Origin of the sequence: Campylobacter sp. 7477a (assembly GCF_014892335.1) — a bacterium.
Lineage (GTDB): Bacteria > Campylobacterota > Campylobacteria > Campylobacterales > Campylobacteraceae > Campylobacter_A > Campylobacter_A californiensis.
The window spans coordinates 1-56,052 of sequence record NZ_JADBJH010000013.1 but is presented as its reverse complement, the minus strand read 5'-3'; the positions used below and the strand labels follow the sequence as shown (position 1 = coordinate 56,052).

The following is a 56,052-nucleotide window of genomic DNA, read 5'->3' as shown; positions in this document are numbered from 1 at the left end:
AAAGCCGATAATGGTGAAACTATTGGTGTTTGCTCCGATACAAATAAAATCTATACAAAGCGAATAGATACAGAGATTCCTGAAGTTTTTATTAAATTCTTGCTGTCAATTGAAGACAAAAGATTTTATAAGCATATAGGAATTGATTTAATTGGAATAGCAAGAGCCTTTTATAGAAATTTACAAGCCGGAAAAATAATAGAAGGTGGAAGTACAATAACACAACAATTATCAAGAAGCTATTTAAACGACAACTCAAAAACATTTAAAAGAAAGTTTGCAGAAATTTTTAAAGCTCTAAAAATAGAAATTAAATTTTCAAAACAGCATATCATAGATAAATATATTGAATCTATTTATATGGGTTCAAACATATATGGATTTGAGTCAGCTTCTATTAAATATTTTGCAAAACGACTGCATGAGCTAACAAAAAAAGAATTTATATCCTTAATTGTGCTCTTAAGGGGTCCCAATTTATATATTAACAACAACCAACTTTTCCTAGATAGATATAAAAGTATAGTGGCTAGATTAAATAAAACAAACCTTATCTCAAAAAGTCAAACTGGCAAGTACTTGCATAATTTTCCAAAATTAAAACAAAAACAAATAAGTGTTGTGCCATCAGAAATTATATCTGCTGTTACTAAGACGATAGAACGCAATAAGCTTACAATTAATAGCACAATAAATTATAAAATACAAAACAAAATTAACAAATTTGTAAATTCAACTAAAGATTTTGATTCTGTAATATGTATAAAAAATGGCAAAATTGCTGGTTTTTCTAGCAAGCATGGAAATCATTATATATTTAACCACTTCGGAAATGTAGGCTCAACACTCAAGCCTTTTATATATTTATATTTAAGAAGTCATGGGGTAGAGCAAAATACGCAAATACCAACAACACCTATTTATAAATATAAAAAATGGATAGCAAAAGAAGCATTTGAGCCAACATATAACACCATGTCTTTGGCAAAAGCACTAGAGGTATCTAATAATACAGTGTTTTTAAACGCAAGTTATAAAGTGGGTTTTGATAATATTTCTAAGCATATAGCTAATTTGTTTAACAAAGAAAATTGTGAAGATTTTCCATCTTTGGTTTTGGGTTCCACTCCATATGGTATTTCTTTATACGAATTATCAATGGCTTATTATAATTTATTTTCAAATAATAATCATGAACATATAGACGAATTAAAGTCCATATTAAGACAAGTATCAATAAACACATTGGGATTAAGCTCATTTTTTTGCAAAACAGGCACTACGAATAACAATAGAAATAGATATATTATTTTAGGGAACCATGAAATAGTATTTGCCTTCCTCAGAGACGAAAGAATGACTTATGATAGCATTGTAAATGCAGGTAAAGCGCCGAAAAATTTTACTCAAAAGATTAAGGGGTTTTTTAATGAACTCATTAGATGAGGATTTGTTTAAAAATATTTTATTGTTTATAAATGATAAAATAAATGATGTTGAATTTATTTTATTTTTAATACTGGGTATATGTTCATTAATAATTAAAAAATATATAACAGATTCAGTAGCTCAATCCGAAAATATTTTTATAAATACTCAAAAAGAAAATTTAGATAATTTAAATCAAATTTATTTTTGTTTAGTTCAACTATCTTTAAAGCCAAATTCTAAATCCAATGCGAAGAAATTATATGAGTTATTGTTGAAAAATAGTTATATAGTGGACATCAAAGAAAACAATGATTTGTTAAAAAATGTATATGAAAATTATTCAAAAGATAAACCATTAAATGAAAAATTGATTTTTGATTATCTTAGAAAAATTCAGGATAAGATAAAAGAAATTAATAACATCATAAATAAAAATAATTCAAGATATTTAGAGCAACAAAACAATCCCGTAAAATTTTATCTCAAAAAAGCATCATTTTCACTATTTTTAATTATTTTTATATTGTTAATTTTATATGTCTTAAGATCATTATATGTGGATTTATTTACTTAAACTATAAAAAGATTGTTTTTATAAAAATATTCTCATATAACTCTTTTGAGATAAAAACTTTATGCTTTCTTTTTTGTAAATTCTTAGCTAATGCTCGCAAAAAATATTAAGGTATTGCATTGCAAACTTTAAAATGTTTTAGAAATTTTAACTTAGAGACTTGTGTGTTTTTAAAAAATAAGTAAGATGGTGCGCCCGAGAGAATTCGAATCTCTGACCTTTTGAACCGCAATCAAATGCTCTATCCAGCTGAGCTACGAGCGCACAATAAAAAAGAAATGTGATTATAGCAAAGTTTTCTTAAAATTTGCATATATTTTCTAAAATTTCTAAAATTTATGCAAATTTTAGCTCAAAACAGATAATCTTACGTCAAATACAATAAAGGAAATACGATGAATGACTTTTTTGACAGCTTAAAAGATATAAAAAAAGAGCTTGTAAAAGAACAAGGCGTAAGCCTAAAACCTCAAAAAGATCCACAAAATGCAAAACAAGACGCTATCAAACATAAACAAGATAGACTAAAAGATGAGTTTTTGTCATATATAAAAAATAGCGATATTAGAAAAATCTAAAAAACACAATTTGGAACGTTTATTGCTTTTTATCCTTATAGTTTTTAAGGAGAAATTTTATGAATATAACTCAAACTTTAGAATCTTTAAGCATACAAACTCAAGATGACATATTATTTTGCGAGCTTCGCAATATCATAATAAAAAATTTCAGCAAAACTATCGCCAACAAAGGCAAGATCATATCATTTTACGAAGAGAGCGAAATACCACAAAGAAAGTGCTTTTTAAAGTTTATTAAAAAAATATATGAAAAAGAGACAAATGAAGAGCTAAACCTCTTTTTCGCGCAGTATAAAACTATAAAAATCAACTATGTTCAAAAAAATGCGGTTTCTAACATGTTTTTTGTAGATGTTGATTTTGTAAATGATGAGATTGTATTGCTACTTAATAATACACATAAAATTTTTGCCAACTATATTATGCAATGCTTTAAAGATAATGAAAACAAATTTGATGAAAAACAAAATATCTTACATGTTAAAATTAAAAACGAAAGTGATTTTGACGCTTTTAATACACTGTTCTCAAAAAAAGAGCATTTAAATTTCATCATACATTTCAATCTTGATAGTACAAAATTTGATACATTTAAACGAAATTTTAAAGTTCAAAAATCAAGTAAATTTGTAAATAGATTTTCAGCTCTTGCAGATCTTTTGGAGGACAACTTTGAGACTTTGGGCTGTGAAAAGGATAGCGACTTTGAGCAAATCAGACAAAGCTATCTTTCGCTGGTTAAAATTTATCATCCCGATCGTCATGCAAGCAAGCCTCAAAAAATTCAAAACGAATACCGTGAAAAATTTGAAAAGATACAAACCGCGTATGAAAGCCTTAAACCGCTTTTTAAAACGCAAGAAAACTTTGTCAGTGCTTGATAGCGTAAATTTTTTTACGCTCGCTAGAACTTCCGATATTTAACGACTTACGGTATTTTGTTATCGTTCGCCGCACTAATGGGATATTAAAATTAGCCTTTATAAGTTCTAAAATTTTAAGATCACTTAATGGCTTTTGTGGACTTTCTTTCTTTATAAGTTCAAGTAAAAATCCTTTTATAGCCTCATTTGAAACTTCCTCATCAAGCCCAGTAGCAAAAAACTTCTTAAGAGGGATCGTTCCACGCGAGCATTCTAGGTATTTATTTGCAATGGCACGCGATATAGTGGATGGGTTGCGACCAAGATCATCGGCTAAATTTTTAAGCTTCATCGGCTTTATGTCTCCACCAAAGAAATAATCATACTGATACTCGACTATCATTAGCCCTATCTTATAAAGCGTTGCTTTGCGCATCTCAAGCGCATCTATGAGTGCCCTAGCCTCTTTTATGCGGCTTGAGACAAATTCGTTTGCCTCATCAAGTCCTTGTGTATCTAATAAAATTTCAGGATAAAACCCGTCATTTACACTAACGCTAATGCCGTTATCATCTGTTTTTATGGCTATATCTGCAACGGCTGTTGCCACATCTTCTAGGTATTCTATAGCAGGAGGGTTTTTAAATTTTTTTATTAATTCAAGAGCCTCTTTGTAGCCCTTTAGTTTTGTCATCTGTTCAATATCTTCGAAATTTTCGATAATTTTTTTTACATTTTCGTAAATTTTAGCCTCACACTCCACCTCTTCAAGCTGAAACAAAAAGCTCTCTTTTAAGCTCTTAGCTCCAACTCCACTTGGCTCAAGATAGGCAAATCTAGCTCTAATACTCTCAACTTGCGCATCATCAAATTCCGATAAAATTTCATCATCATATTCAAAATACCCTTCATTATTTATGCATTCGATGATTTTATAAGCTATATTTTGAGACTTTAACGTTGGAAAAAGCGGTGGATTTATCTGTTCATAAAGCTTTTCATACAAACTTTGCTTTTGTATACTAGTAGCTTCAAGCGTATCTGAAATGGAATTTTTGCTTATTTCTTTAAAAAAATTTTTTTTAGAATTTACATGAGATGAATTTTGTTCTATGCTAGCAAACGGGTTGTTTTCGACAAACGGCTCAAGCGTCTCTTTTAGCTCGTCAAGGCTACTTTGAAGTATCGGAAGCCAACTACGAAGCGTTTGATTAAGCTTTAGTTTTGGCGATAGAGCTTGAGTTTGACGCAGCATTTTTACTCTAGAAGCTTAAATTCTTCACCAAGATAATGCGTGCGAACATTTTTATCGTTTGCAACCTCTTTTGCCGTGCCGCTTGCAAGCAAAGCACCGTCTTTAATAACGTATGCTCTATCGCAAATAGCCAACGTCTCACGCACGTTATGATCAGTTATAAGCACACCTATGCCTAAATTTTTAAGGTCACGAACTATACTTTGTATATCACTAACCGCGATAGGATCAACCCCTGCAAAAGGTTCATCAAGAAGAAGAAATTTAGGTGTTATCATAAGACTCCTGGCTATCTCGCATCGTCTTCTTTCGCCACCGCTTAGACTTACGCCTTTTCTTTGTCTGATGGGTTCGATGTTTAAGAGATTTAGCATTTCATTGACTTTTTGATCACAAACTTTAACCTCTTTGTATAAAATTTCCGCTCCTAAAAGCAAATTTTCCTCTACGCTTAAGTCTTTAAAGATGCTCGACTCTTGCGGTAAATACCCAATCCCCATTTGCGCTCGCTTATGAAGTGGAACATTTGTAACATCTTTATTGTCAAGCACAATAGTGCCACTTGTAGGGCTGATTAGACCGCATATCATGTAAAAAGTCGTAGTCTTACCGGCGCCGTTTGGACCAAGAAGTCCTACTACCTCTCCACTTTTTATATCTAGCGAAACGCCTTTTATGATGTTTGTCTTTTTTATGGTTTTCTTCAGTTCGTTTATCTGTAATTTATGCACTTTTTACCTCGTATATTCGCAGGTTTTCTTTGGTTTTTATGTTGATTATAGTATATGGAATTTTATAAATTTTTAGCATATTTTCGAGCTCTTCATCGCCCCACTCAACAAGATGTAGTCCATCTTCATACAAATTTTCAAAAAGTCCGTTTTTTACAAGACCGTTAACACCATTTTGATATATATCATAGTGAAAAATTTTTACATCGCCATCATAACTTTGCATGATCGAAAATGTAGGCGAAGTAACATTTTGCTTAACGCCGTGAAATTTAGCTATCTCTTGCACCAAAGTTGTCTTGCCGCTAGCAAGAGTTCCCCTAAGTAGCACCACACCATCTTTTGGCAGTGTTTTTACAAGCTTGATAAGCTCATCTTTGGCTAGTATAAATTCACGCATTAACCTGCCTTACATACTCTTCTTGTGCGCTTTTTGGGATACTTTTACCTGTCGGTATAGCCAGCACCTCATAACTTACTTCGCGGACAAGAAATTTTATGGTTATTTTATCGCCAACTTTGACATCTTTAGCAGGCTTTACAACTACTCCATTTATACTAACTACTCCGCTTTTACACATATCTTCGCTGATACTTCTGCGTTTTGTGATATTTACTACATTTAAAAATTTATCTATTCTCATGGGCTGGATTTTAACTAAAATTTGCTTATTTTCGCATAACACTAAATTTTTGTCTTTAAAATTTCGCTTAGTTGCCTTATAAATTCAGGGCTCGTCTGACAACATCCGCCGATCATCTTTGCGCCAAGCTCATGCCACTTTTGTATATGGCTTATCAGTCCGCTCTCATCAGGCTTTTCGCTCCATTTTTGAGTCTTGGCGTCATACACGGCGCCCGCATTTGTGTTCCGCCAGCCTTTTTTAAATTTGCAAGCAAAGCGTTAGCAAGAGTGTCACTTATGCAATTAAAGCCGTAGGCAAGCACGTTTGGAGTGCTTTCTAAAATTTTAACCACGTCTGTTGTGGCGTCGCCGCTAGCAAGCTCATTTTCATCTCTTGCCGTAAAACTTATCCAGCAAGGCACGTCCTTAAAATTTTGCTCTAAAAGCTTGCATATCGCCTCCGCCTCGCTTAAAAGCGGTATAGTCTCAACCGCCAGCATATCCGCCCCATCCTCTAAAACAGCCCTAATGCGTGGCTCGTGAAACGCCTTAAATTCACTCTTGCTTAGATTATAATCACCCCTATATTCGCTCCCGTCAGATAGATACGCACCGTATGGTCCGATACTTGCCGCCACAAGTGGAGTCTCCGTCGCCCCGCTCTCACGTATAAATTCATCCACCGCCTCGCGTGCTATAAGGCTTGTTTTTATGATTAAGCCATACGCCTCTTTTTTGCTAAACCCGGCCGCCATAAGGCCCGGAATCGTCGCTTGATAGCTTGCCGTCGTGATGATGTCGCTTCCGACTTTTAAATAATTTTTGTGAATTTGCTTGATAGCGTCCTGGTTTTGTGCGATATGCTTTGCCGACCAGAGCTTACCGCTGATGTCAAGCCCCATAGCTTCAAGCTGTGTGGCAAGCGCTCCGTCAAGCACCACTACGTCTTTTTTGGCTAATAAATCTTTAAATTTACTCATATCTTTTTATATCTCAAATAGTAATAAATATAGCAAAACGCCACGAAAGGAAGCCCGAAATATAGTCCCGGACGTTGCTCGGCGTCATAAGCGATACCTATGATCGAAACCGCAAGCAAGGCGATCGTAATATATGGCAAAACGGGCGAAAAAGGCACTCTAAATTTGAGATCCTCCACGCTTTTGCCGCTTTTTATCCACTCTTTTCTAAAATTTATCTGTGCAAACGGGATAGATAGCCACACGCCAACTACCGCAAAGCCCGCTATCGAAACAAGGGCTAAAAATACCGAATCCTCGGCGTATTTACTAGCAAATAGCGCTCCCACCGCACTTATCATCGACATCACAAGCGCTCTAACAGGCACTCCTCTATCGTCAATCTTCGCCACCCAAGGCCCGATTTGCCACTCGTTGCTAAGCGACCAAAGCATACGTGAGCTGGCATAAAGTCCCGAATTTCCCGCCGAAAGTATCGCTGTCAGGATGACAAAATTCATAATATCCGCCGCATACGGTATCCCCATCTTGTCAAAAACTACGACAAAAGGCGCTTCTAGTACGCCCGCCTCATTCATCGGAAGCAGTGAAGCTAAAACAATGATGGTTAACACAAAAAATATCACAAGCCTAAGCACCGTGGTATTTATAGCGCGAGGTATGTTTTTCTCTGGTTCAGCTGTCTCGCCAGCTGCAATGCCGATAAGCTCGGTGCCTGAAAAGGCGTAGTTTACCGCTAGCATCACGGTAGCCACAGCCAAAAAGCCGTTTGGAAAGGTTCTGTTGGCGGTGAGATTGGCAAAAAGCGGAGCCGAACTCGCCCCATCAAACGACACCACGCCAAATATCGCCCCAAGTCCAAGCGTGATGAACACGATGATCGCCATTACCTTAATGCCCACAAAAAAAGACTCAGTCTCTCCAAAAGCCCTTACGTTTAGCAAATTTATGACAAAAATTAGCCCCGCAAAAAATGTCGCAAAGACCCATACTGGCACTTCAGGAAACCACCTTTGCATAAGTATCGCCGCTCCCAAAAACTCGGTCCCAAGCGCTACCGTCCAGCACAGCCAGTAAAGCCACGTAACGGTAAATCCCGTAGCCGGAGAGATAAATTTCGTAGCATACGCACCAAATGAGCCAGTAACCGGCATCGCCGTGGCAAGCTCGCCAAGAGAGAGAGCATAACCAGATAGACGACCACCGCGCCCACAAGATAGCTGATGACAGCACCAAGCGGACCGGCCTGTGAAATGGTGTAGCCTGAGCTTAGAAACAGCCCCGTGCCGATAACTCCGCCAAGAGCTATCATAAATAGATGGCGTGAGTTTATCTTGCGCTTAAACTCGCCTTGATTTTGTAATTTGTGATTTTGCAACACGCTTCCTTTTGCTTAAATAAAATTTTAATTTTACTAAAATTTATCGTAAATTTAGTTAATTTAAATTTCAAATTTAATTAAATTTTTCAATTTTACCCATGTGATCCAAAATTTCGATATATTCCATCTTGGATCTATTATTTTTTGCTTAAAGTATTTATTTAAAATTAATCATTTTTAGATAAAATTAGCCATTTAATCTAAATAAGGAGAATGGGATGAAAAAAGAGGTTAAAAAGGTCGTTCTGGCTTACTCCGGCGGACTTGATACAAGTATAATTCTAAAATGGCTTCAAGATGAATATAATTGCGAAGTTGTAACATTTACGGCAGATATAGGTCAAGGAGAAGAGGTTGAGCCGGCTCGCAAAAAAGCTATAGCACTTGGAGTAAAACCTGAAAATATTTTTATAGAAGATCTAAGAGAAGAATTCGTAAAAGACTATGTATTTCCTATGTTTAGAGCAAACGCTATTTATGAGGGAGAGTATTTACTGGGAACTTCTATCGCTCGTCCGTTAATATCAAAAAGACAAGCAGAGATAGCAAAGCTAACCGGTGCTGACGGCATTAGCCACGGAGCAACAGGCAAAGGAAACGATCAAGTTCGTTTTGAGCTTGGGTACTACGCACTAAATCCTGATCTAACCATCATAGCGCCTTGGAGAGAATGGGACTTAAATAGTCGTGAAAAACTTCTTGCTTATGCAGAGAGAAATGGCATAGATATAAGTAAAAAACCAGGCAAAAGTCCATACTCAATGGACGCAAATTTACTTCACATAAGCTATGAGGGTTTAGTTCTTGAAAATCCCGCAAATGCTCCTGAAAAAGATATGTGGAGATGGACGGTTGATCCAAAAGATGCGCCAAACGAGAGTGAGATAATCACTATCGGCTACGAAAAAGGCGATCCTGTAAGCATAAACGGTAAAAAGCTAAGTCCTGCTGAAATTTTAACAGAGCTAAACCGTCTTGGGGCAAAACACGGCATAGGACGCCTTGATATAGCTGAAAACCGCTATGTGGGCATGAAAAGTCGCGGTTGCTATGAAACACCTGGCGGCACTATCATGTTAAAAGCCCATCGTGCGATAGAGAGCATAACTCTTGACAGAGGAGCGGCTCACCTAAAAGACGAGCTAATGCCACGCTATGCAGAGCTAATCTACAACGGTTTTTGGTTTAGCCCTGAACGTGCTATGCTACAAGCGGCGATAGATAAAAGCCAAGAGCATGTAAACGGTGAAGTAAGGGTTGAGCTTTATAAAGGAAATGTCATAATCCTTGGTCGTTCAAGCCAAAATGATAATTTGTTTAACGAAGCATATAGTACATTTGAAGAGGATAGCGTATATGATCAAAAAGATGCGGACGGCTTTATCAAGCTAAACGCTCTTCGCTTTATAATCGCTAGCAAAAACGGAAGAAAATTTTAAAATTTCAATCAATTAGCAAGCTTTATTTTGGCTTGCTAATCTTTTTTCAACCTCTCAATAAAATTTAAATCAAAGGTATAAAAATGAAAGTATTACTTATAAAAGACGTAAAAGGCTTAGGAAAAGCAGGTGAGATAAAAGAGGTAAAAGATGGATACGGCAACAACTTCTTGATAGGAAAAGGCTTTGCAAAAGCTGCAACTCCTGATGTATTACGCCAATACGAAGCAGCACAAAAAAGAAAAGCAGAAGAGCTAAAATACGAACTTGCAAATTTAGAAAAATTAAAAGATGAGTTAGCTAAAGTTACGGTAGTTATCAAAAAACAACTAGGTGCTAACGGCGCACTTTTTGGCTCTGTCTCCAAAGAAGAGATAGCTGAAGAGCTTGAAAAAACACATCATCTAATCGTTGATAAAAAATCAATCGAAATAGAAAAAAACCACCTAAAAGCGGTAGGAATTTATAATGTTCAAGTAAAACTAGGACACGCGATAAGTGCCGATTTAAAGGTTGACGTTCAAGGAGAGTAAGTGTTTCACGCAACAACGATCTTAGCCTATAAAGGCAAAAATAAATCAGTAATAGGCGGTGATGGTCAAGTAAGTTTTGGCAACACTGTATTAAAGGGAAATGCCGTTAAGATCAGAAAGATAAAAGACGGTAAAGTTTTGGCGGGCTTTGCAGGAAGTACCGCCGATGCGTTTAACCTTTTTGATATGTTTGAAGAAAATTTAGAGCAAGCAAAAGGGGATCTCTTAAAGGCTGTTATAAATTTTAGCAAAGCATGGAGAAAAGATAAGTATCTACGCAAATTAGAAGCTATGATGTTGGTTCTTAACCGTGATAAAATTTTCTTACTTAGCGGGACCGGCGATGTAGTTGAGCCTGAAGACGGAAAGATAGCTGCGATAGGCAGTGGCGGCAACTACGCACTTTCTGCTGCTCGCGCACTTGATAGGCTAGCCACCGACATAGATGAAGAGGTGCTCGTAAAAGAGAGTCTTACTATCGCGGGAGAAATTTGCATATATACAAATACAAATATAAAAACCTATGTCTTAGAGGATGATAAATAATGAATATGACACCAAGACAGATAGTTGAATTTTTAGATGATTATGTTATAGGGCAAAAAAATGCCAAAAAGATCATCGCTATCGCACTTCGCAATCGCTACCGAAGGATGAAACTAGAAAAAGCTATGCAAGATGACATAGTTCCTAAAAATATCCTAATGATAGGCTCAACCGGTGTTGGCAAAACTGAGATCGCAAGACGCCTGTCAAAGATGATGGGACTTCCTTTTATAAAAGTTGAAGCTAGCAAATACACTGAAGTAGGCTTTGTCGGACGTGATGTTGAAAGCATGGTTAGAGATCTTGCGATGGCAGCTTTTAACCTAGTAAAATCAGAACACATCGAAAAAAACCAAGCTAAAATTTCAGAATACATCGAAGATAAAATAATCAAAAAACTACTTCCACCTTTACCAAAAGGCGTTAGCGAAGAAAAAATAGCAGATTATGAGCGAAGTTATGAAAAAATGCTAACAAAGCTTAGAAATGGCGACTTAGATGACCTTAATATCGAGATCGAAGTCATGCAGCCAACAATGAGCGAGAATTCAAACATCCCGCCCGATATGGCTCAAATGCAAGAAAGCTTCATAAAAATAATCGGCATGACAAATAAACCGACTAAAAAAGAGATGAAAGTCAAAGATGCAAGAAAGGCTCTTGAGGCAGAGGCAAATGATAAAATTTTAAATACCGAAAACATCAAAACTGAGGCTTTAAGAAGAGCACAAGATGAAGGCATTATATTTATCGACGAGATAGATAAAGTAGCTGTAAGCTCCGGAAATTCAGGCAGACAAGACCCGAGCAAAGAGGGTGTTCAGCGTGACTTACTTCCGATAGTGGAAGGCTCTTCGGTATCTACAAAATTTGGAAATTTAAAGACGGATCATATTTTATTTATCGCAGCCGGCGCCTTTCATGTAAGTAAACCAAGCGATCTTATACCGGAGCTTCAGGGTCGTTTTCCGCTTAGAGTCGAGCTAAATAGTCTTGACGAAGATGCACTTTATCAAATTTTAACCCAACCTAAAAACTCCCTTCTAAAACAATACATCGCCCTGCTTAAAACAGAAAATGTCGAGCTTGAATTTAGCGATGAAGCCATACGCGAGATCGCCAAAATAGCACAAGCGGCAAATGAAAAGATGGAAGATATCGGAGCGAGAAGACTTCATACAGTTATCGAGCGCGTTATAGAAGATATTAGCTTTGAAGCAAGCGAGAAAAACGGAGAAAAGATCGTTATAGATAAAGAGCTAGTTAGTCAAAGACTAAGCGATGTCATAGAAAATCAAGACATAGCAAGATACATACTATAAAGGATAAATTTGAAATCAGGGTTTGTTAGCATAATCGGTCGCACAAATGCAGGTAAAAGCTCAATGTTAAATGCATTGCTAAATGAAAAAATAGCTATTGTTTCGCACAAACAAAACGCCACTCGCAGAAAAATAAGCGGCATCGTAATGAACGGCGATGATCAGATAATTTTTACCGATACGCCCGGGCTTCATAAGAGCGAAAAGCTAATGAATAAACTAATGGTAAACGAAGCGATAAAGGCGATGGGCGATTGCGATGCTCTTGTTTTTATCGCCTCCATCCATGATGATTTAAGCGATTATCAAACATTTTTAGCTCTAAATCCAACCAAACCTCACATTGTAGTACTTAGTAAGGTTGATGAGGTAAATAATCAAAAAGTGCTTCAAAAAATGAGCCAATACCAGCCTTACGCTAGCCATTTTAGCGCCCTTTTGCCATTTAGCACAAAACAACAAACTTACAAAAAACCTCTTTTAGATGAAATTTGCAAGCTTTTACCTGAACATGAGTATTTTTATGATCCTGAATTTATAACAAATACAAACGAAAAGGGAATTTTTAAAGACTTCATTCTTGAAGCTATTTATGAAAATTTAAGTGACGAGATCCCCTATTCCAGTGATGTTTTAATAGATAAAGTAAAAGAAAAAGATGATATAACAGAAATTTATGCAACGATTATCACAGAACGCGAGATACACAAGTCAATGATAATAGGTAAAAACGGCGAAACTATAAAACGCATAGGCATAAACGCAAGAAAGCTTATATCAAATTTGACGGGTCGCAAAATTTTCATAAAAATAGTCGTTTTAGTGAAAAAAGGATGGAGTAAAGACGAAAAAATACTTAAAAAAATAAATAACTATTGATTTTTTATTTTGAATACATTAGAATACAAACAAGTAACAAATGAGGCATGAATGATAAAGATAAGAAATAACGTTGAAAAGTCTATTATTACAATCGATCCATATAAAAAAGATGCATTTAAATTTATAGGGAACGAAGTCGGGGCTTTAGATGTTTCAAGATCAATTTCTAAAGAAAATTTCTTTATCTCATATCTTAAATTTAAAAATTTAATCACCACAACTATAAGCATTTCTCGCGAAACAAGTGAAGAAGAGCTTTCAAATATCATCTCTATTAAAACTTACGAAGAGCTTTCTCTTGATGCGACGATTGACTATAAAATAGTCTTTATAGAGTCTCAAGCGCAAACAGAAGATAGGCTTTTTAGCGTATTTGTCATAGCAGACGACACGATAGATAAGATATTTAAAGACATAATGGCGAAAATTCCATACATAGACTACCTATCTATCGCCCCTCTTCTATACAGCTCACTTTATAAAAAAGGCTTTTTGACTGTTTTAGATGTTGCTTGTTTTATATGTCTTCAAAAAGATGACGCGTTTTTAGCTGTTTACTCAGGAGGCGAATACCTAACCTCGCGCCCTCTTCGCTATAATCTAAGCTCTATTAAAGATAGGTACAGCGAACTAAAAGGCGAACGCATAAGCGAAGAGGCTTTTTATGAAAAACTTAACACAAACGGCATTTGTATGGATACCGAAAGTGAAAATTTTGATCCTGAGTTAAATGATGTTTTAGAAGACTGTTTTTTTTACATTAATGACGCTATAAATATAATAAACAGGGTATATTTTGTAAATATTCACAACATCTTTATCGACTCTGAGATCGGTAGAATTCCTGGGCTTGAGAACTTCGTTCAAAATAAAATCGGTCTTAAAACAGCAACTCTAAGTACAAACATCTCAATAAACAGCAAAGACTACGACCTAAGTCAACAGCACAATATGATGGCTCTGATTGCAAGGCTGACCAAAGAAGAGGATTATCAGGCAGAATTTAACTTCTCGTCATTTTTAAGACCCCAACCGTTTACAAAACGAACGAGCGGTAAATTTATCCTTTCATGTGGCGCAGCTTCACTACTTGCGGTCGCGTATCCTGCGTATAATTACCTTGGAGGGTATTATTTAGAGCAAAGCATACCTGCTCTAACGCAAGAGCTAATTGACCTCAAAAACGAGTCAAACAGGATAAGGATTAGCCTTGCGGGACTTCAAAAAGAAAAAGAGCAAATGCAAGATATGCTTGTTAAAGATAGACAAAAGCTTGAATTTAGAGAAAACTTACTAACTCAAATCAGCGATAAAAAAACGAATACGCCATGAAAGGGATAAATATATTTGAAATTTCGCAGATCATAAATCAAAATAAAGTTAAAGTTTCAAATATATTTGGCAAAGATAGAAATATGACTTTTGCGGTTCAAAGCAATGACGAGAAAAATATAACAGAGCTAATAAAACAGATCGCACAAACGGCAAAATACTCCATAAACACAAAACGCATAGATTTTAATAAAGCCCAAAATGTCTATGAAAGCAATGTAAGCGTAGAGATAAGATAATGAAACAAGATATATTAAGCAGGATTGATGAGTATTTTGAGCAAAAGAGCCAAAATGAGCGCTACATATTATCTTTTGGTGTTATAGCTGTTATAGCGTATCTTTTGTATATTTTCTCATTTGATGCATCTGAGCGATTTTACAATGAGCAAAGTATGCAATACGAACAAATTTCAAAAGAACTTAAGGTTGTGCAAGACTACTTAAAGTCTGTTAGCTCTCCAAACGGCGATCAAAATTTTAAGATAAAAGAGCAAAGCAAAGAGCTAGAAGCACTTAAAAAAACACATGAAGAACTTTTAGGCTTTAACAACTACTTTGACGACAAACTAAAAGAGCTTTCGTTTTTGCTTTTTAACGATCAAAATTGGGCAACTTTTTTAGATAGGATAGTAATACTAGCAAAAGAGAATAATATTAAAATTTTAGAACTCAACAATGAATTTAAAAACCCCAGTTACCAAAAAGTAGAGCAAATTTTAAACATAAACGTAAAACTTTTAGGAAGCTATCAAAATATGCTCAACTATATAAATTCACTAGAAGAATCAGAGCTCGTAGTCGATCTTCATAAGATCGATATAAACGCCACTCAAAAAGAGCTAGGCGCTAATATCGCAATATCTATTTGGGGTATGAAATACTAATGAAATCTATATTTATTACGATAATCCTATCATCTTTATGCTCTTTGCTTGGGGCAGATGTCCAAGATAAAAAGATAAAATATGATGGAATGTTTTCTCAGATCAGACAACAAAGAGAAGGTATAAGCAAGCATGAAATTTTAAATAGCAAAAGCCCTTTTAAAGAGGTTGCAAGAGATGAAAATTTAACAGTGATATCGCCAGAAACCTTAAATACAGCAAGCTCATTTACATTACAAGCTGTTATGCAAGATAGAGTCAAGATGGATGGCTCTTGGTATAAACTTGGCGATACAATAGGCGAATACAAAATAACCAAGATCACAAATACAAGCGCCATTTTAAAAAGAGGCGATGAAAAACAAGAAATCAAAATTCAAAACGGAAAGAAAAATGTCTATATTAAAATCAACTAAATTTAAAATTTTTACATTATCTATAATTTTATTTACAAGTATTTGTTCTGCACAAGCTAGCTGCTTGGGCAAGAAATTTAACATGAAAATCCTAGAAGAAACTCCACTTATTGACGTGCTTACTCAGCTATCTGACATGTGCGAGTTTAGCATCATAGCTAAAGACACACTTAGCAAACAAGAACTAAGAGAGTCAACACATGGCGTAAATATAAAAAACATGTCGCTAAATGAGGTCTTTAACCTACTTTTACATGAAAAAAATTTAAGCTATGAATTTTCGAACAACGTGCTTAAAATTTCATCTCTTCAAACAAAAATATTTAAGCTTGACTATATAACCTCGGTTAGAGAAGGCACAGCTATAACAAAAGCTTCCGTTGACTCAGCCCCTGTAGAAGTGGGAGAAAGTAGCGGCTCTTCGCAGTCTTTAAACGATAGTCAATCTGCTGACAACCTTATTAAAACAACAGAAAAATTTGACTTTTGGGAAAAGCTTGACGCTGAGCTAAAGGCCATACTAAATAACACTAGCGAGCACATCATCGCACCTGATCCTATTATTAACCAAAACGCAGGACTTATCACGATAACTGGAACACCATCTCAGATAAAACGCGTTCAAACCTATATAGACGAGATGCAAAAACGCCTAAAAAAGCAAGTAATCATTGATGTTTCGATAATTGCCGTCGATCTTAAAAACGAGTATAAAAAGGGGGTTGATTGGAGTAAATTTGAACTTGGCTTTAACTCATACATAGGCAACAATCCAAGCAATGGAGCATCCGGTGCAGGCTGGACAAACCGTGGCAATGGACTAAGTGCCGGTTTTGGTCAGACACTAAACATCGCTGCAAATTTAAATTTCAGTCTTGACGGTATAATAAATTTCCTAGAAACCAACGGTAGAACAAAAGTTATATCAAGCCCGAAAGTAACAACTCTAAACAACCAGCAAGCCCTTATCTCGGTCGGCGATAATGTAAATTACAGGGTTATGGAAGAAACCAGCAACAACAACGTAAATAGCGACAGGACAACTGTTACTTATAAGCAATACTCTGTATTTATAGGAATTTTGCTAAATTTACTTCCTGAAGTATCGGATAATAACAAAATCATGCTTCGTGTAAACCCATCTTTAAGCACATTTAAATACTCAGAAGATGACACAAGAACACAAAATTCTACCATTAGAGAGATAGCTCCTGATACAATACAAAAGAAACTCTCAACTGTAGTTCATGTAAATAGTGGCGACACGATAGTTCTTGGCGGACTTATCGGTCAAACAAAAGGCAAAGATAACAGCAAAGTACCGATCCTATCAAGCATACCTCTTATAGGTAACGCTTTTAAAAGCACGAAAGATGTATCAAAAACAACCGAGCTTATATTTGTGATAACGCCAAGAGTGGTTGATCTAAACGATCCAGCTCCGATATCACAATCCTTAAAAGATTTAGGTTTTTCAAAGACATTATATGAGCAATAACATTTATGCGGATTTAAAAGAAATTTTTATAAACGAAGATGATATTAATAGCTTTGTAAATTTAGACAAAACTATATCTTGTTACAACAAGATCATCTCTGTGATCAAAAAACCGCTTAAGCTTGTATTGTTTTATGGAAAACCTGGCACCGGAAAGACATTTTTATTAAATAAAATCGTAAAAGATCTTGGTGATAACCAAAAGCAAGTTATATTTTTCTCATACCCTTTTTTTAGCGAAACAAGTTTCGTAAACGCACTTTGTGATGAAATTTTTACCGATAAAAAAGAAAACATAAACAACTTTGAAGAGCTAATACAAGAGTATGGAAAAAAATTTGCAAATAAAAAAGAAATTTTAGAAAATCAAATCGTAATAATCCTAGACGAAGCCCAACTCTATCCACAAGAGTTGATTGAAAAAATTAGGCTAATGGCTGACAGCAGGTATTTTAAATTTATCTTCACCATCCACAAAACAAGCGAAGAAGATGTTATCGTAAAGGATTATTTTCAAACTAGAATTTGGGAGAGTATAGAACTAAAAAGTGCTGATCTAAATGAGGTCATCACATATATACTTAAAAAAATTTCCATGAAAAATTTAGAAAAATACCTGAATTTTAGTGACGCCGACTTTGCTCTCATATACGATCTTTGCGAAGGAAATTTAAGAACGTTAAATAAACTTTTGTATAAATTTTACGAAATTTGCGAATACTACGAAAAAAACGAACCGTCAGTTTTGGCCGCAAAAGAACAAAATCAAAAAATTTTAATTATGTCTGCAATAGATACTGGACTTATAAATGCTTAGCACACAAGAGATAAGAGAGCTTGAAAAACATTATGAAGCCTATATAGCAAGCAAAAAGCCAAAAATTTCAAATCAAACAAAACTAATAATAATCTTAATCCTAGCTACCGTTTTGGCTACAAGCGGCTTTTATGCACTTAATACCAAACAAAATGATCAAAAACCAGACACCATCTCAAGTGTTATAAACGAAAGTAAGCAAAAAAGCATAAATGCAAAAGAGAGATTTGAAGAAAAACTTAAAGAAGAAGAGCTTATAAGCAAAGTAGCAAACAAACTAGAAGAAAATCTAAGACATCACAATGCTTCAGGTGATAAAATTTTAGACATCAAGCCTAGTGACACTAAAAACGAAAGTAAAACCGCACCACAAGGCTGGTTAAAGCTTAAAGTCATCTCAAGTAGTGATGATGCCGACAACACCCCTCTTCCTAAAAACCAAATTTTAGACTTTGACGAGAATGTGGCCAAAGAGCAACCAAAAACACAAAAATCAAAAATAGACATACAAATAATACCTCCAAAAGACGAACTCTCATCTTTAAAAGAGTCCTTTGCTGCAACAAACAACCAAAGCTACGCCCTTGAGGTAGCTAGGATAAATTTTAAAAATAAAAACTACAACGAAGCTATAAAATGGGCATTAACAGCAAACGAGATAGACAGCAACACAGAAGAGTCGTGGGTGATATTTGCTAAGTCAAAGTATTACACAGGTAATAAAAATGACGCCATAAAGGCTCTAAAAGAGTATAATAAAAAGCAAAACAAAGCCACGATAGATGTATTAATTAAAAAGATAGAAAGTGGTTCGTTATGAAAAAAATTTTACTTATATTACTAACCGTGATTAATCTTTTTGCCATAAACCAACAAGAGATAGAAGAGTGGTTTAGTAACGGTGAATACAGAAAAGTTTGCTCAAACCAAGTTGAAAATTTCTTCAAAAAAATATCAGATGAGTCAATAATGAGTATATATGGCATATCTTGCCTTAATATACATGAACTAAACAGGCTAGCTTCGCCTATGTTTAAGCTGGTAAAAACAAAAGAAGCACGCGAGAATGCGGCGTATTTTGCGGATATTTTGTTTAAAAAAAAGCTTCTCTATCACGCACTTATCGACAATGTAGACATAAGCTATATTAGACTTCCAAAGAGTGATTATATACTATCTTTTATCTTTGATAAATTTGTAAAAAAAGAATACATCTTAGATGGTGACGAGTATATATTTAAGGAAAAAAACTCAAGCACGCACTATACGCTTAACGTCCTAAAAGAGTCGCAAACAAATAAAATAATCCTAAAAACATTCAAAGACGACGAATTAAAATCACAAATAGAGTATTGGTAATGAACATAACTGAAAATATCATCTTAAAAACGCTAGAACAAAACTCAAAACTAACAATAGAGCAAGTAGAAAATATACAAAATTTAAAGACTCAAACGAACAAAACTCTGCTTGAAATTCTTTATGAAAATGAATTTATAACACAAAAAGAGATAGATGAAACCTTGGGTGATCTTTATAGACGCGGTCGCATAAACATCACTGAAACAACAAAAGACCTCGAAATAGATATAAAGAAATTTCTAAAATATATCGCGCTTCGCTTTAAACTTACGTATTTTAACCTTGACGATATAGACATAGACTATAGAATTTGCGAACGCATAAACACAAGTCAATTAAAAAGCTACGAAGCTCTTCCGATAAAAGAGGACGAGATAAATATCTATGTGGCGTTCAAAAATCCATTTGACGTTATGACTCAAGATAGGGTTCAAAATTTATTTAACAGAAAACTACTAAAAGTAGTCGTTGCAGACCCAACACAGATAGAAAAATACACAAACAAACTTGCTTTAAACGAAAGCATAAAAGACATCATTGCCGAGATAAGAAAAGAGCTTTCAAGCTCAGCCAGCGGTGCTTCAAATACCGAGAGTTCCGGAATTTTAAAACTTATCGAAGTTATTTTAAAAACAGCTATACAAAGTCGAGCAAGCGATATCCACATAGAGCCGACTGAAACAAACTGCATAGTAAGAAGCAGGATAGACGGCATACTTAGTGAGACGTTTATATTTGATAAAGACATTTACCCGCCTATTGTAAGTAGAATGAAACTGCTTTCAAACATGGACATAGCAGAGCGTAGAAAACCACAAGACGGACGCTTTTCAGCTCAAATTTTAGACAAAGAGTATGATTTTCGTATCTCAACCCTTCCTATCCTAAATGGCGAAAGCGTGGTTTTACGTATCCTTGATAAGTCAAAGGTTATTATAAATTTAGAAAACTTGGGCATGCATCCAAAAAATTTCGATAAATTTAAAAAAGCCATGAAAGCCCCTTATGGCATAGTTTTAGTTACGGGACCGACCGGTTCCGGTAAAACGACAACGCTATATGGCGCATTAAGCGATATAAAGAGCATAAAGACAAAGATCATAACAGTCGAGGACCCGGTTGAATATCAATTAAACATGATACAGCAAGTTCATGTAAATGAAAAAACAGGCATGACCTTTGTTACTGCACTTCGTTCTATCTTACGTCAAGACCCGGATATCATAATGATAGGCGAGATCCGCGATCAAGAAACACTTCGCATAGCTATACAAGCAGCTCTTACCGGTCACCTTGTTTTTTCCACTTTGCATACAAATGATGCCATAAGTGCCATACCAAGAATGATAGACATGGGTATAGAGCCTTATCTAGTAAGCGGTGCACTCATATGTATCGAGGCTCAAAGACTTGTAAGAAAGCTCTGTCCTCACTGCAAGCAAGCCATAACTTTACCAAAAGATACATTTGAAGAGCTAAAACAATATATCCCTCAAGAGTATCAATTTTACTCAAGTACAGGCTGCCAACAATGCTCACAAACCGGCTATCTAGGTAGAGAGATGATAAGCGAAATTCTACCTATCACGGATACCATACAAAGCTTGGTTGCAAATGGTGCAAATAAAGACGAAATAAGAAGCGTAGCTTATCAAGAGGGCTTTATAGATATGTTTCATGACGGCATTATACGTGCAGCAAACGGTGTCACAACGATAGAAGAAGTTTACAGGGTTGCTAAGATATGAAACTATTTGAAGTAGAATACATCCAAAACAGCAGAAGACAGAAAATGACCCTTAAGGCAAATAGCACAAGTGAAGCTAGAAGTCTTGCTGCAAAAAACAACAAAGGCATGATAGTAAAGATCGGCGAGACAAAAACTCTTCCACTTTTAGAACAGATGGAAGATGTTAAAGATAAATTTTCTAAATACTTCTCCTCCACAAAGGTTAAAGTGCCAAATTTGGTTGCCGTAGTAAGCCAGCTAAGTGTCATGGCAAACGCCGGAATTTCTATCCACGACAGCATAAAAGAGATCGCAACTTCAACTAACGATAAAAAACTAAAAGAAATTTTTACATCCATAAACGAGGATCTAAACCAAGGTGCAAGCCTAACATCTTCAGTAGAAAGTTTCAAACATGAGCTAGGTGATGTAACTATAGCCATGATAAGACTTGGCGAAAACACAGGAAACATGGCTGACTCTTTAAAAAAACTTGCAAATATCTTACAAGAAGTTTGGGATAACCAACAAAAATTTAAAAAGGCTATACGCTATCCGGTTACCGTGATATGCGCTATCATTGTTGCCTTTACGGTCATGATGCTTATGGTAGTTCCTCAGTTTAGAGAAATTTTTGAGCAACTTAACGCCCAGCTTCCTGTGCCTACTAGAATTTTACTAGGCATAGAATACGCCATGAATAACTACGGTTTTTACATCATCGCCTTACTTATTGCCGTTGGTATATTTGCAAAGAAATTTTATGATAAAAGCGAAGAATTCAGAACAAAATTAGACAAATACCTACTTAAAGTTTATTTGATAGGCAAGATAATATTTTATGCCAACATGAGCAGGTTTAATCTTATATTCACAGAGCTTGTTCGTGCGGGAATTCCTATCGCAGAAGCACTTGATACGGCAAATATAACAGTATCAAATATCGCCATAAGAGAAAAGCTAGCCGGAGTTAAAATTTTAGTCGGCAGAGGAGTAAGCCTAACAGAAGCTTTTAAGGAGACAGGGCTTTATGAAAATATGCTTATACAAATGATAAACGCCGGAGAGCAAAGCGGCAGTATAGACAGCATGTTAGAAAAGATAGCTGACTATTATAAGGCAAAATTTAGCGACATAATCGACAACATCTCAAGCTATATCGAGCCTATTTTGCTTGTGTTTATAGCCGGTATGGTTATTTTACTCGCACTTGGCATTTTTATGCCTATGTGGGACTTGGCACAAGCCGTAAAAAATTAAAAGTTATGTTATACTATTAATTGTATTGCATGAGAAGGAGTATAAAATGCTTACAAACAATGAACATGAAGTTGATGTAAATGCTTTTTTAGTATCCAAAACAGACACAAAAGGCAAAATAACTTATTGTAACGAGCCTTTTTTGGAGATTGTAGGTGCTAAGCAAAAAGAACTTTTGGGAAAACCGCACAATATCGTCCGTCATCCCGATATGCCACGTGTTGTTTTTAAAATCCTATGGGAACATATCCAAGAAAAAAGAGAAGTTTTTGCCTATGTTAAAAACAAAAGCTTTGATGGTGGATTTTACTGGGTGTTTGCCAATGTCACCGCTTCACTTGACGCAGGCAATAAAATCGTAGGTTACTACTCCGTAAGAAGAAAACCTAACAAAAAAGCTATCAAAATTATAGAACCGCTTTACAAAGAGCTACTTGAAATAGAAAAACGCGGCGGTATCGAGGCTTCATTTAAGGCTTTGAATGAAATTTTAAACGAAAAAAAAGTTACGTATAATGAATTTATAAATAATTTACAAAGGCTTTGATATGTTTTTTAATAAAAAAATGGAAAATTATGATGAAATTTTAGATGTTATCAAGTCTGCTAGAAATGGTATTTTAGAGCCTCGCATAATAAACATAAACCCAAATCATCCTTTAAGAGAGATAGCCCTTGGCATAAACGACCTGCTTGATCAAGTAGAAGCACTTCAAAGAGAAATTTCCACATGTATAAATTCAGCTCAAAGCGGTATAACATATAGAAATATCTTTACCGAAGGTTTTCGCGGCACTTTTCAAACAAATGCCCTTTCTATGAGTGCAGGAGTTGACGGTATAAAAGCCGGTCAAAAAGGCAAAGTTAGAGGCATACTTTCAGAGAAATTTGACAAGCTTGGCAACGGCAACCAAGGCATGCAAGAGGTTCAAGTGGATCTAAACGAAAGCATAGATAACCTAGAAACAATGACATCCATAGCAAACGAAACAGCTAAAAATGCAAATGAAACACTAGTTAGCTTAAGCGAGTTAAATGAGCAAATGAACTCACTTGACGGACTTATAAACAACTCAAATCACGCCATCCATACTCTAAGCACAAGAACAGATGACATATCATCTGTTGTAAATTTAATTAAAGATATAGCAGAGCAAACAAATCTGCTTGCTCTTAATGCAGCCATCGAAGCAGCACGTGCCGGCGAGCATGGACGAGGCTTTGCAGTTGTTGCCGATGAGGTTAAAAAACTAGCCGAAAATACACAAAAGGCAACAAGCGAGATAGGTATAAACATCCAAACATTGCAGCAAGAGGCAAGAGATATACACTCAAATTCACAAGAGATCGACAGGATAGCAAAAGCTGCAAGAGCTAGCATGCAAGAGTTTGAGCAAACACTTTATAAATTTAACCAAGATGCGCAAACTACGGCTTCTACGTCAAGATATGTAGTAGATAAAACATTTAGCATAATAGCAAAAATAACACAAATCGTATACAAAACAACGGCTTATTCTGATGTTATAAACGAGAGAAAACATACTGAAGAAGAGATACTAAAAACAGGAGAGGATCTTCTTGGATGGTATGAGAATGAATGCGCTCAAAAATTTTCTAAAACCACCTCTTATGCAAAAATAAGACCTTTGATAGAGGATTTTAACTCTTTAATCTCTACAAATTTAACAGAGGCAAAAGAAGGATACAATGCTTCGAATTTAGAAGTTTTTGCAGATAGATTTAGTAAGTTAGAAAAAATAAGTAGCGAAATTTTTAGACTATACAACGAAATGAACCAAGAAAATAGAAAATAAGGCTAGAAAACTAGCCTTATTTGATTATGACAAAAGCCTTTTTGCAACTTCGCTTATACGTTTTGCTTCGGCTTTTGCCCCTATTTGCTCTTTAGCATCTTTCATTACACTGCCAAGATCTTTAACACTACTAGCACCAAGCTTTACTATGATGGTTTTTATCACTGCTTCAAGCTCATCATCGCTTAATTGTTGCGGTAGGTATTTTGATATTACCTCTATCTCTTCTTGCTCTTTTTTAGCAAGCTCCTCGCGAGCACCTTTTATATATAGCTCTATAGAGTCTTGTCTTTTCTTGATCTCTTTTTGAAGTATCGGTAGCACTACTTCGTCGGTCATTTCTATACGATTGTCGACTTCGACTTGTTTTATAGCAGCATTTATAGTGCGCAACGTATCTCTTAAAAATTCATTTTTAGCCTTCATGGCCTCTTTGATATCAGATAAAATTTCTTCTCTTATGCTCATGATCTTCCTTTATAAAATTTATCCCGAAATAATATCAAAAATAGGCTAAAATTTTAAAATTTCATCTAGGCTTTTATTAAAATACGCCACCCCGACACCCTCTCTAAGACCATCATCTATGACAACAAGTTCGGCTTTTTCGTTACACAAAAGTTCTTTTAACAAAAGCATACCACCAAGCATCGGCATTTTGCGATTTTTACCTAGGAGTTTATCGGCTTTTTCGTTATCAAATTTTAAAATTTCACACATCAGCCCATCAAAATCATCCTTAAACAACCTGTATCCGTTTACTCTACTTTTGTCATAATCATCATAACCCATACCAAGCTTTAACGCTGCCATAGTTGTCGGCACACCTGATGTTAAAATGATATGTTTTTTATCAAATTTAGCTAGAAATTCTTTAGCTTCTTTGGTGGTAGTTGCAACATTTTTTTTCATCAAAGAGATATCATTGTCAAACTGATCGCAAAAAGTAATGATACCAAACTCAAAGCTTTTAAAATTATCTCCATTGCTTATCTCGCTACTTCCGCCTCCAAGATCTATAAAAACAGAGTTCTTAGTATCCATGCCAAGCCCATTAAGCGCTTCTTTAACACCTAAAAATGTAAGTTTTGCTTCGGCTTCGCCGCTTATTATTTTAAATTTGACATTAAATTTTTGCTCTATCTCCTTAAAAATTTCATCCGCGTTACTAGACATTCTAAATGCCTGCGTGGCAACAGCTATATGGTTTATTTTATCAAAGTCAAATTTCTCTTTTGCCTGCGCTATAGCTTTAAATATATCCTCTTTTGCTTCATTTGATATCTTACCACTTCTTTTTAGTCCTCTTGCAGATCCTACTATACGCTCAAAAGTATCGATGATTTCATATTTTCCATTTAAATTTTGCATTAAATTTAGACGAAAAGTATTTGAACCTAGGTCTATGGCTATTATCATTTTATATCCCTTATTTTTATAAAATACATAAAATTTTATGTATTTTATCTGTTTTGCTTGAAAGTAATTATATAATAAATTTCATACATAAAAATTCTAAAAACTTTAATAAATTTCAAGATATAATGCTGACACAATTACAAAGGAGGCTATTTTGCTTTTGTCAAGGGAAAATTTATTAGCTTTGTTTATATTTGCCATCTGTAGTGGCGGCTTTTTTATATGGGGGTATCAATACATCCCAACAAATCACTTCTTTTTATTTTCCATAGCAAGTATTTTTGGTATTTTCATGGCATTTAACATCGGCGGAAACGATGTGGCAAATAGCTTTGGAACAAGCGTTGGGGCAAAAACTCTAACGCTAAAACAAGCTCTTATTATCGCAGCTATTTTTGAGTTAAGTGGCGCGATATTTGCAGGTTCGGAAGTTACGGCAACCATTAGAAACGGCATAATAAAATTCCCAGAAGATGGGATGAACCCTATGAAATTCGTAGCGATAATGACCTCTGCTCTTTTAAGCTCCGGACTTTGGCTTTTTTACGCTACAAAAAGAGGACTTCCTGTTTCAACCACACACTCTATCGTAGGCGGTATCGTAGGAGCCGGTGTGATCATGGGGTACACAACATACGGGAGTCAAGAGGCGCTTGGTATGATCTCTTGGAAAGGCATAGGAAGCATAGTCTTTAGCTGGGTGATCTCTCCGCTACTTGGTGGCGCAGTATCTTATATGATCTATAAATACATAAAAAGAAAGATCTTGGAGCCAACACATGAGCTAAAGTTATCTTTAAAAGCACTAAAAAACGAGCGAAAGGCATACAAAGAAGAATTTATAAGATCGCTTAAAAGCCTTCCTAAAGATGTGCAAATTTCAACCATAACAAGAATGGCAATGATCGATGAAGACGACATAGAAAACAACGGATATAGCGAATACAAATCAAACATCAAAAAGATGAAAGAGCGCGAAAAAGCTCTTGATACATTTAGCGCAATGAAAAAACACATACCTTTTATAGCAAGCTTTGCCGCTATGGTGATATCAGGCATGATGTTATTTAAGGGTCTTAAGCACTTAAATTTAACAGTTAGCACGATCCAGACGATATGGATTATATTTGTTATAGGCGCGTTAGCTTATCTTGCCAGCTTTGCCATCATAAATGTCATGAACAAGAACGATAGCGAAAAAAGCATAAACAGGATATTTTCTTGGTTTCAAATTTTTACCGCATCATCTTTTGCTTTTTCTCACGGCGCAAACGATATTGCAAATGCGGTAGGTCCATTTGCCGCTATACTTGATGTATTAAAAACAGGCACAATAAATGAAGCCTCACCTATACCTAACGTAGCTATGGTTACCTTTGGTATAGCTCTTGTTATAGGACTTTGGTTTTTAGGCAAAGAGGTTATTACTACAATCGGCTCAAAACTAGCCGAGATACTTCCTACTACAGGATTTAGTGCAGAGTTTGCGGCCAGCCTTGTGATACTACTGGCAACCAAGCTTGGCATACCAGTAAGTTCTACACATATACTTATCGGGGCAGTGCTTGGTATCGGCATAGTAAACAACAACGCAAACTGGAACATGGTAAAACCTATACTTCTTGCATGGGTTATCACACTGCCTACGGCAGCTATATCATCGGCTGTTATTTATATTGGACTAGAAAATATCTTGGGTCTTTAATCATTTACGAGGAAATTCTCCTCGTAAAACCTCTTCTCTTATCTCATTAAGCTTTAAAAGTGCTTCGTCAAAATTATCAGAATTTATACTAATATCTATCTTTGCTGGTTTTTTATAGACCTTATCATAGTATTTTGTTAGTAAAATTTCACTCACTTTTGCTATATCGTTACGCCCAAATGCCTCTATGGCTTCTTGTTTTGCTTTTGTTTCTATAAAAGGAGAAATTTTGCTCATGCAAGCATAAAAATATTTATCATCCACGTTTTGATAGTCTTGCATTATGCACTCTATCCTGCGCGATAAGCCAGCCTTTACTTCAACACAAACACCGCTTCTTAAAGCTTCATGTAAAGTGGCAGGAAGAGTAAGCGAGCCTATCTTTCTACTCTCTCCTTCAGCAAAACAAACTTCACCTTTTAGCCTATTAAGCTCAAAAAACAATTCATCCTCAAATGCTTTTTGGCTTGGCTGAGCCCCGTTTATCTCGCCAAAAACCGAACCTAAATGATTTGCTATATTTTCTAAGTTTATAGACGGAGAAAGCGCCTTTATGAGTTTGGTTTTAAAGCAACCAGTATTGCCAAAAAGTGTTATAAATTTAGTATCAACCTTTGACTCTAGTGCCTGTCTTACATGTGCCCTAAAACTTTTATATCCACCGTTTAGCCTAACAACTCTATATCCTATCATGCTAAGAACGGTTGCTATCGAGGCTGATCTCATGCCTCCCTTTGCGCAGTATATCCCAACAACTGAGCCAACCTTACAGCTATCATAAACCTTATCTATGATATTTTGCAAATTTTCGGATATGTATTTTGCACCAAGAACTTTTGCTAAAGATCTGTTTTCTTTGTATATGCAGCCTATTTCGTGATGTTCTTTATCATTTAGCGCATATAAATTTTGCGCATTTTTTATATGAGAATATGCATACTCATGTGGGCTTCTGGCGTCGATTAAAATTTCAAATTCGTTTTTTTTCTCCAACCACGGATTTATTTCAAGTTCAGATAATGGCACTAAATGCCTTTTTTAACTTTTCAAAAAGAGGATGAAACGGAACTCCGTTTACTCTAACATCAGATATCGTAGTTATAAAATTTGTATCCCTACTCCATCTAGGCACTAGATGATAATGCACGTGCTCGGCTATCCCTGCACCGGCTGCAGCGCCTAAATTCATGCCTATATTTACGCCTTCTGCATGAAGCTCATTTTTTAAAATTTTAACACCCTCTCTTACAAAACGGCTCATCTCAAGCCAAGTATTGTCTTGCAAGTCCTCTATCTTATCCGTGTGTTTAAGTGGTATAACCATAAAATGACCGGGGGTATACGGATAGAGATTCATTATCCCAAAACAATACTTCGCTCGAAATAAAACTCCCGCCTTATCATCGTTTTCTGGATGATTTATGATATTACAAAAGACACATCCGTCGGGTTTTGAGCCAAAATATTCACTTCTCCATGGCGCACAAAGATGCTCCATCACATACCTCCTTTTATTGATATTACAGCCTCAGCGATACTTTTTTTACGCATAAAATGTTCTCCTATCAAAAACGCGTCAACACCGATTTTATTTAGCTCCATAAGTTGTTCGTGGCTCTCAAGCCCACTTTCTGCAACTATCACTTTGTCTTTTGAGGCCTTTAAGATAACAGGCACAAGCTTTTCGCAAAGCCCCATATCCATGGTAAATGTGTCTAAATTTCTATGATTTATACCAATTATCTTTGCTCCAACTTCTAAGGCTTTTTCAAGATCTTTCATGTCATGCACTTCGACTAAAATTTCAAGTCCTATGCTTTTTGCATACTCCATAAGCTCTTTTAGCTTGGTCAAACTTAGCGCTTTTACTATAAGTAAAGCAAAATCCGCACCAAATATCAATGCTTCTAAAAGTTGATATTTGTCTACGATAAAATCTTTTCTAAGTAGGGGCGTTGATGTATATCGTCTTATTTGCGTTAAATACTCAACATTACCCTTAAACCAATGAGGTTCGGTTAAAACGCTTATAGCATTAACATTTGCGGTCTCATACTCTTTTACTATACTTAAAGGGGTGAAATCCTCTCTGATTATGCCCTTGCTAGGGCTTGCTTTTTTTACTTCAGCGATGATTCTAAGAGGTTCGTCTTTTGTGCTTTTTAGCGCAGATATAACATTTCTTGGAACATAAGGATTAGCGCTGTAAGCGCGCTCCAACCAATCCATTTTATACTTCTTCTTTCGTTCTTCAAGATCCTCTTGTGTTTTGTTTATGATCTCGTCAAGTATCATTTTTTAGACCCTTTGTTTGATTTCTTAATGCACTTTTCTATTAAATTTAAATGCTCTTTTGCCTCTTTTGTATTTTTAAATTCAAAGTCCTGTATAGCCTTTAGCATTATCTCTTTTGCTTTTTTGCAGTCACCAAGCTTATAATATCCCCATGCAAGAGAGTCTTGATAATACGGAGAATCAGGTGAAATTTCAAGAGCTCTTTTTACAAGACTTATACCCTTTTTTACATCCACATCATGATCTATGAGCAAATACCCGTAGTAGTTTAGATAAATTTCTTTATCAAGCTTAACCACACTTGCTTCAAATTTATCTATTACGCTTTCAAGTTGTTTTTGCTCGTGTTTGTCATACATCTCATACTCAAAAACAGCAGCCCTTGCTAAAAATTCAAGATCCCTAGTATCATTATAAATTTTAACGGCAAGGACATAAGCATCACCATAGCTTTTCATGGTAGCGTAAATTTCCATTAAGACTGTATCATTATAGCTATATTTTTTCAAAAACTCAGCAGCGGCTTTATAATTTTTATCGTAAATGAAAATTTGCAGTGCCTTTTCAAGATAATTTTTATTCTGGCTGATAGCATAAAGTTCTTCGCAAATTTCTACCATCTTGGTAAAATTTTGTGTTTGCAAATATAAATCAGACATCGTTTCACAAATTTTTATCGTGCAACCAAACTCATCCTTGTATCGTTGCAAATACGAAAGTGCATCTTGTGGCTTTTCAAGTTGATTTATCAAAACATCGACTATACGCAATAGCGTTTCTTCATTTTTATCTAAATTATAAGCTTCTTCAAAATACCTTAACGCCGTTATGCTATCGTTTTGTAGCATACATATCGTGCCTAAGATCAAGATATTTCTTACGTTTGGCTCTTTTGAGACCAAATCCCTCATGATATTTCTGGCATATGAAAACTGTTTTGCGTTTACCATATCAGCAACCTTGATACGTATAAATTCACTATCATCCTTAAGTGAAACCTCGCTTTTTTCCAAAAGCTCTTTAAGCTTTGGACTACTTGACGCATAGGCTAGCTTTAACGCCTCTTTTAAGTAAGCAACTTGCTTGGTTTTTTCAAAAAGCTCCTCATATATAACGATAGAATTTTCTATGTTGCCATCATTTTGCAGTGTAAGTGCTTGCAGTATGCTTAAATTTAACTCGTCATCGGCGTTTATATTTGTAATAAAAATAGCAAAAAACAAAGAAGCGGTTATAAAAATTTTACGCCAATACATTCTCTCTCTAACTCTCCTAAATTTTTTCTAAAATAGTCCCAAAACGGAAAACTTCTGCACTGTGATGGACGAAACTCGTAAATAGAACAATTTTTATTTATCTCATCAAAAAACACACAAGCATATCCATCTTCATGACTTTTTTCTTTTATGCTAAATTTTTTACCGACTTTTATTAGAAATTTTTCTTTAAATTCATCTTCATTTAGCCCCAAATGCTCAGCTAAAAATCTACTTTCGCCCTCATCTATCCAGATATATCCACTCTCGCCAGTGCAGCATTTGCCGCCACACTCTTCACAAAAACTAGGGTCAAATTCCCACTCAAAACCATCTTGCTTCATTCATAACCCTTACTTTTTGTATCCGCTTTTTTAAAAATTTCATTTGCCTCTTTTGAGTAACTACCATCTTTCATTAATATAATAGGCGGTAAAATTTTACACTTTGAACGAGAGCCTTTTTTGGCTCTGATCAAAACTAAATTCGCACAACTTTGCTCTTTTGAATGAACAAATTTGATGCAAATAGGTTTTATCTTAAATTCATCCAAAAGTGTGAAAATTTCGTTAAGGCAAATAGCATCATAGCAAAATATCAACTCTGCATTTGACTTTAAATTTTGATTTGCACTATATAAAAATTCCCTAAGACCCAAAAACGACGCATAACGGCTAATTGCAGTGTGTTTGTTTTGACTTTGTTTGACGCCCTCGTGATAAAACGGAGGATTTGAAACGATAAGCTCAAATTTATTGCCGTCTTTAAATGTGTTAAAATCAGCCATTATAGTTTTAATCTCAAGAAAATTTTCTGCGGCATTTTTACGCGAAATGTCTAAATTTATCTCTTGCACATCAAGCAAACTAAGCTGCATTCCGCTAAAATCTCGCTTCAACAAAAGACCCAAAATTCCACATCCGCAACCAACATCAAGCACCCTGCCTTTAAACCATGGATTTAAATTCTCACAAATAAACCCATAAAGCATAAGCGTATCGGAGTTATATCTATATCCGTCTTTAAGCTGAGAAAGGATCATCTATAAACCTTTAAAACAAAGCCTCTTGCATTGTTTTTAACTATCATTTCCGAGCTAAAGCTTATGCGAGCAAACTCTCCGAACTCATCTTTTACAAGCTCAGCTGCAGCCTTTGCTCTTTCTTTACCAACACCATAGTTTACATACTCGTTAAGTCGTCCTAGCTCGTCTTTTTTGATATTTTGTGCGACATTTTGCGGTATAACAAAGTTCTTTTGATCAACTATCGGGGTGATTTCATAAATATAATTTGCTGTAAATCTTTGCAAAAATTCACTCACGCGATTTTTGCACATTACGCTTATTTTATCTCTTGCATCCATATCGATACACTCAAGGCTAGAGATAAGCACGAGTTTCGTAGGAATTTCTGGCTTCGTTTGCGCTTCAAGTATCATTTTTAGCTTTGCATTTTCATCCTCTAAAGCATCTTGCTTGTCTAAATTTTGCTCTATATCTTTTTGAAGCTCCGCGATTTGCTCACTTGTGCTATTTGACTGCCTTGCGTGAAGCTGCTTTATCTTATCGGTGAGCTCTTTTATGGTTTCATTACTATCTTGTGCTAACCTTTTAGCCTCTTTAAGCTCGTTTTTTAGGGATTTTATCGTTATACTTGCCGTTGCATTGTATTCGCTTGGAGGTAAATTTTGTTCCGCCTTTTTTTCAAGCATATTTATCTCTTGGCGTAAAATTTCATAATTTTGCCTATCTATCTTTAAACTTCTTTGATGAGCCTCAAGCTCGATTTGTTTATTGTTTAGTTTTAAATTTAGCTCGCTTATATTATTTTCTAAATTTTTTACTTCTGCTTGCTTATCGACAAATTTGGCAGTCATTTCATCAAGCTTTAAATTTGTTTCGCTAATTTTTTTATTTTGATCGATGATAGCTACACTTTGTTCATTTAAATTTTTAGCATTTTTTTGCAAAGTCTCATTTGTTTTTAGATACTGGGCATTTAGCTCGCCAAATTCTTTTTGAGCATTGGATAGCTTTGCTTTTAACTCTTTTATGTCATTATCTGCATATGCGTTTAGTTCTTTAAATTTTGTATTTTCTAGCTTTAGTTTTTCAAGGTCTTTAGCCATACTTAAGACCATTGCATTACTTGTCTTAAGCTCTTCTTCGGTTTTTAAATTTCTATCCTTTAATGTTTCATGTTCTTTTTTTAAAGCCATCAAACTTGCGTTTAATTCCAAGTTTTGACCGTTATAATTTTTAGCTGTATCATCTTTAGCCTGTAAACTTTTTTGCAAAAGCTTAAGCTCATAGCGGCTTGTATCAAGAGCGGTTTTTGTATCTTCTAAGCTCTTTTTTAAGTCTAGCACGGAATTTGCTTTCTTTGAAAGCTCATCCTCCATAACAAGTCTTTGAGTTTCAAACCCTTCAGTTATGATTCTAAGCTCTTTATTGTGTTTAAAACTTAAATTTGAAGCGTCATTTCTTTCTTGTTCAAGCTCGTTTTGTAAAGTTTCAAGCTCATTTTTGCTTAGAATTCTCATTTGTAAGATATTTTCATTAAGCTCATCTATCTTTTGAGCTTGCTCTTTAACCTTGGACAATAACTCGATGTTTTGGCTGCTTAAGGCGCTTATATTTGCCTCTGCTTGATCTTTTTCCTTGGCAAATTTCTCTTGCATTTGAGCTTTATAGTTTTTGTCGCTAATACTTAATTCATTTAAAGCGTTTTCAAGGTCAACTATCTTTTTCTCATAAGCCTTAGAGCTTTCTATCATGTCGGCTTGTGCTTCGTTTAAGCGTTTAGTTATATTTTCTATGTTGATAAAGTGCTGTGCTTCAAGCTCCGTTAGATTATGAGAATTTTTTTGATTTATAAGCTCCTTTTCGTTTTCGAATTCCTCTTTTAGTAAATTTACCTTGCTTATAAATTCGATATTTTTCTCACTCATATCGATATTATCTTGTGCTAAAATCGCATTTTTACTAGCTAGTTCGCGTACTAAAGATTGAAGCTCCTCGACGTTAGTACTTAACTGCGTTTCATCGTTTAAGACGAAATTTTGAGTATAGCTTTTTGGAGTTATATAACCGCCATACTCAAACAAATCATCCTTGCTTATATACTTAGCCTTTTCTTCTTGAGGTAAATTTTCAAAGCTGATGAGATGGATAGGATGTTGGCGTTCACCCTCTTGAAATTCAGTGTTTTTGTCACTAAGTCCTATCCATATAGGAATTGTAAAAAAAGTTAAAAAGATAGCCGATACGAGAAGCTTCAAGCCTATTATCCTCTTTTGGCAATAATATCTTTTACTACGACATGCGCGTGATTTAGTGCGGCAACTATTGAGCCGCCGTTTTTAAGAACTATATCTCCTCCGATATAAAGCGACGGTATATTGCTTTGATATTTCTCATCGACTATTGGATTGCCTTTTTCGTCCATTGCGATTTGACATTTTTGTAAAAAATCAACCGGACTTGAGCCTCCTATGGCATAAACAACGCGGTCATATACACGAATTTTACCGTTTGAGTAGTGCACTCTAACACGTCCACTTTCGTTTTCTAACTCTGTTATATCGTGATTTAAACGGACTTTGATCTTTTTATGTTTTTCAAGCTCCCACAAAGCATCTTTGTTTGTTTCGTTTACACGTGAAAAATCATCTCTTCTATAAGCTATCGTAGTTTTGTTATATAAACAAAGCTCAATCGCGTATTCAACGGCAGAATTTCCACCTCCTACAACCAAAACCTTCTCGCCTTTAGTGCAGTTATCAAGGTTAAAATTTATCACTTGGTTTAGTGAAGGCGGGATTTTATAATCCGGCTTATTTGGCCTGCCCATTTTGCCGATAGATATCATTACGCTTTTTGCCTTAAAGGTTGCATTTGCAGTTGTCACGTTAAGTAGATCACCGTCTTTTTTGATACTTTCAACCTCGGAGTTAAATATAGCCTTAATCTTTTCTTCATCTAAAAGCTTATCAAAAAAGTCAAGTGTGCTCTCTTTTGTTCCATCTTCAAACGCAACAACTCCGTGAATAGTGCTATCTTGCCCCTTATACTCTTTATCTACGCGTTTATTGTCTTTATAAAATTTTCTTATAGTTTGACTATGATTATCACCTTTTTCTAACAATAGAACATTATGAAGTCCGTTTCTTTTAGCCTCAACAACCGTCGCTATACCGCAAGGACCACCGCCGACTACGACTAAATCATAAATATTTTGCATATTTTTCTCCATAAACATTAAATAACCTATGAATTTAACAAAAAAAAAGATTAAAAACTAAGAAAATTTATTAGCTAAAGTATAATTTGGGAAATATGAAAAGAGAAATTTTAGTGCAAAAAATTTGCACTAAAATTATGTTGTTAAGCTTTTTTTAGGAAGTCTGCGATTAAAAATGCAAGCTCAAGCGCTTGATCGGCATTTAAGCGAGGGTCACATTGTGTTTCATAGCGCTCTTCTAGGCTTTGTTCTGTTACGTTTAGTGTTCCGCCGGTACACTCGGTAACATCTTGTCCCGTCATCTCAAGATGTATGCCACCAGGATGAGTTCCTTCTGCCTTGTGTATCTCAAAAAAGCTTCTAACTTCGCTTATGATTTTATCAAATTCGCGTGTTTTATAATTATTCGAGCTTTTTACGGTATTGCCATGCATAGGGTCTATGCTGTAAAGTATATTTAATCCTTCTCTCTTTAGCTCGCGCAAAATTTGAGGTAAATTTTTCTCTATCTTATCAGCCCCCATACGGATGATGACATTTAGTCTGCCAACCTCATTTTCTGGGTTAAGTTTATTTGATAGATCGATGATATCTTGAGCCGTAGCCGTAGGTCCGATCTTAACACCGATGGCATTTTTTATACCACTTAAGAAATGTACGTGAGCGTCATCTACACCCCTGGTTCTTTCACCTATCCAAAGCATGTGTGCAGAACAATCATACCAATCTCCGGTCAAGCTATCCTCTCTAGTCATAGCCTCTTCATAAGGCAACAAAAGCGCCTCATGTGAGGTATAAACAGCTGTTTGAGTTAGCGTAGGAGTATTTTCAGACGTTAGCCCGCAAGCTGCCATAAAGGCAAGAGTTTTGGTTAGCTCATCGGCAAGTTGTGCATATTTTTCGCCGATATCAGGCTTTTTAATAAAGCCCAAATTCCACTTATGCACTTGATGCAAATCAGCCAAACCACCGCGAGAAAACGCTCTAAGTAAGTTCATTGTTGATGCACTTTGATAGTAAGCTTCTATCATGCGTTTTGCATCAGGAATTCTAGCCGCTTCGTTAAATTCAAAGCCATTTATGATATCTCCACGATAGCTAGGAAGCTTTACTCCTGCCACCTCTTCAAAGTCACTACTTCTAGGCTTTGCAAACTGTCCTGCCATACGCCCTACTTTGACGATAGGGCAGCCTCCTGCAAATGTCAAAACAATAGCCATTTGAAGCAAAAGCTTAAACATATCTCTTATGTTATTTGCGCCTAAATTTAAAAAGCTCTCGGCACAATCCCCGCCTTGAAGCAAAAATGCGTTACCATCGCAAACTTTTGCAAGCTCTGTTTTTAATTTTCTAGCCTCACCCGCAAAAACAAGCGGCGGAAGGGTTTTAAGTTTATTTTCAACATCTCTCAACTCATCTAAATTCGGATAAACAGGCTGCTGTAAAGCCCTGTATTTCCTCCAACTGTCACGACTCCAACTCATAAAAAACCTTTATTGATTAAATTTAATCTCACGATTATAGCACTTAAAACTTAAAGTAAATTCTAAATTTTACATTAATCAACTCTTAAACATAAAAGCCCTATAATCTCGCACTTAAACTGAAAACATTAACACTCTCAAGGTAACAAATGGACATTAAAAATCAAAAAACACAGGGCTTCTTCTATGCCGTAAGTTCGTTTATTATTTGGGGATTTTTTCCGATATTTTTTAAGCTTTTTGACGAAAGTGTAAGCGCGTATGAAATTTTAGCTCACCGTATAATTTGGTCTGTATTTTTCATGTCGATCGTTCTTTTGTTTATCAAAAAACTTCAAAATATTAAAATTTTACTTCAAAATAAAAGCACAAGAAAGGCTCTTTTTTTAAGCGGTTTATTGATTAGTGCAAACTGGGGAGTTTACGTATACGCAGTAGCTAATGATAAAATTTTAGAGGCTAGTTTGGGGTATTTTATCAACCCGTTAATGAACATTATATTTGGATTTTTAGTCTTTAAAGAGAAGATAAGTAAGATTTCAGCCATTGCGATATTTATCGTGATATTTGCCATCGGGGTTCAAATTTATGCCATAAAAGCACTTCCTGTTATATCACTGCTTTTGCCGATAACATTTGCGCTTTACGGAGTTGTTAGAAAGCAGATAAGAGTCGCTGCGCTTGAAGGGCTTTTTATAGAAACCTTACTTGTTTTGCCTTTTGCACTTGGATATGTTTTTTATCTATCCTTGATCTCGCAAAACCACTTCACAAACGGCACAAATACAACCATTATGATAATTTCAGGTATCGCTACCGTCGTGCCATTACTGGCATTTAATGCTGCCACTACCCGTATAAATTTAAGCACGATCGGCTATATACAGTATCTTTCTCCCACCCTCTCTATGCTATGCGGTGTGTTTTTATTTCATGAAGAGCTTGGATTTTACAGAGGGATTTCATTTGTTCTTATATGGATCGCACTATTTTTAAGTGGTTTTAGTACTATGATAAACACAAAGTCAAAGTCATGAAAGAAGAACGACTAGGTCTTATTTTTGGCATTAGCGCATTTTGCCTATGGGGCTTTTTGGTTGTATTTTTTAAACAATTTAATGGAGTTAATCCATATGAGATAGTAGCTCACAGAGTGCTCTGGTCAGTTTTAGTGCTACTTTTAGTTTTGGTATATCTAAAACGTATTTCATCTTTGATTAAAATTTTACTAAATTTCAATGTAACATTTTGGCTGTTTATCAGCGGGCTTTTACTTAGCTCAAGCTGGTGTATATTTGTTTATGCCGTAGATGCAGGGCTTGTTTTAGAAGCAGGTTTTGGAAATTTCATAAGCCCCTTGCTTTCTATACTTATTGGCTGCTTTGCTCTTAAAGAAAATATAACAAACGGTGCAAAAGTTGCCGTCTTTTTTGTGGTTTTAGCTATCTTGATCCAAAGCTTAACACTTGGCTCCTTGCCTGTTCTCTCCATTCTTTTAGCAACTATAGTTGCAATTTACGGGCTCATCAAGAAAAAGATAAGGGTTGCAGCACTTGAGGGACTTTTTGTAGAAAATTTACTGATTACGCCAATTGCCATGACTTACTTTTTATATCTTTTGCATAGTTCTCAAAGTCATTTTATGGCTGATTTAAACGGCTTTTTACTGATACTTTGCGGTCCTGTTACAGTTGTGCCCTTGCTGCTTTTTAGTGCAGCAACCACACGTATAAATTTAAGCACCATGGGGTATTTGCAGTATATAAATCCCAGCATTTCCATACTTTTGGCGATATTTTTATACGGCGAAAGTGTAGGAATTTATAAAATCATCTCTTTTTGCCTAATCTGGGTCGCACTTGCTATAATAACGCTTGAAGGATTTTACAAATACAAAAAAGGACACAAATGAATGACGATATAGGTTTTTATCTATTTTTGGCTATAGCGGCGGCTATGTTTTTGTTTTTTCAGATACAAAAACTAACAAGAAAACTCGACAAAGAAGAAGCTTTAAAACCCATTAGCGGTAGTGGCACAGCAAATAACACAAACAAACAAAATTCTAAAAATTATCAAGGTTTTTGTGACGCTATAGATAATGAAATTCGCTTATTAAGGCAAGATGCACTAAATAACGATATCTTAAAAAACGAAGAAAATAGAGATAAATTTTTAGAAGAGCTAAGCAATATCAGTAAAAAACTAACATTTATCCAAACCATGAATGCAAACAAAGATGCGCAACAATGGGAAGCCCAACTGTTTGAAATTCTAAACAGGATAGAGGTTTTGGTAGATGAAAATTTCAAAGAAGCACAAGCAATAAATGATCGAACAAGGCTAAATTTAGAAAAACACTTTGAAAATTTATAAGATAAATTTAACAAGACAAGCTTCTTATTAAATTTTCTTTTTTAGAGCCATTATGCGATCATAAGAGGCTTTTATACGCTCCTTGCTTATCTTTTTTTCATTTACGCCGTCAATTATATGCTGCACAACGATCTCTGCAGTGCGTTGTTTTGAAATTTTAAATTCACTAAAAAGCAAGATATCGCCTCCTGCATTTATAAATTTAACGATCTTATCTTTAAGTGCGCCTTCTCCAACGCCTTTCATAAGCATGTCATCGCTTATAACAACACCCTTAAAACCAAGCTGTTTGCGAAGTAGATCATTTATAACTTTTTTTGAAAAGGTGGCAGACTGAGTTACATCTAAACCATCAACATACAAGTGTCCGACCATAACGATATCGGCTAAATTTTTATTTATAGCGTCTTCATAAGGCAAAAGTGCAGCACTATCTAGCGCAACAACAGTCTTGTCTTTATGAGAGTCTTGCACAGAGCTGCCATGACCGGGAAAATGTTTTAAAGTTGTTAAAACTTTCTCTTTAGCAAATGCCCTTAAAAAAGAATTGGCATAAAAACTTACCTTTGTTGCATTTTGACTATAAGCACGCTCTTTTGCTCCAATTATCGGAGAATTTATATCGTGTAGATCAAGAACGGGAGCAAAATTTAGATTAATACCAAGTTCTTTTAAATTTCTAGCCATCTTGACATACATCTCATAAGTCTGGCTGATATTAAGAGTTTGAGCCACTTCAAACGCACTCGGGTAGGTAAAACCAAGTGACTTTAAACGACTGATGTTGCCACCCTCTTCGTCAATAGCTATGAAAATTTTACCATTTTTTTCTTTTATGGCTTTTGTTAAAGCTTTTAAATTTTCTTTATCACTAACATTTCTAGCTAAAAGCATAACTCCGCCAAAGCGTCCGTAACCGGCATCGCTTAACATAGCTTTAACATTAGTATCTTTTAAATTTGAACCGTGAAAGCCGACCATAACCATTTGCGATGCCATAGCTCTAAGACTAACTTCACTTGCACACAAATGCACGCTAAAAAACGCAAATAACAAATATAAAAATTTCATACTTTATCTCAAATTTATCGTTTTTCTAAAAGAGATCGAACACTTTCGTAAACGTCTTTTCCATCAAGCATTTTAACGACTTCGCATGCGATAGGAGTGTAGATGTCATTTTCTTTAGCTATCTTTAAAATAGCCCTAGCCGTTTCTACGCCCTCAGCAACCTCTCCAAGCTCGTTTAAAATTTTCTCCAAGCTCTCATTTTTAGCCAGTCCGATACCTACACGGTAGTTTCTTGATAAAACGCTTGATGCTGTCAAGAAAAGATCTCCCGCTCCGCTAAGACCCAAGAATGTCTCGTCTTTTGCACCAAAAAATTTGCCAAATCTAGCCATCTCGACAAGACCTCTTGAGATAAGACTAGCGCGAGCATTATTGCCAAGTCCAAGTCCGTCACAAATTCCTCCTGCGATAGCGATCACGTTTTTATAAGCGCCACAAATTTCAGCACCTATAACATCATCTGAGGCATAAGCCTTTATGTAGCTAGGAAAAAATCCTGCAAATTCAAGAGCCAGGTTTTGATTAACCGAGCTTATCACAAGAGCGCATGGAAGCTTCTTTTCAACCTCTTTTGCAAAAGTAGGTCCGGATAGAAAAGCTAAATTTTCCTTTGGAACATATCGTTGATAAATTTCATTTAAAAAGCTTGAACTTTTGGTCTCGATGCCCTTACTGGCAACTAAAATTTTTTGACCATTGTATTTAAAATTTTGCTCAAGCCACTGCGCAATAGCTTGAGTTGGTATAGTAAAAACAAGATATTTGCATTCAAGCGCCTCTTTTAAGCTTACAAAAATTTTAATATCACGAGGCGTTCTAGAGCTTATGACACATTCATTTTTCTCACTAAGAGCGTGAAAAAGCGCACTTCCCCATTTACCGGCTCCAATAACTGCTATCTTCATAATCTCTCTTTTAATAAAATTTCAAACACCAAGCATAAACAAAAGGCGTATTTTAAAATAAGTAAAAATTTGACCCAAGACCAAAATAACTATTTATCATTAGCTCTCGTGATCAAATTTTTTAGAACAAGGGCGATACTATACCATTAAGCTAATTTTGACTTTAAAAGCTCGTTTACTTTGCCAGGGTTAAACGCACCCTTGCCCTCTTTCATGACCTGTCCGACAAAAAAGCCAAACATCTTTTCTTTTCCTGCTTTGTATTCGGCAACTTTATCGCCGTTAGCGCCTAAAATTCTGTCTATTATCTCAAGTATCGCACCGTCATCGCTAACTTGTTTTAAGCCTAGTTTTTCGATTACCTCATCTACTTTTTCGCTTGGGTTTTCCATTAGATAGTCAAGTACTTCTTTTCCCGCTTTGCCGCTTATAGTGCCGTCTTCTATGCGAGTTAAAAATTCTATCATTTTTGCACTATTTATGGGGCTGGTCTCGATAGTCACACCGTTTTTTAGACGTCCACTAAGCTCAACCAGTAACCAAGTTACACAAAGTTTTGGCGAAATTTTAGCTCCAACAAGCTCTTCAAAATACCTAGCCATCTCGATTGTGCTAACTAAATTTAGTGCATCATCTTCTTTTATGCCAAATTCACTTTGGTATCTTGCGACTTTCTCATCTGCTAGTTCAGGAATTTTAATAGCTTCATTATACATCTCATCGCTAACTTCTACAGGAAGCAAATCAGGGTCTGGGAAATAACGATACTCTGCGCTATCTTCTTTGCCTCGCATTGAGCGTGTAACTAAATTATTTGTATCAAAAAGACGTGTTTCTTGGTAAACCTCCTCGTCATATTTGCCATCTTCCCAAGCTATACTTTGGCGCTCTACTTCGTAATCAATCGCTTTTTGTATAAATTTAAAAGAGTTTAGGTTTTTGATCTCAACGCGCGTATAAAGTTTTGTATCGCCTTTTGGACGGATACTAACGTTTGCGTCACAACGAAACGAACCCTCTTGCATATTCGCATCGCTTATATTTAAAAATCTCAAAATAGAATGAAGCTTTTTAAGATATGCCACAGCCTCGTCCGAGCTTCTAAGATCAGGCTCGCTTACTATCTCAAGAAGAGGTGTTCCAGCACGATTTAGATCGACTAAACTTCTGCCGTCCTCATGAATGTTTTTACCTGCGTCTTCTTCAAGGTGCGCTCTTGTTATACCGATACGTTTTTTTTCACCATTAACATCTATAAACAGTTTTCCGCCTTCAACTATAGGAATTTCAAACTGCGAAATTTGATAAGCTTTTGGAAGATCTGGATAGAAATAGTTTTTTCTATTAAAGACAGATTTTTTATTTATGGTTGCATTGACCGCCGTGCCAAAACTTATAGCCTTTTTTACGGCTTCTTTATTTAAAACAGGTAATGCTCCTGGCAGAGCTAGACAAGTTGGGCAAACGTGAGTATTAGCCTCATCTCCAAAACTTGTTGAACAAGAGCAGAAAATTTTTGTTTTTGTATTTAATTGAGTATGAACTTCAAGTCCGATAACGACTTCAAACATAATAAACCTTTATTAGCGTAATTTATGCAAAAAAAATTAGAGTGTATTGTATCAGTTATTTCTTTTAAAATATCTAAAAATCGAGTTTTTAAGGTAAAAAATTTAAGTAAAAAAGAAGAAAAGCCACAAAAAGTGGCTTAAAATTTTAATGCTCTTCTATAGCTACAGCGCCAGCTAAATAAACATAAGTTAGCATCATAAAGATAAAGGTTTGAAGCACAGCCATAAGCGTAAGTAACGCATAAGCCGGAAGCGGAGCAAACCAAGGAGCAAGAGTTAGCATAACCAATAAGAAAAGATCATCGCCTTTTATGTTACCGAAAAGACGGAAAGAAAGCGAAACAATACGTGATAAGTGTGAAATAATCTCAACCACAAACATAAGCGGAGCAAGCACCTTACTTGGTCCCATAAAATGTGCGAAGTATTTAAAGAAACCATTCTTTTTTATACCTTGATAGTTGTAATAAACAAAAACAACAAGAGCAAGAGTTAGAGTTAAATTTAGACTTGATGTCGGAGACTCAAAACCAGGAATTATACCGATAGCATTTGAGAAAAATACGATAAAACCGATAGTTGCAACAAGCGGAAGATATTTGCGAGCAAGTTCTTCACTACCTAGAGTATCTTTACCCATTGACACAACGCCCTCAAGATAAGCCTCTACTATATTTTGAAGACCGCGTGGAACTAATTGCATTTTAGCTGTTGCAAGTTTAGCCACTAAAACTACAATGATAGCAACCAAACAAAAGTGAAAAGCATACACAAATGCATGGCTATGATAAATCAAATCCGAAAAAAGAAAAATATCTTTCATTCATCAACCTTATTGAAAATTTTTGTCGTGATTTTATCAAAAATATTGTTAAAAGTTTTTTAAGCTTTTAAATTTTTAGGCTATTTTTGGTCTTTTAGCTAAAATTTAATCGCATCAACCCATAAAATAACTATAAATGAGCTTTAAAATTGTAGCACCGACGACTATCAAAAACATCGTTCGTATAAATTTTACCTCTTTTTTTATAACCATATTTGACCCAATGTATGCACCTAAAATTTGTCCAATACCCATCAATACGCCAACTATCCAAAGCACATGTCCGCCGATGATAAATACACCTAAAGATACGATATTACTAACAAAATTTAAAACTTTTGTATGTGCAACGGCTCGTTTCATGTTTGCGCCTATTAAGACTACTATGGCAAATGTCCAAAACGACCCTGCTCCTGGTCCGAAAAATCCATCGTAAAAACCAAGTGCAAGACCAAAGGATATATAAAACGCGCGGATATTCATCCTTGCTTTTCTGTCCTCTTCGCCGACTTTTGGAGCAAAAAGAGTGTATATAAATATCGCGATCAGTAAAAACGGTATGATTACTTGCAAAAATTTAGCATCAAGCACCAAAATAAGAGCCGTGCCGATACATGCCCCTATAAAAGCAAAAACAATACCGATCCAAATTTCTTTATAATCAACCATGCCTTTTAAGCTAAAATTTAATGCGGCAGTAAAACTTCCGAAACTTCCTTGGAGTTTGTTTGTTGCAAGGGCGACATGAGGAGGAACACCCATCGCCATGATGGCCGGTAAGGTTATAAGACCTCCGCCACCTGCGATAGCATCAACAAAACCACCCAAAAATGCAGCGGCAAAAAATACACAATAAGCTATAAGATCAAACTCCATACTAACCTCATTTATGAAATAAAGAGTTTATTTTACAGTTTTTAATATAAAAATTTAATTGCAAAAGAAAAATTTAAGAAAAGAAAGAGAGTGAGTTCCGTTTAGGAACTCAAAAAAGCGCGTTATTTTATAACACCGCAGATCATTCTAGCACCACCACCGCCAAGAGGCTTTGGATGATCATGGTGGTTATCTCCGCCTACATGTATCATCAAGGAGTGACCTTTTAGCTCGCTTATGCTTTTAATTTTTGGTGCTAGCACAGGATATAGAGCGTTACCTTCAACATCAACTATCAAAACAGGTAGATCGCCTTTATGTCCTTTGTCATCCCATGCAAATGAGTGTTTCTTAGTGCCTTCCGGATCCCAATGTCCTCCGGCTTTCATGCCAAGACCTTTTTCGGTTGCACCGCAATCTGGATTTTCATGCACGTGAAAGCCATGAATTCCGCTTGCGATACCCTTTAAATTTGGGAAAAACGCTACGCCGTGACTAGTATCAATAGCAACAACTTCGCCTACGGCAACATTACCTTTTTCGCCAAGTTGCTCCATGTTGATAACAATGTGATCTTGAGATTTTGGGTCAAACACAACCTCGTTTGCAAACAAAGCCGTACAAGCCAAAGCGCCTGCTAAAAGTATCTTTTTCATCTACTCTCCTTTTTAATAAAGTAAGAAAATAGTAACTTAAATTTGTAAATAAAAATTATTAAAAAGATAAAATTATCGTATATTTGAAAAAATTTCGTTAAGCTCAGACTTTTGTCCTATACGATAAAGCGAAAAATCATACTTTATGGGGTCATTTTCATCAAAATCTATGAGTTTTTGCGTGATTTGCAAAACTGTTTGAAAGTCATAGCTCTTTCTTGTGCAAAGACCAAGCGCAAGAGAAATTCGATGCGTGTGCACATCAAGTGGCAGCAAAAGATCTTTTTTGTTTAAATTTTTAAATAGTCCTAGATCGATATCGCTATCTCTAACCATCCAGCGAAGATACATGTTATATCTTTTATAAGGAGAGCTTGGGGATTTATCAAACGGTTTTGAAAAGAAGAACTCATAACCTTGCGAACGATAAGAGTTTAGCGAGTAAATAAATTTAATAAATTCGTTTATAGCGTCTATCATTGCGTGATTTTTATCAAATCCTCGCCTAAAAATCTCCTCTATATCACCTTGCCTTTTAAGTCTTGAAAGAGTTATAAAAATTTGTTTTACATCTTCTGTGGTTTGAAAGCGGTATTTGTGATTTGTCAAATTTTTCTTTATATACTCTTCATTTTCATCAAGTAAACTAAAATCAAGAGAATTTAGAAATTTCACTATAAGCTTAGCGTTACCATAAGCAAAAAGAGCGCAGATAAGTGCGATATGAGGCTCTTTAAATTTTGTTGCTACTTGAAGTGGATCAGCGTAAGAGAAAAGCTCATCATCGCTGTTTTTACTAGCAACATGAGCATTAAGAACTTCTTTAATAGTCATTGTTTAAGCGACAACAAAGTATCAAGCATCTGATCTACAGTCGTAATAATCTTAGCTGCGGCACCGTAACTTGCTTGAAAGCGGATCAAATTTGTAAGCTCTTCGTTCGTATCAACTCCGCTTATAGACTGAAATTCACTCTCAGCCGTCTTTATAAGACTTGTGTTTGTTTCGTTTAGCAAGTTATTGCTTTCGGTGTCACTTGCGATATCCGTAGTCACATATCGGTAAAAACCCTCTATCGTCTCTTCTCTATCCATTGCAATACCGTTAGAGTAGAATGTAAGCTTGCTGTATTGGAGTTGAACCATGCCGTTAGCTACGGAGTTATTGCCCGTAACAGGTTTTGAGTAAGCTCTTATCTTGGTATGGTCTGTTTTAAATTCATCATTTATATCGATATTTTTCGCATTATCGCCTGTAAAAAATTTATTTACTCCAATCACTCCTGGGAAATTTGTCCCGTTATCGACAAAGGCGATACTATACGTGCCTTGTGCAAATTTTGGCGTAACCGCAAATAAACCTTTGTTTGAGTTTTTATCATACGCATAAGATGCAGAAAAGTAGTCATTAACATCGTTTGTCATGTTGTTGTCGTTATTATCGTCGGAATTTGAGTTAAAGTCGCTAACTATAGAGTTACCGTAAGTGGTGTCGTTCATAGTTGTCGTTCCGTCGATCTTTATCGTCTTTCTAGCTATCTCTTCGCCTTGATTATTATAAACAATAACATCAAAACTGCCCTGTCTTATGCCTTCATTATAATTCATAAGCGTCTTAGAATCTTCCAAAAAGCTAAATTCATCTGTTGCGGCAACTTCAACTGCCGACTGTGCATAAATATTATTTGTATTATCTATCAAAGTTTTAGCAAACGTATCAAGGTTATCGATGTATTTTTGAACCGTGCCGTCGGTAAATTTCATCCTTGAAGTATCGTAATTTCTTCCTCGAAGATCAAGAGCAGCGCCGACTTTACCGTTTTGTATATAGTTTTCCATCGGAATTCTTTTACCGTCTTCTCGCTCATAATAAATTTGTGAAAATCCGCCGTTTGCCGTCTCATCGATAGAGAGTGGGTGGAAATTTACACCGTCTATGATACTAACACCACCTATATTTAACGAGTAGTATCTGCCCTGATCGGTTATGCCGGTATTGATTTGTGAATTGCTAGAAAGATCGCTTTTGTAAGTTGAAACATTTACAAGTCTTGAGATGGCAAGCTCAAGCTCGTCGCGTTTATCTCTAAGATCGTTGGCGTTTATTTTTATGCCGGCATCTCTGCCACTTTCTACGCGCAAAATTTCTTTATTTATATTTGATATTTGCTTGGCAAGATCGTTTATCTCTTCGATATTTATCTTTATCATATCGTCGATCTCATATTGGATCTTATCTAGCGTCTTTGCCGCTTGATTTAAATTTGAAGATAAAACACTTGATAAATTTAGTAAATTTACCTTTTGTGAGCCTTCGTCTGGATTTGACGCAAAATCATTCCATGCACCAAAGTAGTTTTGTATATCTCTTACTATGCCTCTATCATCAAGGTCTGGAAAATTTTGTGCTATCTCTTGAAGAATTCTTTGTTTGTAGCCTGTGCTTTCTGAATTTGAAGAGGCGAGTTTTAGCCTTGAATAGGTAAATTCATCATGTATACGAGTTATGGTATCTACTTGTGTTCCCATGCCAACACCACCGGGAACAGTGTTCATAGCTGGTGCAGCCGACTGCACGACACGCTGTCTTGTGTAGTAGTTACTATCTGCGTTTGATATGTTATTTCCGGTTGTGCTTATCTGAAGCTGGGCAGCGTTTAGTCCTGAAATTCCTGTATTTAAAGACATAAATATATTTGCCATGACTAAACCCTTGTCTTATATAAATTATTTGAATTATTCGTAGAGCCGTATTCGTTTGAATTTTGACCAAAAATTTGTTTATTTAAAGAGTCGAAAAATTCTTTTACAACAACAACGTGTCTTGCGTATTCTTTATTTTTAACATGTAGCTCTTCAAGTTTTGAACGCATAAGGACGAGCTTAGACTTAACTTCATCGTCAAGTACGTTAGCAAGCGCGGTCGTGTTATTTTCTTTTGAAACTTTAACCAGCTCTTTATCTAAAGCCTTTTTTGTTGTTTCAAATTCACGAACCAAAGATAGCTTTTTCTTCACGCTCTCATCAACAGTTGAGTGCTTTGCCTCTTTTATATTTTCTATGTCTTGCACTGTTGCCTTTATAAGCTCTTCAAGACTTGCTATCGCCTCGTCCAAATACCTCTTTAACATCTACTTCCTTTAACTTAAGCTATCGCGTCAGCTACAGCCTTTGCCGTTTTAGAAATATCTATCTCATAACTTCCGTCGGCGATAGCAGCTGCGATCTGAGCAACTTTGCTATTTTTATCTACGTTAGTAGTAGATAGCTCCTGCTCTTTTCTAGCTTCAGGCGTTTTAATGCCTGAATTTGCACCAAAGCCGATGTTTGTGCCTAATGAACTTATCATTTTGTATCCTTTTTTAGGTTTCTTACACATTACATCGGCATAAATTTAAATTTCTTAAGAGTCTCTCTTTAAAAAATTAAATAAAAGCTCACTAAACCCAAGCCCACCGCTTAAAGCACGGCTCATTGTGTCATTATACATCGACTTATATATATCAGATCCAGCCTCTTTTGGAAACAAAGATTTCTCGTCTTCTTGCTCTTTTAATGCTATATCAAGAACAGCCTTTATCATAAAAGCCTCAAAAGCATCAGTTTGTTCTTTTAAGAGTTCATCATTTTTTCTATCTAAAATTTTTTGATCAACATTTATATTGTTGTATGAATTTAATGCCAAGGTATTATCAATTTGCATTATAAAACCTCCAAATCAACATGTATCGCGCCAACTCTTTTTAAATTTTCAAGTATCGCTATGATATCGCTAGGACTAGCGCCAAGTCTGTTTAATGCACGAGTTACATTAGCAACAGTTGTCTTTTCACCTGAAATTTTAAGCAGTCCTGCATTTGGTGAGATAGCTGTATCACTTTGTAAATTTACATCGGCCTCTTCGATATTTTCATAAGAATTTGGCTCAATCTTGATCGTGATATCTCCATGTGTAACAACAACTGGGTCTACAACGGCATTTATACCACTCACCACGGTTCCTGTTCGCTCGTCTACAACTATCTTCTCATCAGCCTTGTAGTCGATCTCAAGATCAAGAACACTACTTACTATCTCTATTATATTTGCATCTTGCGGTCTTCTAAGCAAGATCGTTCTAGGATCAAGCGCTATAGCTATATCATCTCCGATGTTTGCATTTATAGCGTTTTGTATATCAAGAGCGGTTTTAAAGTTTGTATTTTTTAGGCTTAAATTTATATTGTTTTGATTGTAAAAGTCATATGTTACCTCACGTTCCACAAGCGCACCGCCAAAAATACTTCCTGCAGTTAGGTGATTTGAGCTAGCTCCTGCTCTACCGGAGCTTTTGCCTCCAAGTGTCAGTGAGCCTTGCGCAAGTGCATATATATCACCGTCTACTCCTTTTAATGGAGTCATAAGAAGCGTTCCGCCCTGCAAGCTTTTTGCATCTCCGATAGAAGAAATAGTAACATCAAGCTTATCTCCGTGTCTTGCAAAAGCAGGAAGCTTTGCGGTAACGATAACGGCAGCGGTATTTTTTGATTTTATATCATCTGGGTTTATTTTTACATTGACTGTTTGAAGCATGTTTGAAAGCGACTGGATCGTAAATTCAGAGGTACTTCCATCGCCTGTTCCGCTTAGTCCTACAACCAAGCCATAACCTATAAGCTGGTTATCTCTAACGCCCACAACACTTGCTATATCTTTAACTTGCGCCGCAAAAGCCAAAGTGCTACAAGACATACAAACAGCAAAAGTAAGTAATTTTTTCATTGCATTTCCTGCTTAAATTTTAGGATTTAAGCTAAGAAAAGCAAAAATTGTTCCACATTTAAGATAAATTATCCAAAATACGAAAGAGTTGTCGCTCCGAATTTTTTGGTTTTTAAAAGAGCAAAGTCACCGATATTTTCAGGAAATTTAAACGAACTAATATGCTCAAAAACTATCATGAAAATTTTATCTTTTTGAACTCTATTTATAAGAGTTAAGAGCTTATCGTAGATATCATCAAAACCGTCTCTAATATCAAAAGGCGGATCAAGATACAAAAGCACTGGACTTTTTTGCGAGGCAATGATATCCGGTAAAACCAAAAAGCTATCAGCATTTACTGCTTTTAAATTTATCTCATCGATACTTTGCATATTTTTTCTAGTAAGGGTAAAAGCCGCTTTATCTTTTTCTATAGCTACTGCCGATAAAGCGCCGTTGCTAAGAGCTTCACACGCCATAACTGCACTTCCACCAAAACCCTCGATAAAAACCTTACCTCGCAAGTCATTTCTAAGAGTATCAAAAAATGAACCTTTGACGATACTTTTCGTGCTTCTTGTTGTTTTTAAACTAGGAAGCTCAAGTTTTTTACCTTTAAATTTACCGCTTGAAATGGTTGTAAAAATTTTACTCAACTTCTTGACCTTATAAGCGAGATGACGTCTTTTTTAAACTCTTCTATCAAAGCCAAAACCTCTTTTTCCAAACTGTCTTTCTCCAAATTTTCTTGCACACTTGGTTTTATCTGGATCGCAGAGTAAAATTCCTCTAATAAATTTAATAGATTTTGCTTTGTAAAAGGCAAATTTATATGTGAGCCTATCAAAAAAAGAGGCTTTTGAGTTGCAATCTTTCTATCAGAAACAACAAAATCGCAATCTTTATGCTCGGCTATAAAATCCTTACAAAACATAAGAAGCGTCTTTTGAAGTAAAATGCATTCGCATTCAAATGAAATTTTCATATCCGTCCTTTTTGTGATTTTAACTAAATTTTTCAAAAAAACAGATAAACACTATAAAGGTTTTTTGTTTTTTCCCGATATAAATTGTAATCATGGATATTTCAAGGAGAGGATATGGAAATTTTTAAGGTAGCGGCAAACCAAGTCATGGACTCTACCGCTTCGATCTCGCAATCCAAACAAGAAACAAGGCAGGTAGAAGATACGCAAATTCAAGAGAATTTAGTAAACAAAGAGCCAAGTAAAAAGCTAAGTGAGGTTATCGAGGAAGAGATAGATAAGCTTAGCGAAGAAGATCTTGTAAAAAAGACAAAAGAGAGCACGGAGAAGTTAAATTTCCAAATGGAACAGCTTGACGCCAAAGTCAGGTTTGAATACAATGATAAACTAAACATGATGGTAGTTCAGGTAAAAGACGCTAAAACAGGCGAAGATATAGCGCAAATACCAAGCAAACAAGCCATTAAAATAAGTGAATATTTTAAAGAAAGCATTGGTATGCTTTTTGACAAGGAGAGTTAAAAAATGGCAGTAGGAAGCGTAACAAATTTAGGTTTTGGAACAACAGACGGCATACTTAATAGCGAACTTATAGATAAGCTAAAAGCCGCCGACGAAGCCGCACAGATAGACCCGCTAACAAAACAAATAGAAGCAAACCAAACAAGAAAAAGCGACCTTTCGGCTATTAGAACGTTAGTTAGCAACGTAAACGTTAGTGCAAAAGCTCTAACAAACGAAACACTTTATCTGCAACGCTCTGTTAGTTCAAGCGGAACAAGTGCTAGCATAACTGCAAGTGCGGGCGTAAGCATACAAAATTTCACCCTTGACGTGCAACAAGTAGCACAAAAAGATACTTATCAAAGTAACAGAATTTACAGTGCTACAAGTTTAGCCGGAGCAACTGCAAACGGCTCTTTTGATATAGAAATCGGCAATGACAAATTTTCAATATCAGTAAAAGAGTCAAGCACATATCAAGATATTATAGACAAGATAAATGAAGTAAGTGGCGGCAAGCTAGAAGCTCGTATTATAAACGTCGGTGGCTCTACAAATCCATATCAAATTTTACTACAATCCGCAGACACAGGAGCATCTCAGGAGATTAAAATTTCAAACGACACTTCAGGTGTTTTAAAAGCTCTTGGATGGGATAATGAAGAATATGCCGTAACAAACGAAGACGGAAGTGCTGTTTTAAATGATGACGGCACGCCAAAAATGACTTCAGATTTAGAGAAAAACAGACTTTTAAAGGCGCAAGACGCTATCTTTACCTATAATGGCGTGAGCGTCACTAGAAATACAAACAGCTTTGACGACCTTCGCCCTGGTGTAACGATAACGCTTAATGATACAGGCAGATCTACTTTTAATATCTCGCAAGATACCACGCAAATCGTAGAGGCATTGACAGAATTTTTAAACGACTACAACCTAATGGCGGAAAACCTAGCTATAGCGACAAGCTATGATGAAGATACCGATTCTACAGGCTCTTTCCAAGGCACAAGTGAAGTAACCGGCATAAGATCAAGTATAAGTCGTCTTTTAATGTCTCAAGATAAAAATGGTCTAGATATAAATCAGCTCGGCGTTAGCATGAACGAAGACGGACAGCTTGAATTTAACCAAACAAGCTTGCTTTCAGCACTAAATTCAAATCCAAACGCAGTCAAAGAATTCTTTATGGGAAGCACTACTCAGCAAACCATAACATATACCGGAAATTCAAGCATCAGTGCAGGTAAGCTTGAAGTCAAGGTAGGAGATATCAACATAAATGGCACAGCCATATCATTTAGTACTGACGAAAATGCAACCGCAAAACAAAATGCAATCGCTCTAATGGAAGCCATAAATAACGCCGGCATAAGTGGTCTTACAGCCAGTCTTGATCCAAGCGAAGAAAGGATCGTTCTAAAAAGAAATGACGGCTCTGAAATAAGCATAGGCGGAGATAGCGATGTCTTAGCTAAACTTGGCATGAGCGCAACGACAATAAATCCTAGCAGCATAACAACAAGCGGTTTGTTTACAAATTTAACAGATAGGATCCAAACTTTTATCGGAACTAACGGCTCATTAACCACGCTTGCAACAAGACTTCAAAACGAAGGCAAGTCGCTAACTGATGAAAAAACAAGAACACAAGAGAGTTTGGACTCAAAATACTCTATAATGGAAGAGAGATTTTTACAGTATAACAAGATCCTAGCAGAACTTGAAAATCAACTCTCTACGATCAAAAACATGATCGAAGCAGAACTTAATAAAAACAAGTAAGAGAAGAACATGAATAACTCAGCAGCATATAACGCATACGCACAGTCAAGCTTTGGAGGCATAGAGTCTCCGACTAAGCTTATAGAGATGCTTTATGACGGAATTTTAAAATTTATATTTCGCACCAAAAAAGCCATAGAAGTCGGCGACGTAGAAAAAAAGGTATATTATATAAATAGAGCTAATGCAATATTTGTTGAATTGTTAAATTCGCTTGACTACTCACAAGGAGAGGTTGCACACTACCTTAGCGGACTATACGCGAGACAGATACAACTTCTAGCCATAGCAAATATCAATAACGATATAAATGCACTAAACGAAGTAACAAATGTCGTAAAACAGCTATCTGAAGCTTGGCGAGAGGTAACAGCGTAATGAACGAGTGGATAAACCAGTATAAATCAGCTCTAGTAAACCAAGACGCATCAAAATTAGAGAAGTTATCTCAAAAATTTAATGAGCAAAATTTTAAAAATTTAAGTGAACTACAAGAGGTTGAAGCACTTATCTTACAAGCAAAAGAAATTTTTAACAAAAAAGCCGTTCATATCAAAAATGAGATCTCAAAACTAAAAAATGCACAAAAATACATAAGCGATAGATAGAGGCACGGTGATAAGCCGAGTTCTGTCTTGAGCGATCATTTATCTCATCTTGCATTTACATACAAGCTCTAGCGAAGGGTTTTATCATAAGACCAAAACCACCCCTTCTTGCTGCGAGTTGGGTTTATATGGCTACGCAAGTTGCCAAGCGTACCGGTGGGCTCTTACTCCGCCGTTTCACCTTTACCGCTTTCGCGGAAGTCTGCTCTCTGTTACACTTTCCCTTAGGTTACCCTAGCCATCCGTTAGATGGAACTCTGTCTTATTGCAGCTCGGACTTTCCTCTTTTACAAGCGATCGCTTACCGTGCCAAGCGAAATTATAACCAAAAGGCTTTAAAAAATTATTATTTGGTTTTGTCATTTGCAAATTTATGCTAAAAGTTAAGCGCAAACTGTTTTGACTGACAGTTAAATTTTATAACATAAATATAAATTTTATCTTGACGCAAAATACGATCGATAAATTTATACTCTAAAACCAGCGCTCTACTTATGTTGTGAGGGGGTAAAGAAAATGAGAGTGAAAAATTTGAGTGATGATTTTATGAAAGTGCCTAAAATAGGTAATTTAAAGAGCTTCACTCTCAGTTGTAATGCAAGAAATTTCTCAAACAAAAAATCCCTATAATCCCAAATCGTCCGTTTTGTCCCGAAAGTGATGGAAAAATACTACTTCTTTAAACGCTTATAAAGCCCAAATAAACGACATTTAAAAGCCATTTAAAGGCTGGAAAAATCAAGGAAAATTTTAACGATATGGTAAAGCTTTGATATTTGACTATAAAAATTTGGCTTAAAATTTTAGATGATTAAGGGACAAATTTATTAAAAAAATGTCCCTTAATAAAGCTTAATGTCCCTTAATGCTTTAAAATACCGATATTATCGTATTATATTTAAGGGACACCGTGTTTTATTTATGTATTTTATTGTTTTAACTTAAAATTTTACTTTTTTGATTAAGGGACATTTTTATCTTATTTTTATCTATTTTTCTTTTTTGATACATAACCCTATTGTATAAAGTATCTATGTCATTAATTGATAACTTCTCAAGCAAAATAACCTTTTTATTTAATTTTTCACTTGCAAAACTAAATAAGTCAATTTCAGTATCTAACATACGCCAAATTTTAACAATTGCATCTATTGTATATTCCTTAAAGCGCTTTGAATCCAATATTCTCAAATTTTTTCTAAATTTAGCTTTTTCTATATATAAATATTTTTTAACGTCGTTATATTGTGTTTGTTGTAATAAAGAATATTTAGGAACTTTGAATTTTCTTTTTATATTTCCATATATTAATTGGTAGTAGTTTTCTCTTCCTAAACCATCCATCATCTTTGCAATATCTTCAACAAATTCTTGTATTTTTTGTTGCTGCTCTGGAGAAATATGAATACTACTATCATATTGATGGTCTTCTACAATTTTTTGCACCTTTGGCTTCTCGCTTAAAGTATAGTGATTTATATGTATATTTTCGCCTATGATTTGATTATTATTGCTACCTTGTATGATAAAATTATTTGCTGGATTTTTTAGAATTTTTTCTAATGATGATTTTACTTTGGCATTATTCATTATGAAAGCTCCTTGATTTTTAGTAGCTTTTCTTTTAAGTCAGAAATTAGCTTTGTGTTCCCATACTTTCTAAGAAGCTCAATAACCTCTACAAGTTCCTTGCTGTCACTTGTGCTTCCTATGGAAATATTGCTACCTGAAATTTGTGTGTTATGATCTCCAGAAATACTTTGGTATCCAAATAGATAATTTAATGATTCACCACTAATTTCAGAAATTTTCTTTAATACTTGGCTTGGTATTTTGCGTGAGCCGTTTTCATACCGTATATATGTCTGTTTGTGTATATCAAGCTTTTCTGCCATCTTGTCTTGTGTATATCCAAGGTTGGCTCTTATTTCTTTCAAAATATTATCCATTTAGCTTCCTTACTCTTGACTTTTATTATCCATTTGGATAAAATAACTTCAAAATTTGTTTAAATTGTATCCAAAAAATGGCTTTTGGACAAATTTATTACGCAATAAAAGGAGTGCTGATGTCAATAAAAGAATACTTTGATAACAATAGCATTAATATTTCGGCTTTTGCGCGCAAATATGATATTGATAAAAATACTCTATGGAAAATTATTAATGGAAATTTGACAGGCAAAAGAAACACCAATGGAAATACTAGAAAAATATTTGAATTGTTTTTGGAGTTAAAAATTATCCAAAAGCTACCAAACGGATTACAAGAAGATAAGGCTAGCTAATGCTGTATGTTGAAAGTGCTGTAGCTACTGAAATTTTTAGTACTAGTCTTGAAGCCCTTAAAAAATCGGCACAACGCAATTCCTCTAAATACCCATTTATCCGTATAAACGACGCAGGCACCAGAAGTCGCGGCGGAGTAAAGTTGCTATTTGAGGTTGATATTGCCGACATTAGCTCTTGCGTAAGAGCTAAAAAG

General features: G+C 35.5%; 64 protein-coding genes, 1 tRNA gene, 1 other RNA gene and 2 pseudogenes (1 of these 68 only partly in view). 31 read left to right on the top strand and 37 right to left on the bottom strand.

Features of this window, described 5'->3' with window-relative positions; translation table 11 throughout:
- Both CCAL5182_RS07445 and CCAL5182_RS07440 read left to right on the top strand, forming a co-directional pair.
- On the top strand, positions 1-1,446 hold the 3' portion of the coding sequence (locus tag CCAL5182_RS07445; protein ID WP_336610663.1) for a transglycosylase domain-containing protein. The gene continues 3 nt to the left of window position 1, outside the view; only the last 1,446 of its 1,449 coding nucleotides appear in the window; its start codon lies off the left edge, out of view; its stop codon occupies positions 1,444-1,446.
- On the top strand, positions 1,430-2,005 hold the full coding sequence (locus CCAL5182_RS07440; protein ID WP_169935819.1) for a hypothetical protein: 576 nt from the start codon (positions 1,430-1,432) through the stop codon (positions 2,003-2,005). The genes CCAL5182_RS07445 and CCAL5182_RS07440 overlap by 17 nt, the downstream gene beginning before the upstream one ends.
- Before the next feature lie 187 nt (positions 2,006-2,192).
- Here the strand turns inward: CCAL5182_RS07440 and CCAL5182_RS07435 are convergent.
- A tRNA-Arg gene (locus tag CCAL5182_RS07435) sits at positions 2,193-2,269 on the bottom strand.
- 131 nt (positions 2,270-2,400) lie between these two features.
- Here CCAL5182_RS07435 and CCAL5182_RS07430 point away from each other — a divergent pair.
- Together CCAL5182_RS07430 and CCAL5182_RS07425 are read left to right on the top strand one after the other, a co-directional pair.
- Positions 2,401-2,583: a hypothetical protein gene (locus CCAL5182_RS07430; protein WP_169935817.1), complete on the top strand. Its 183-nt coding sequence runs from the start codon at positions 2,401-2,403 to the stop codon at positions 2,581-2,583.
- Between the two features lie 59 nt (positions 2,584-2,642).
- Positions 2,643-3,467 (top strand): adenylosuccinate lyase, encoded by an 825-nt coding sequence (locus CCAL5182_RS07425; RefSeq protein WP_336610662.1) that lies wholly within the window; start codon positions 2,643-2,645, stop codon positions 3,465-3,467.
- On the opposite strand, the gene CCAL5182_RS07420 is transcribed toward CCAL5182_RS07425, so the two are convergent.
- From CCAL5182_RS07420 to CCAL5182_RS07385, 8 genes and pseudogenes are all read right to left on the bottom strand, one after another.
- Complete coding sequence (locus tag CCAL5182_RS07420) at positions 3,457-4,704, bottom strand: RNA polymerase factor sigma-54 (protein WP_336610661.1); 1,248 nt, start codon at positions 4,702-4,704, stop codon at positions 3,457-3,459. The two genes, CCAL5182_RS07425 and CCAL5182_RS07420, sit on opposite strands and share 11 nt — an antisense overlap.
- 2 nt (positions 4,705-4,706) lie before the next feature.
- Complete coding sequence (gene lptB, locus CCAL5182_RS07415; protein WP_336610660.1) at positions 4,707-5,435, bottom strand: LPS export ABC transporter ATP-binding protein; 729 nt, start codon at positions 5,433-5,435, stop codon at positions 4,707-4,709.
- Positions 5,428-5,835, bottom strand: a complete 408-nt coding sequence (gene tsaE / locus CCAL5182_RS07410) for a tRNA (adenosine(37)-N6)-threonylcarbamoyltransferase complex ATPase subunit type 1 TsaE (protein WP_336610659.1) — start codon at positions 5,833-5,835, stop codon at positions 5,428-5,430. The genes lptB and tsaE overlap by 8 nt, the downstream gene beginning before the upstream one ends.
- Positions 5,828-6,079, bottom strand: a complete 252-nt coding sequence (locus tag CCAL5182_RS07405; RefSeq protein WP_336610658.1) for an RNA-binding S4 domain-containing protein — start codon at positions 6,077-6,079, stop codon at positions 5,828-5,830. Before CCAL5182_RS07405 ends, tsaE begins: the two co-directional genes overlap by 8 nt.
- A gap of 41 nt (positions 6,080-6,120) precedes the next feature.
- A complete protein-coding gene (locus CCAL5182_RS07400; RefSeq protein WP_336610657.1) occupies positions 6,121-6,288 on the bottom strand; it encodes a homocysteine S-methyltransferase family protein in 168 nt (55 codons plus the stop codon).
- The gene (gene mmuM / locus CCAL5182_RS07395; protein ID WP_336610656.1) at positions 6,234-7,040 is read right to left on the bottom strand and encodes a homocysteine S-methyltransferase; all 807 of its coding nucleotides are present in this window, start codon (positions 7,038-7,040) and stop codon (positions 6,234-6,236) included. Before mmuM ends, CCAL5182_RS07400 begins: the two co-directional genes overlap by 55 nt.
- A pseudogene (locus CCAL5182_RS07390) lies at positions 7,037-8,212 on the bottom strand (amino acid permease); the annotation flags it as partial. The pseudogene CCAL5182_RS07390 and the gene mmuM, both read right to left, overlap by 4 nt.
- A complete protein-coding gene (locus CCAL5182_RS07385; RefSeq protein ID WP_336610669.1) occupies positions 8,095-8,352 on the bottom strand; it encodes a hypothetical protein in 258 nt (85 codons plus the stop codon). The gene CCAL5182_RS07385 and the pseudogene CCAL5182_RS07390, both read right to left, overlap by 118 nt.
- Positions 8,353-8,639: 287 nt before the next feature.
- Here CCAL5182_RS07385 and CCAL5182_RS07380 point away from each other — a divergent pair, with 287 nt between their 5' ends.
- From CCAL5182_RS07380 to CCAL5182_RS09070, 17 genes and pseudogenes are all read left to right on the top strand, one after another.
- On the top strand, positions 8,640-9,860 hold the full coding sequence (locus CCAL5182_RS07380; RefSeq protein WP_336610654.1) for an argininosuccinate synthase: 1,221 nt from the start codon (positions 8,640-8,642) through the stop codon (positions 9,858-9,860).
- 83 nt (positions 9,861-9,943) lie between these two features.
- A complete protein-coding gene (gene rplI / locus CCAL5182_RS07375) occupies positions 9,944-10,393 on the top strand; it encodes a 50S ribosomal protein L9 (protein WP_169935799.1) in 450 nt (149 codons plus the stop codon).
- Complete coding sequence (gene hslV / locus CCAL5182_RS07370; protein ID WP_169935797.1) at positions 10,394-10,939, top strand: ATP-dependent protease subunit HslV; 546 nt, start codon at positions 10,394-10,396, stop codon at positions 10,937-10,939. It abuts the gene before it with no gap.
- The gene (hslU, locus tag CCAL5182_RS07365) at positions 10,939-12,261 is read left to right on the top strand and encodes an HslU--HslV peptidase ATPase subunit (protein ID WP_169971692.1); all 1,323 of its coding nucleotides are present in this window, start codon (positions 10,939-10,941) and stop codon (positions 12,259-12,261) included. The genes hslV and hslU overlap by 1 nt, the downstream gene beginning before the upstream one ends.
- Positions 12,262-12,270: 9 nt before the next feature.
- A complete protein-coding gene (era, locus tag CCAL5182_RS07360) occupies positions 12,271-13,140 on the top strand; it encodes a GTPase Era (RefSeq protein ID WP_336610653.1) in 870 nt (289 codons plus the stop codon).
- Positions 13,141-13,191: 51 nt separating this feature from the next.
- Positions 13,192-14,475 (top strand): C4-dicarboxylate ABC transporter, encoded by a 1,284-nt coding sequence (locus CCAL5182_RS07355; RefSeq protein WP_336610652.1) that lies wholly within the window; start codon positions 13,192-13,194, stop codon positions 14,473-14,475.
- Entirely contained in the window at positions 14,472-14,714 is a 243-nt protein-coding gene (locus CCAL5182_RS07350; RefSeq protein ID WP_336610651.1) for a hypothetical protein, read from the top strand. The genes CCAL5182_RS07355 and CCAL5182_RS07350 overlap by 4 nt, the downstream gene beginning before the upstream one ends.
- Positions 14,714-15,361 (top strand): type 4a pilus biogenesis protein PilO, encoded by a 648-nt coding sequence (pilO, locus tag CCAL5182_RS07345; protein ID WP_336610650.1) that lies wholly within the window; start codon positions 14,714-14,716, stop codon positions 15,359-15,361. Before CCAL5182_RS07350 ends, pilO begins: the two co-directional genes overlap by 1 nt.
- Positions 15,361-15,777 carry a hypothetical protein gene (locus CCAL5182_RS07340; protein ID WP_336610649.1) on the top strand — a complete coding sequence of 139 codons (417 nt, stop codon included), beginning with the start codon at positions 15,361-15,363 and terminating at the stop codon, positions 15,775-15,777. Before pilO ends, CCAL5182_RS07340 begins: the two co-directional genes overlap by 1 nt.
- Positions 15,755-17,275, top strand: coding sequence for a pilus (MSHA type) biogenesis protein MshL (mshL, locus tag CCAL5182_RS07335; protein WP_336610648.1), 1,521 nt, complete (start codon positions 15,755-15,757; stop codon positions 17,273-17,275). Before CCAL5182_RS07340 ends, mshL begins: the two co-directional genes overlap by 23 nt.
- A complete protein-coding gene (locus CCAL5182_RS07330; RefSeq protein WP_336610647.1) occupies positions 17,265-18,092 on the top strand; it encodes an ATP-binding protein in 828 nt (275 codons plus the stop codon). Before mshL ends, CCAL5182_RS07330 begins: the two co-directional genes overlap by 11 nt.
- Positions 18,085-18,912 carry a CDC27 family protein gene (locus CCAL5182_RS07325; RefSeq protein WP_336610646.1) on the top strand — a complete coding sequence of 276 codons (828 nt, stop codon included), beginning with the start codon at positions 18,085-18,087 and terminating at the stop codon, positions 18,910-18,912. The genes CCAL5182_RS07330 and CCAL5182_RS07325 overlap by 8 nt, the downstream gene beginning before the upstream one ends.
- Positions 18,909-19,451, top strand: a complete 543-nt coding sequence (locus CCAL5182_RS07320; RefSeq protein ID WP_169971684.1) for a hypothetical protein — start codon at positions 18,909-18,911, stop codon at positions 19,449-19,451. Before CCAL5182_RS07325 ends, CCAL5182_RS07320 begins: the two co-directional genes overlap by 4 nt.
- On the top strand, positions 19,451-21,202 hold the full coding sequence (locus tag CCAL5182_RS07315; RefSeq protein ID WP_169971683.1) for a GspE/PulE family protein: 1,752 nt from the start codon (positions 19,451-19,453) through the stop codon (positions 21,200-21,202). Before CCAL5182_RS07320 ends, CCAL5182_RS07315 begins: the two co-directional genes overlap by 1 nt.
- The gene (locus CCAL5182_RS07310; protein WP_336610645.1) at positions 21,199-22,443 is read left to right on the top strand and encodes a type II secretion system F family protein; all 1,245 of its coding nucleotides are present in this window, start codon (positions 21,199-21,201) and stop codon (positions 22,441-22,443) included. Before CCAL5182_RS07315 ends, CCAL5182_RS07310 begins: the two co-directional genes overlap by 4 nt.
- A 46-nt stretch (positions 22,444-22,489) precedes the next feature.
- Positions 22,490-22,990 (top strand): PAS domain-containing protein, encoded by a 501-nt coding sequence (locus CCAL5182_RS07305; RefSeq protein WP_336610644.1) that lies wholly within the window; start codon positions 22,490-22,492, stop codon positions 22,988-22,990.
- Positions 22,991-23,543: 553 nt separating this feature from the next.
- Positions 23,544-24,260: pseudogene (locus CCAL5182_RS09070) on the top strand (methyl-accepting chemotaxis protein); the annotation flags it as partial.
- Between the two features lie 24 nt (positions 24,261-24,284).
- On the opposite strand, the gene CCAL5182_RS07295 reads toward CCAL5182_RS09070, so the two are convergent.
- Both CCAL5182_RS07295 and CCAL5182_RS07290 read right to left on the bottom strand, forming a co-directional pair.
- Positions 24,285-24,728 carry a GatB/YqeY domain-containing protein gene (locus CCAL5182_RS07295; protein WP_336610642.1) on the bottom strand — a complete coding sequence of 148 codons (444 nt, stop codon included), beginning with the start codon at positions 24,726-24,728 and terminating at the stop codon, positions 24,285-24,287.
- A 45-nt stretch (positions 24,729-24,773) separates the two neighbouring features.
- A complete protein-coding gene (locus tag CCAL5182_RS07290; RefSeq protein WP_336610641.1) occupies positions 24,774-25,679 on the bottom strand; it encodes a Ppx/GppA phosphatase family protein in 906 nt (301 codons plus the stop codon).
- Between the two features lie 160 nt (positions 25,680-25,839).
- Here CCAL5182_RS07290 and CCAL5182_RS07285 point away from each other — a divergent pair, with 160 nt between their 5' ends.
- Positions 25,840-27,384 (top strand): inorganic phosphate transporter, encoded by a 1,545-nt coding sequence (locus CCAL5182_RS07285; protein ID WP_169936039.1) that lies wholly within the window; start codon positions 25,840-25,842, stop codon positions 27,382-27,384.
- Here CCAL5182_RS07285 and mnmH read toward each other — a convergent pair whose 3' ends face one another.
- From mnmH to CCAL5182_RS07240, 9 genes are all read right to left on the bottom strand, one after another.
- A complete protein-coding gene (mnmH, locus tag CCAL5182_RS07280) occupies positions 27,385-28,410 on the bottom strand; it encodes a tRNA 2-selenouridine(34) synthase MnmH (protein WP_336610640.1) in 1,026 nt (341 codons plus the stop codon).
- On the bottom strand, positions 28,397-28,882 hold the full coding sequence (locus CCAL5182_RS07275; RefSeq protein ID WP_169936037.1) for an HIT family protein: 486 nt from the start codon (positions 28,880-28,882) through the stop codon (positions 28,397-28,399). The genes mnmH and CCAL5182_RS07275 overlap by 14 nt, the downstream gene beginning before the upstream one ends.
- Positions 28,882-29,679 (bottom strand): indole-3-glycerol phosphate synthase TrpC, encoded by a 798-nt coding sequence (gene trpC / locus CCAL5182_RS07270; RefSeq protein WP_336610639.1) that lies wholly within the window; start codon positions 29,677-29,679, stop codon positions 28,882-28,884. Before trpC ends, CCAL5182_RS07275 begins: the two co-directional genes overlap by 1 nt.
- Entirely contained in the window at positions 29,676-30,935 is a 1,260-nt protein-coding gene (locus CCAL5182_RS07265) for a tetratricopeptide repeat protein (RefSeq protein ID WP_336610638.1), read from the bottom strand. The genes trpC and CCAL5182_RS07265 overlap by 4 nt, the downstream gene beginning before the upstream one ends.
- Positions 30,911-31,279, bottom strand: a complete 369-nt coding sequence (locus CCAL5182_RS07260) for a YkgJ family cysteine cluster protein (protein ID WP_169971677.1) — start codon at positions 31,277-31,279, stop codon at positions 30,911-30,913. The genes CCAL5182_RS07265 and CCAL5182_RS07260 overlap by 25 nt, the downstream gene beginning before the upstream one ends.
- The gene (locus CCAL5182_RS07255; protein WP_336610637.1) at positions 31,276-31,977 is read right to left on the bottom strand and encodes a tRNA1(Val) (adenine(37)-N6)-methyltransferase; all 702 of its coding nucleotides are present in this window, start codon (positions 31,975-31,977) and stop codon (positions 31,276-31,278) included. Before CCAL5182_RS07255 ends, CCAL5182_RS07260 begins: the two co-directional genes overlap by 4 nt.
- Positions 31,974-34,217, bottom strand: a complete 2,244-nt coding sequence (locus CCAL5182_RS07250; RefSeq protein ID WP_336610636.1) for a hypothetical protein — start codon at positions 34,215-34,217, stop codon at positions 31,974-31,976. The genes CCAL5182_RS07255 and CCAL5182_RS07250 overlap by 4 nt, the downstream gene beginning before the upstream one ends.
- Positions 34,218-34,222: 5 nt before the next feature.
- The gene (locus CCAL5182_RS07245; RefSeq protein WP_169935753.1) at positions 34,223-35,179 is read right to left on the bottom strand and encodes an NAD(P)-binding domain-containing protein; all 957 of its coding nucleotides are present in this window, start codon (positions 35,177-35,179) and stop codon (positions 34,223-34,225) included.
- A gap of 143 nt (positions 35,180-35,322) precedes the next feature.
- Positions 35,323-36,663 (bottom strand): class II 3-deoxy-7-phosphoheptulonate synthase, encoded by a 1,341-nt coding sequence (locus CCAL5182_RS07240; RefSeq protein WP_169935752.1) that lies wholly within the window; start codon positions 36,661-36,663, stop codon positions 35,323-35,325.
- 149 nt (positions 36,664-36,812) lie between these two features.
- Between CCAL5182_RS07240 and rarD (CCAL5182_RS07235) the strand changes: the two genes are divergently transcribed.
- The 3 genes from rarD (CCAL5182_RS07235) to CCAL5182_RS07225 are packed head-to-tail and all read left to right on the top strand — an operon-like array spanning position 36,813 to position 39,039.
- Positions 36,813-37,700 carry an EamA family transporter RarD gene (gene rarD, locus CCAL5182_RS07235; protein ID WP_336610635.1) on the top strand — a complete coding sequence of 296 codons (888 nt, stop codon included), beginning with the start codon at positions 36,813-36,815 and terminating at the stop codon, positions 37,698-37,700.
- Positions 37,697-38,575, top strand: a complete 879-nt coding sequence (gene rarD, locus CCAL5182_RS07230) for an EamA family transporter RarD (protein WP_170000069.1) — start codon at positions 37,697-37,699, stop codon at positions 38,573-38,575. The genes rarD (CCAL5182_RS07235) and rarD (CCAL5182_RS07230) overlap by 4 nt, the downstream gene beginning before the upstream one ends.
- Positions 38,572-39,039 (top strand): hypothetical protein, encoded by a 468-nt coding sequence (locus tag CCAL5182_RS07225; protein WP_169935745.1) that lies wholly within the window; start codon positions 38,572-38,574, stop codon positions 39,037-39,039. The genes rarD (CCAL5182_RS07230) and CCAL5182_RS07225 overlap by 4 nt, the downstream gene beginning before the upstream one ends.
- A 27-nt stretch (positions 39,040-39,066) precedes the next feature.
- On the opposite strand, the gene CCAL5182_RS07220 is transcribed toward CCAL5182_RS07225, so the two are convergent.
- The 14 genes from CCAL5182_RS07220 to CCAL5182_RS07155 all read right to left on the bottom strand — a co-directional run bounded on the left by CCAL5182_RS07220 (position 39,067) and on the right by CCAL5182_RS07155 (position 50,668).
- A complete protein-coding gene (locus tag CCAL5182_RS07220; protein WP_336610634.1) occupies positions 39,067-40,110 on the bottom strand; it encodes a glycoside hydrolase family 3 N-terminal domain-containing protein in 1,044 nt (347 codons plus the stop codon).
- A 14-nt stretch (positions 40,111-40,124) separates the two neighbouring features.
- Positions 40,125-41,015, bottom strand: coding sequence for an NAD(P)H-dependent glycerol-3-phosphate dehydrogenase (locus CCAL5182_RS07215; RefSeq protein WP_336610633.1), 891 nt, complete (start codon positions 41,013-41,015; stop codon positions 40,125-40,127).
- 146 nt (positions 41,016-41,161) lie between these two features.
- Positions 41,162-42,586, bottom strand: coding sequence for an Asp-tRNA(Asn)/Glu-tRNA(Gln) amidotransferase subunit GatB (gatB, locus tag CCAL5182_RS07210; RefSeq protein ID WP_336610632.1), 1,425 nt, complete (start codon positions 42,584-42,586; stop codon positions 41,162-41,164).
- Between the two features lie 145 nt (positions 42,587-42,731).
- Positions 42,732-43,409, bottom strand: coding sequence for a F0F1 ATP synthase subunit A (locus CCAL5182_RS07205; RefSeq protein WP_169935737.1), 678 nt, complete (start codon positions 43,407-43,409; stop codon positions 42,732-42,734).
- A gap of 114 nt (positions 43,410-43,523) precedes the next feature.
- On the bottom strand, positions 43,524-44,285 hold the full coding sequence (locus CCAL5182_RS07200; protein ID WP_169935735.1) for a TSUP family transporter: 762 nt from the start codon (positions 44,283-44,285) through the stop codon (positions 43,524-43,526).
- A gap of 122 nt (positions 44,286-44,407) precedes the next feature.
- Complete coding sequence (locus CCAL5182_RS07195) at positions 44,408-44,941, bottom strand: superoxide dismutase family protein (protein ID WP_336610631.1); 534 nt, start codon at positions 44,939-44,941, stop codon at positions 44,408-44,410.
- A 72-nt stretch (positions 44,942-45,013) separates the two neighbouring features.
- Positions 45,014-45,775, bottom strand: coding sequence for a TIGR02757 family protein (locus CCAL5182_RS07190; protein ID WP_169935731.1), 762 nt, complete (start codon positions 45,773-45,775; stop codon positions 45,014-45,016).
- Positions 45,772-47,643 (bottom strand): flagellar hook-associated protein FlgK, encoded by a 1,872-nt coding sequence (gene flgK, locus CCAL5182_RS07185; protein ID WP_336610630.1) that lies wholly within the window; start codon positions 47,641-47,643, stop codon positions 45,772-45,774. The genes CCAL5182_RS07190 and flgK overlap by 4 nt, the downstream gene beginning before the upstream one ends.
- 2 nt (positions 47,644-47,645) lie before the next feature.
- Positions 47,646-48,071, bottom strand: coding sequence for a flagellar export chaperone FlgN (locus CCAL5182_RS07180; RefSeq protein ID WP_169935727.1), 426 nt, complete (start codon positions 48,069-48,071; stop codon positions 47,646-47,648).
- 14 nt (positions 48,072-48,085) lie between these two features.
- The gene (locus tag CCAL5182_RS07175) at positions 48,086-48,289 is read right to left on the bottom strand and encodes a flagellar biosynthesis anti-sigma factor FlgM (RefSeq protein WP_169935725.1); all 204 of its coding nucleotides are present in this window, start codon (positions 48,287-48,289) and stop codon (positions 48,086-48,088) included.
- Positions 48,290-48,343: 54 nt separating this feature from the next.
- Positions 48,344-48,643 (bottom strand): rod-binding protein, encoded by a 300-nt coding sequence (locus CCAL5182_RS07170; protein WP_169971663.1) that lies wholly within the window; start codon positions 48,641-48,643, stop codon positions 48,344-48,346.
- Complete coding sequence (locus tag CCAL5182_RS07165) at positions 48,643-49,701, bottom strand: flagellar basal body P-ring protein FlgI (protein WP_336610629.1); 1,059 nt, start codon at positions 49,699-49,701, stop codon at positions 48,643-48,645. Before CCAL5182_RS07165 ends, CCAL5182_RS07170 begins: the two co-directional genes overlap by 1 nt.
- 68 nt (positions 49,702-49,769) lie before the next feature.
- On the bottom strand, positions 49,770-50,339 hold the full coding sequence (gene rsmD, locus CCAL5182_RS07160) for a 16S rRNA (guanine(966)-N(2))-methyltransferase RsmD (RefSeq protein WP_169935719.1): 570 nt from the start codon (positions 50,337-50,339) through the stop codon (positions 49,770-49,772).
- On the bottom strand, positions 50,336-50,668 hold the full coding sequence (locus tag CCAL5182_RS07155) for an ornithine carbamoyltransferase (protein ID WP_170000063.1): 333 nt from the start codon (positions 50,666-50,668) through the stop codon (positions 50,336-50,338). The genes rsmD and CCAL5182_RS07155 overlap by 4 nt, the downstream gene beginning before the upstream one ends.
- A 114-nt stretch (positions 50,669-50,782) precedes the next feature.
- Here CCAL5182_RS07155 and CCAL5182_RS07150 point away from each other — a divergent pair, with 114 nt between their 5' ends.
- Genes CCAL5182_RS07150 through CCAL5182_RS07135 form a run of 4 tightly spaced genes read left to right on the top strand, consistent with a single transcriptional unit; the run spans position 50,783 to position 53,568 of the window.
- Positions 50,783-51,190, top strand: coding sequence for a FlaG family protein (locus CCAL5182_RS07150; protein WP_169935715.1), 408 nt, complete (start codon positions 50,783-50,785; stop codon positions 51,188-51,190).
- Between the two features lie 3 nt (positions 51,191-51,193).
- Positions 51,194-52,960, top strand: a complete 1,767-nt coding sequence (fliD, locus tag CCAL5182_RS07145; RefSeq protein ID WP_336610628.1) for a flagellar filament capping protein FliD — start codon at positions 51,194-51,196, stop codon at positions 52,958-52,960.
- A 9-nt stretch (positions 52,961-52,969) separates the two neighbouring features.
- Complete coding sequence (fliS, locus tag CCAL5182_RS07140; RefSeq protein ID WP_169935711.1) at positions 52,970-53,338, top strand: flagellar export chaperone FliS; 369 nt, start codon at positions 52,970-52,972, stop codon at positions 53,336-53,338.
- On the top strand, positions 53,338-53,568 hold the full coding sequence (locus CCAL5182_RS07135; protein WP_169935709.1) for a hypothetical protein: 231 nt from the start codon (positions 53,338-53,340) through the stop codon (positions 53,566-53,568). Before fliS ends, CCAL5182_RS07135 begins: the two co-directional genes overlap by 1 nt.
- Here the strand turns inward: CCAL5182_RS07135 and rnpB are convergent.
- From rnpB to CCAL5182_RS07120, 3 genes are all read right to left on the bottom strand, one after another.
- Positions 53,564-53,881: RNase P RNA component class A (gene rnpB / locus CCAL5182_RS07130), an RNA gene on the bottom strand. The genes CCAL5182_RS07135 and rnpB overlap by 5 nt on opposite strands.
- 623 nt (positions 53,882-54,504) lie before the next feature.
- A complete protein-coding gene (locus CCAL5182_RS07125; protein WP_336610627.1) occupies positions 54,505-55,158 on the bottom strand; it encodes a hypothetical protein in 654 nt (217 codons plus the stop codon).
- On the bottom strand, positions 55,158-55,517 hold the full coding sequence (locus CCAL5182_RS07120) for a helix-turn-helix transcriptional regulator (RefSeq protein ID WP_336610626.1): 360 nt from the start codon (positions 55,515-55,517) through the stop codon (positions 55,158-55,160). Before CCAL5182_RS07120 ends, CCAL5182_RS07125 begins: the two co-directional genes overlap by 1 nt.
- Before the next feature lie 119 nt (positions 55,518-55,636).
- On the opposite strand from CCAL5182_RS07120, the gene CCAL5182_RS07115 reads away from it, so the two are divergent.
- The gene (locus CCAL5182_RS07115; RefSeq protein WP_336610625.1) at positions 55,637-55,855 is read left to right on the top strand and encodes a hypothetical protein; all 219 of its coding nucleotides are present in this window, start codon (positions 55,637-55,639) and stop codon (positions 55,853-55,855) included.
- Positions 55,855-56,052: hypothetical protein (locus CCAL5182_RS07110; RefSeq protein ID WP_336610624.1), on the top strand; the 198-nt coding region annotated here is incomplete at its 3' end. The genes CCAL5182_RS07115 and CCAL5182_RS07110, both read left to right, overlap by 1 nt.

Bases quoted from the DNA above. Each gene is read 5' to 3' on its own strand.
- CCAL5182_RS07340 (WP_336610649.1), top strand. From the start codon at position 15,361: ATGAAATCTATATTTATTACGATAATCCTATCATCTTTATGCTCTTTG.
- CCAL5182_RS07155 (WP_170000063.1), bottom strand. From the start codon at position 50,668: ATGAAAATTTCATTTGAATGCGAATGCATTTTACTTCAAAAGACGCTT.
- CCAL5182_RS07165 (WP_336610629.1), bottom strand. From the start codon at position 49,701: ATGAAAAAATTACTTACTTTTGCTGTTTGTATGTCTTGTAGCACTTTG.
- trpC (WP_336610639.1), bottom strand. From the start codon at position 29,679: ATGATACTTGACGAGATCATAAACAAAACACAAGAGGATCTTGAAGAA.
- CCAL5182_RS07115 (WP_336610625.1), top strand. From the start codon at position 55,637: ATGTCAATAAAAGAATACTTTGATAACAATAGCATTAATATTTCGGCT.
- mmuM (WP_336610656.1), bottom strand. From the start codon at position 7,040: ATGAGTAAATTTAAAGATTTATTAGCCAAAAAAGACGTAGTGGTGCTT.
- CCAL5182_RS07170 (WP_169971663.1), bottom strand. From the start codon at position 48,643: ATGCAAATTGATAATACCTTGGCATTAAATTCATACAACAATATAAAT.
- CCAL5182_RS07380 (WP_336610654.1), top strand. From the start codon at position 8,640: ATGAAAAAAGAGGTTAAAAAGGTCGTTCTGGCTTACTCCGGCGGACTT.
- CCAL5182_RS07180 (WP_169935727.1), bottom strand. From the start codon at position 48,071: ATGTTAAAGAGGTATTTGGACGAGGCGATAGCAAGTCTTGAAGAGCTT.
- CCAL5182_RS07190 (WP_169935731.1), bottom strand. From the start codon at position 45,775: ATGACTATTAAAGAAGTTCTTAATGCTCATGTTGCTAGTAAAAACAGC.
- CCAL5182_RS07315 (WP_169971683.1), top strand. From the start codon at position 19,451: ATGAACATAACTGAAAATATCATCTTAAAAACGCTAGAACAAAACTCA.
- CCAL5182_RS07220 (WP_336610634.1), bottom strand. From the start codon at position 40,110: ATGAAATTTTTATATTTGTTATTTGCGTTTTTTAGCGTGCATTTGTGT.
- CCAL5182_RS07260 (WP_169971677.1), bottom strand. From the start codon at position 31,279: ATGAAGCAAGATGGTTTTGAGTGGGAATTTGACCCTAGTTTTTGTGAA.
- CCAL5182_RS07330 (WP_336610647.1), top strand. From the start codon at position 17,265: ATGAGCAATAACATTTATGCGGATTTAAAAGAAATTTTTATAAACGAA.
- CCAL5182_RS07310 (WP_336610645.1), top strand. From the start codon at position 21,199: ATGAAACTATTTGAAGTAGAATACATCCAAAACAGCAGAAGACAGAAA.
- CCAL5182_RS07225 (WP_169935745.1), top strand. From the start codon at position 38,572: ATGAATGACGATATAGGTTTTTATCTATTTTTGGCTATAGCGGCGGCT.
- rarD (WP_170000069.1), top strand. From the start codon at position 37,697: ATGAAAGAAGAACGACTAGGTCTTATTTTTGGCATTAGCGCATTTTGC.
- CCAL5182_RS07355 (WP_336610652.1), top strand. From the start codon at position 13,192: ATGATAAAGATAAGAAATAACGTTGAAAAGTCTATTATTACAATCGAT.
- fliS (WP_169935711.1), top strand. From the start codon at position 52,970: ATGAATAACTCAGCAGCATATAACGCATACGCACAGTCAAGCTTTGGA.
- CCAL5182_RS07135 (WP_169935709.1), top strand. From the start codon at position 53,338: ATGAACGAGTGGATAAACCAGTATAAATCAGCTCTAGTAAACCAAGAC.
- CCAL5182_RS07405 (WP_336610658.1), bottom strand. From the start codon at position 6,079: ATGAGAATAGATAAATTTTTAAATGTAGTAAATATCACAAAACGCAGA.
- CCAL5182_RS07350 (WP_336610651.1), top strand. From the start codon at position 14,472: ATGAAAGGGATAAATATATTTGAAATTTCGCAGATCATAAATCAAAAT.
- CCAL5182_RS07325 (WP_336610646.1), top strand. From the start codon at position 18,085: ATGCTTAGCACACAAGAGATAAGAGAGCTTGAAAAACATTATGAAGCC.
- CCAL5182_RS07320 (WP_169971684.1), top strand. From the start codon at position 18,909: ATGAAAAAAATTTTACTTATATTACTAACCGTGATTAATCTTTTTGCC.
- CCAL5182_RS07255 (WP_336610637.1), bottom strand. From the start codon at position 31,977: ATGATCCTTTCTCAGCTTAAAGACGGATATAGATATAACTCCGATACG.
- CCAL5182_RS07245 (WP_169935753.1), bottom strand. From the start codon at position 35,179: ATGCAAAATATTTATGATTTAGTCGTAGTCGGCGGTGGTCCTTGCGGT.
- CCAL5182_RS07120 (WP_336610626.1), bottom strand. From the start codon at position 55,517: ATGGATAATATTTTGAAAGAAATAAGAGCCAACCTTGGATATACACAA.
- CCAL5182_RS07440 (WP_169935819.1), top strand. From the start codon at position 1,430: ATGAACTCATTAGATGAGGATTTGTTTAAAAATATTTTATTGTTTATA.
- CCAL5182_RS07125 (WP_336610627.1), bottom strand. From the start codon at position 55,158: ATGAATAATGCCAAAGTAAAATCATCATTAGAAAAAATTCTAAAAAAT.
- tsaE (WP_336610659.1), bottom strand. From the start codon at position 5,835: ATGCGTGAATTTATACTAGCCAAAGATGAGCTTATCAAGCTTGTAAAA.
- CCAL5182_RS07200 (WP_169935735.1), bottom strand. From the start codon at position 44,285: ATGGAGTTTGATCTTATAGCTTATTGTGTATTTTTTGCCGCTGCATTT.
- CCAL5182_RS07305 (WP_336610644.1), top strand. From the start codon at position 22,490: ATGCTTACAAACAATGAACATGAAGTTGATGTAAATGCTTTTTTAGTA.
- CCAL5182_RS07420 (WP_336610661.1), bottom strand. From the start codon at position 4,704: ATGCTGCGTCAAACTCAAGCTCTATCGCCAAAACTAAAGCTTAATCAA.
- CCAL5182_RS07385 (WP_336610669.1), bottom strand. From the start codon at position 8,352: ATGATAGCTCTTGGCGGAGTTATCGGCACGGGGCTGTTTCTAAGCTCA.
- CCAL5182_RS07290 (WP_336610641.1), bottom strand. From the start codon at position 25,679: ATGATAATAGCCATAGACCTAGGTTCAAATACTTTTCGTCTAAATTTA.
- fliD (WP_336610628.1), top strand. From the start codon at position 51,194: ATGGCAGTAGGAAGCGTAACAAATTTAGGTTTTGGAACAACAGACGGC.
- CCAL5182_RS07205 (WP_169935737.1), bottom strand. From the start codon at position 43,409: ATGAAAGATATTTTTCTTTTTTCGGATTTGATTTATCATAGCCATGCA.
- pilO (WP_336610650.1), top strand. From the start codon at position 14,714: ATGAAACAAGATATATTAAGCAGGATTGATGAGTATTTTGAGCAAAAG.
- CCAL5182_RS07175 (WP_169935725.1), bottom strand. From the start codon at position 48,289: ATGATAAGTTCATTAGGCACAAACATCGGCTTTGGTGCAAATTCAGGC.
- CCAL5182_RS07215 (WP_336610633.1), bottom strand. From the start codon at position 41,015: ATGAAGATAGCAGTTATTGGAGCCGGTAAATGGGGAAGTGCGCTTTTT.
- CCAL5182_RS07150 (WP_169935715.1), top strand. From the start codon at position 50,783: ATGGAAATTTTTAAGGTAGCGGCAAACCAAGTCATGGACTCTACCGCT.
- gatB (WP_336610632.1), bottom strand. From the start codon at position 42,586: ATGTTTGAAGTCGTTATCGGACTTGAAGTTCATACTCAATTAAATACA.
- rarD (WP_336610635.1), top strand. From the start codon at position 36,813: ATGGACATTAAAAATCAAAAAACACAGGGCTTCTTCTATGCCGTAAGT.
- CCAL5182_RS07295 (WP_336610642.1), bottom strand. From the start codon at position 24,728: ATGAGCATAAGAGAAGAAATTTTATCTGATATCAAAGAGGCCATGAAG.
- CCAL5182_RS07240 (WP_169935752.1), bottom strand. From the start codon at position 36,663: ATGAGTTGGAGTCGTGACAGTTGGAGGAAATACAGGGCTTTACAGCAG.
- flgK (WP_336610630.1), bottom strand. From the start codon at position 47,643: ATGGCAAATATATTTATGTCTTTAAATACAGGAATTTCAGGACTAAAC.
- CCAL5182_RS07425 (WP_336610662.1), top strand. From the start codon at position 2,643: ATGAATATAACTCAAACTTTAGAATCTTTAAGCATACAAACTCAAGAT.
- CCAL5182_RS07275 (WP_169936037.1), bottom strand. From the start codon at position 28,882: ATGGAGCATCTTTGTGCGCCATGGAGAAGTGAATATTTTGGCTCAAAA.
- CCAL5182_RS07265 (WP_336610638.1), bottom strand. From the start codon at position 30,935: ATGTATTGGCGTAAAATTTTTATAACCGCTTCTTTGTTTTTTGCTATT.
- hslU (WP_169971692.1), top strand. From the start codon at position 10,939: ATGAATATGACACCAAGACAGATAGTTGAATTTTTAGATGATTATGTT.
- CCAL5182_RS07195 (WP_336610631.1), bottom strand. From the start codon at position 44,941: ATGAAAAAGATACTTTTAGCAGGCGCTTTGGCTTGTACGGCTTTGTTT.
- mshL (WP_336610648.1), top strand. From the start codon at position 15,755: ATGTCTATATTAAAATCAACTAAATTTAAAATTTTTACATTATCTATA.
- rplI (WP_169935799.1), top strand. From the start codon at position 9,944: ATGAAAGTATTACTTATAAAAGACGTAAAAGGCTTAGGAAAAGCAGGT.
- CCAL5182_RS07430 (WP_169935817.1), top strand. From the start codon at position 2,401: ATGAATGACTTTTTTGACAGCTTAAAAGATATAAAAAAAGAGCTTGTA.